We start from the raw sequence: 57,671 nt of genomic DNA, 5'->3' as shown, positions 1-57,671 counted from the left end.
CAGAGCCCCTTAGCATGTGCTTCTGATTTACAGTAACAAAGCTCTTTGAGTTGTGAGCCGAATATATAAGTGGCCATCAAGTCCTTATTGATATTCAATATTTCAGTAAGATAGCTATCTTGTCGTGCATTTAAATTACCTCTGTTTTTCAGCAGTACCCAGCGTGAGCGCTTCACCCATTGCCTCGCTTTTTTTTATCCTGCTTGAGTTTGTTAGCTTGGTCGACTCTGACTCTATCCATCACCTCACGACCGAACTTAGCAACAACATGGAATAAGTCGTAAACGATTTTTGCATTCGGGCAGTGCGCTTGAACTTCAAGGTCAAAAGCCGTATTCATGTCCATTGCGACCGCTTCGATATTGTTACCATGCTTGCCTAACTGCTCGAAAAACGGTCGTATGTCCTTGCGGCTACGACCTAACCCTATCAAATGACTTGGTGAGTCTTAGCATCAGCGATGACTGTGGCATATCGGTGCCCTTTAAAGATGGCGGCTCGTCCATGACGAGTTGCCTTAGCCCTTCCCATTTCACTGACGGTACCACTTGGCGAAGTCGACGTTTATCTATCTCTTTAATGGTGTGCCAATGAACGCTCGTTAACTGGGAGATATGCTTAATGGGAAGAAGAGGCAGTAGTTGTTCTATATAGCTTTTTAGACGCGTCGTTATACGAGCATAAGGCTCTAACCAAGATAGAAACTCTGTTTTTATGCCGCAGTCACGACACTTGATCCTTCGAGTTTGAACGGAAAGCTCACCAGGAACATTGAACAACATGGCCTCTTTCACATGACGCCATTGATACTCATGGATAGCCTCAGCTTCAAGACCGCAAAGGCATTTAGCCTCAGAATTAGGTTTAAGAGTTAGTGTAACAAGTGATGCTGTCTGGTGAGACTTTACTATTTTAAAGCCTTCCCAGAATGAAGATAGGAAAGTATGATTCGGCATGAAAACGGTAGTTTGTGTATGATTTTTGTTTGGCGACTAAACCATATCACTTACTACCGTTTTTTTGTTTTTAGTTCCCGCTAATCCGCGATGAACCAAAAAAGAGCGGATAATTCCGCTCTTCGTATCTCTCATCTCGTATCCCGAATCCGCTACTAGCCAATAACGCTAATCGGGATCTCAGCCAGTTGGTTGCCTTGGTTGGCAGGGTACACTATGTATTCACCGTGATACTTCACCGCAGACTTGTAGTCCGTTACTTTGTGAAGCATAAAGCCCGCTTCCATCGCCGCTTGGATGAACTCTGCGTGGTTACCACGTACAAACCAGTTCATCGGCTTAACCATCAACTCTCCGTCGAAAGAGTCGTCGCACTGTTTGCCACACAGAGCAAAAGAGTGCTCACCATCGGTAAAGAATTGAATCTTGCCGCCAGTCGTTAGCTCATCTTCACTCGATACGCTCCAACCCATCTCGTACATTTTGTCCATGAACGCTTCAACATCACTGTCTTTTAGCGCTTTAGGCTCTTCGCCTTCAGGGAAAAAACGTCCGTAAAACGCAGAAATACGTTTAAAGGTAAAAGTTAAATCCGAGTTGTTGCCTTTTGAGCGACCCTGTTTCTGCCAGCGAACTAAGTCTGGCACAATCACACGATCATAAGCTTGAGATTTAATCGCTTTTGTCACCCAACGAACAAGGTAAAGGTTATTCGCGATAGGTGCGTCGATCGCTTTTCCAGCCTTATGTAAAGCATACAGCTCGCCCAACGCATCGTTCACTAACTTCTGAATTTCAATATAGTATTTTGACATTATGCCTTCTTTCCTAATGTCCAATATAGTAATGCTGACAGTATTGCACATGCTGCCATCACCATAGCCATTGGCCCTGCAGTGTCACTTGGTAGCATGGCAACAATTGCCCCCACCACAGAACCAGTACCAAATCTTAATGTGCCCGCAAGCGAAGAAGCTGTGCCGGCCATATTCGGGTATCCGCTTAAAAGTAGCGCCATTGAGTTACTACCAATGGTAGACAGTGTGCCGATAAACAGCATCACGAATGGCACAATTCCCCACAACCCGATATCTAACATCCAACCGACTAACAAACCTAAGCCCGCAAACAGTTGAATGCTCAAGCCGACTCTGAGCATAGCGTGAGAGCCCACTTTCTTAACGATTCGACCGTTGATGCTCGTCATCAAAATCATAGCAACAATGTTCAAGCCGAACAGATAGCCAAACAGATCAGGGCGAACGCCATAGATATCAATGTATACGAATGAACCTGCCGTTAAGAACGCAAACATCCCTGAAAAAGAGAATGCACCAGAGAAAATCAGGCCCATCGCAGTTGGGTTCTTACACAGTCGAGCGTAGTTACGAATCGTCGTTTTAAAGCGCAGTGGTTGTCGGTTTTCTGCAGGAAGCGTTTCTGGGATCTTCATCGATACCGCTAGAATCACGATCACTGCAAAAATAGCAAGGACCCAGAAAATTGAGCGCCAGCCGAACCACAACGCTAAGTAACCACCAATCATCGGAGCAACCAATGGCGCAACTGTCATCACCAAAGTAACGAAAGACATGGTTCTTGCGAAATCTTCACGATCAAACATGTCTCTTACCACCGCTTGGATGATAACGGCTGCCGCAGCACCAGCAAAACCTTGCGCGGTACGGATGTAAGTCAGCGCTTCAATGCCGTGTGTTGTCGCGCTCACCATAGACGCGATAGCAAACAAGAACACACCTATAAGCAATACCGGCTTACGACCGTAGCTATCGGCCAATGGGCCATGCAGCAGCTGTCCCAGCGCGAAACCTGCGGTATAGGCTGTTAACGTGATTTGTACCTCACCTGCCGTCACACCAAGATCTTTGGCAATAGTCGGCATCGCTGGCAGATACATATCAATGGCTAGCGGAGTAAGTGCACCAATCGCACCTAGAATCAAAAACAGCATTAAGCCTAATTGAGGTGTTTCTGGTTGGGAGCTTGGGCTCTGTGAGGTTGATGTTTGCATGGTTCTCCGAATGTTCAACTGATAGAGCTAGGGACTTACGTGAGCACGCAAGTCAAAAGATTGGCTGAGACTTTCCTAGTACCAGTCAACATCATCAGCCGACGCTATCCATGGCCGGCTTTACAACGAAAGGGCTATTTCCTGCTATGAGCGATGTTCTGTCATCAACAGTTTTGCTGATTTTAAACAGCTTCTAGCTAAGGGTTACTTCCAGATAGAGTCGACTTCTTCTTGAGTTAGGTAACGGTATTCACCTAATTCTAAAGATTCGTCCATCTCGATTTCGCCAATACGTTCACGGTGCAGGGCTTCTACCTTGTTACCAAGCGCAGCAAACATGCGTTTTACTTGGTGGTATTTTCCTTCGTGAATCGTTAGTAGTACTTCGCGTTCTGCACGTACTTCAAGATGTGCAGGAAGTGTTAGGCCATCTTCGCTCTTAAGCTGGATGCCCTCTTTGAATTTTTCAACGTAGTCAGGTTCTACTGGATCAACCAACCACACACGGTACATTTTTTCGCACTTGTGTTTTGGCGCTGTGATGCGGTGAGACCACTTGCCGTCATCAGTGATCAGAACAAGACCTGTAGTATCAACATCTAGACGACCTGCAAAGTGCAGCTTGTCCATTTTGATTTCATCAAGTAATTCAAACGCAGTGCGATTTGAGCCATCTTCATGCGAACAAACAAAGCCTTCTGGCTTATAAAGCATGATGTAACGTGGACCATGAACATTCAGTTCATTGCCCTGCCATTCAACAACACACTCTTCAGTTACCTTAAGTGAACCGCTTTTTTGAATGACGTCATTGACTGTCACTGCTTTTGATTTTAATAAGTGTGTTGCTTCTCTTCGAGTGACGCCTAACGCATCGCACAGAAATTTATCTAAACGCATGAATACCTCAACTAATCTAAGTCGGGTATTATAGTCACCTTTACTCAATTAGTTGAGCTATTTCACACTATTTGTTTTCCTTCTTACAAGACGCGATATGTATACACTCCGCCCGTACCAAGCTGATTCCGTAAAATCAGTGATTCATTACTTCAGAAAACACCAAACTCCGGCTGTTCTCGTGTTACCGACAGGGGCAGGAAAAAGCCTTGTGATTGCAGAACTGGCAAGGCTCGCGAAAGGTCGAGTGTTGGTGCTTGCTCACGTAAAAGAGCTGGTTGAACAAAACCATGAAAAATATGAAGGTTATGGGTTAAAAGGCTCAATTTTCTCGGCGGGTTTAGGCCGTAAAGAGACCGACCAACAAGTAGTATTCGCGTCGGTTCAATCTGTGGTTCGCAACCTTGATTCATTCTCTAATCAATTTTCGCTGTTGGTTATCGACGAATGCCACCGCGTACCTGACGAAAAGACCAGTAGCTATCAGAAAGTGATCACTCACTTACGCGAGAATAATTCCGGCATCAAAGTACTTGGCTTAACGGCAACGCCGTACCGCCTTGGTATGGGTTGGATTTATCAATATCACACTCGCGGTCAAGTGCGTTCGGAAGAACCTAGATTCTTCCGCGACTGTATCTTTGAACTGCCGATTCGTTACTTGCTTGATGAAGGCTTCTTAACACCAGCCCGCATGATAGATGCACCAGTATTGAGCTACGACTTCTCTCAGCTAAAACCCGCAAGTACAGGGCGATATAAAGAAGCAGAACTGGATATGGTGATCGAACAGTCGAAACGCGCTACACCGCAGATTGTCGACCAGATCATTCATCTCGCCCAAGACAAACTAGGCATCATGGTGTTTGCAGCCACCGTTCGACACGCTCAAGAGATCCTTGGCTTATTACCCGAAGGCGAAGCTGCGATTGTGATTGGTGATACGCCAACACTCGAACGTGACCAAATCATCAATGACTTCAAAGAACGTAAAATCAAATTCTTGGTCAACGTATCGGTTTTAACCACGGGCTTTGATGCACCGCATGTCGATTTAATCGCGATTCTTCGCCCAACAGAGTCCATCAGTTTGTACCAACAGATCGTTGGCCGTGGATTGCGTTTGTCTCCAGGTAAAAAAGAGTGTTTGGTTCTCGACTATGCGGGCAACAGCTATGACCTTTACCAGCCAGAAGTTGGCGACCCCAAACCCGATTCAGACAGCGAAATAATCACCATCCCTTGCCCGGCTTGCGGCTTCAATAACAACTTCTGGGGCAAGCTAGACAGTAACGGCTTCTTGCTTGAACACTTTGGTCGTAAATGCCAAGGCTACTTTACCGATGAAGACACGGGCGAACGTGAGCATTGTAACTATCGCTTCCGCGCCAAGTACTGCGGTGAGTGCGGTGCCGACAACGATATTGCGGCTCGTATTTGTCATGAGTGTGACGCTACCTTGGTTGATCCAGACAAAAAACTCAAAGAGGCACTCAATCTAAAAGATGCTTTGGTATTTGAGTGTTTAGAGATGGACCTCAATGTACTCAAGGATGATAAAGGCAAGTCGCAGCTTAAAGTCACCTATCGTGGAGAAAACCAAGCGCAAGTGCATGAGTTTTGGTCATTAACTACCAAGAAGCAGAAGCAAAACTTCAAAGACCAGTTTGTTCGCCCTCACCTTGCGGATAGACACAGGCCCTTTGAGGAAGCTTCGCCATCGAAAGTCGTTGCTCACCAACATAGATTCCGCCCGCCACAATTCGTGATTGCACGTAAAGTTGGACGCTTTTGGAAAATGAGAGACAAGATATTCGAAGACGAACTACAGCAGCGTTGAGGTTAAGTCTTACGTTCTTAACACTTGGCAGTTAGTCTGACGTATTAAACCATTCGCCATTTTAGCGTTAAGTTTTTCGGTATCAAATTCTCATTATTAATCAGGTTCACTTTCTGTTCAGAATTACTTTTTTATACTGAACGCTATCAACCTTCTCTAGGATTCGCTATGTTTAGTAAAGCTATGATTTCTTTGTTTTCTATAAGCTTAGGCTTATTTGTTTCTGCTGGCGCATGGGCTGACTCACATCATAATGGTCACGACCTAGTACAAGACGTTCATAAAGCAGGAACCCGTATCGAATTCGAAGAAGATCAAGACGAAGTCTATGAAGCGGTTCGAGAAGGCTATATTCGCCCTTTCTCAGAAATGTATGCTGCGGTAGAAAACGATCTTCATGGCCGAATCATTAAAGTCGAACTAGAAGAAGATGATGACATTTGGGTGTATGAGCTAAAAATTAACTTCCAAAATAACATCATCAAAGTTGAATATAACGCCGAAACGTTAGACATGCTAAAGATTGAAGGCCGCAACTTTAAAGACGCAATTAAGCACGGCGACTAATTAAGCACAACAAATAGTTAAGCACGACGAACAGCCACCACAATAATTAAGAAGAACAATTATGAAAATTTTAGTCGTTGAAGACGAGCCTCGCTTGGGCCAACAAATTCTAGAAACCCTTGAGGGAGCAGATTGGGTTCCAGAACTTTCTCAAGATGGTATTGACGCACTCTACCGTGCAACGTCAGAAGAGTGGGACGCGATTGTCCTCGATTTAGGTTTACCTAAGCTTGACGGCCTAACTGTATTAAAAGGCATTCGAGACGAAAACATCAACACGCCAGTGATTATCTTAAGTGCTCGTGACACACTAACTCAACGTGTAGAGGGTTTAAATGCAGGCGCAGATGATTACCTGACTAAACCGTTCGAAATGGTTGAGTTGATTGCTCGTATTCGCGCTCAACTACGCCGAGCGTCAGGCAGTGCTGCACCGATACTTCAAATCGGCGACCTAAGCCTAGACACACGCAGTTCTAAAGTGTTGTGGCAAGGCCAAGCAGTAAGCCTAACGGCACTGGAATATAAAGTTGTCGCGTATTTCATGCATAACCAAAATAAGGTTATCTCGCGCACAGAACTGGTTGAACACATCTACAAACAAGATTTCGACCGCGACTCAAACACAGTTGAGGTTTTTATTGGTCGTATTCGTAAGAAAATTGCACCAAAGATCATCAAAACCGTGCGCGGCCTTGGCTACCAACTGAATGCTGAATAGCATAGCGGTCAATTTGGCGCATCACAAATCAAGCACACTCCTCAATTAAGTGGACAGCCTGTTCTGATCATCGCAACACGATAAGTCACGATGAGCAAAGGCAGGCTGGAAATGCATGAATCTAAAAAAACGAACACTTAAAAACATCAGTCTAAAAAGCCGCTTGCTCCTTGCTGCGGCTTTTTGGCTAGGTGCGATGATATTAGCGGCAGGTGTCGGGATACCGAAACTGGTTAACGATTACCTCGTCGATGACATGAAGCAGCAGCTTGGCTTAACCATGGATGAGTTAACCGCCAATATCGAAACCAATGACAGTGGTAACCTGATCATGGCAGAGCGTCTGTCTGATCCTAGGTTTAACCAGCCCTACAGTGGTATTTATTGGCGCGCCGCGACCCAAGATCAGATCATTCGATCTCGCTCGCTATGGGATAAAGACCTCACCATCAAGCGTTCTCCTATTCACACATTAGTGAAAGGGCCTGAGAAAGAAAAGCTGATTTACATCGAACAAGACATCTACCTACCGTCACTCAGCGACCCTATCACCATCACCATTGGTATTGATGAAGATCCATTAGAGTCGACGCTTGCCGAGCTAACTGGCCAAGTATGGTTGATTCTGATGCTGCTGTTCGTGGGTGTGCTGATGTTGATTGGTATTCAAGTTAGCTGGTCTCTATTACCTCTTAGTAAGATGCAGCGCGAGTTGGTGATGCTCAGAAAGGGTGAACAGCAAGGGCTAAGCGATAACTACCCAAAAGAGGTCTCTCCGTTAGTTTCGGACCTCAATGCCCTACTCTTTCATTACCAAGAATTACTAGAACGTGCTCGTAACCACGCGGGGAACCTCTCTCATGCATTGAAAACACCATTATCGGTGATGAAAAATGAAATCGAGATGTTGCCTGACAACGAGAAGAAACTGTTACAGCAACCCATTCAACAAATCCAAAGCCAGATAGATTATCATCTCGGTCGCGCTCGTATGGCAGGTGCAATGAACATCCTTTCGGTGAAGTCATCACCTTGTGAACGTGTTGAAGCGATCTCGATGGCGTTTGATAAAGTTTATGCCGCCAATGAAGTCACCATGATCAACGAGTTGGACTCTGAACTTGAGGTCGCTGTCGAAAAAACCGACCTCGATGAGATGGTCGGCAACCTACTCGAAAACAGTTACAAGTGGGCGACCAGTATTATACGTGTCCATGCAAATGAACTCGACGACGGCAATATAGAGTTGGTGATTGAAGATGATGGCCAAGGTATTCCTGAAGAGAAGCTTGAACAAGTGACCAAACGTGGCGTTCGACTTGATGAAACCACACCAGGTACAGGCTTAGGGCTTAACATCGTGAATGAAATGGCACACAGCTACCGAGGCAGCCTAACGCTCAGCAAGAGTTCAATGGGCGGCTTAAAAGCTTCTCTGGTGCTTAAAATAAGTAAAGGCTGACCAAACTCTAAGTAAAAGTGACACCAATAAGCCCTAGCGTAATGCTAGGGATTAGTTTTATCTCAGCTCAACGGAGCACAGCTCACTTCAGCATGATTAGCTCATCGAATGTAGCCCAATCATATTGCCTTCTGTATCGCTAACGACACTAATAAAACCATGCTCACCAATATCCATTTTTGGCACTTGTAACGTGCCGCCATTGGCCGCTGCCAAACTCGCTTCTGTCGCACAGTCTTCACAAGAGAAGTAAACCATGGTGCTGTTGCCTCCCGCTTTTACATTGGGCATCTTGCACAAAGCACCTGTGGCGCCATAACTCTCCATCTCGCAAGGGAACACCCACATCTCAACATCAATCTCTGTTTCATTATTCAACTTTTCTAGAGTCACTTTAAACACTGATTCGTAAAAAGTTTTTGCTCTCGACATATCATCAACATAAATTTCAAACCAACCAATCGGATTCATTTGCATAACGTTATCCTTAGCTTTTGCCGCTTACTCGCCCTTAATGAGCATAGTCAAAGTCGAGCAAGTTATTACCGAGGTATTGAGTAAGAGAGGCTGATATTTGGACAAAACTAGCAAGCAGACATTGCAAAGCCTTGTTTGATTTTGTTGATGTATAAGAAAAACCAGAGTACTACCAAGAAAGGCTTAGTGATTCGACTTATAGCTCACTCTAAATATCGTTGACCGCAACATCTAAAGTTTGCGAATTACCACTAACGGACGTTGCCCCAATCATTAATATCCGACCATCAGTGTAATAGTCATGGTCGTCATTGATCACTTCCACCGTTGCCAATGGATACTTGTCTAATTCGATGTCTGGAAGTGAAGTACGTATCTGATTGGCAAGCCTATCTCGCTCTTCATCAACATTAGGGTCAATGTTATGAAGTACGGTCACAATACCGGAGTATGGGGTCACTTTAAGACCATCATCATAGCTAATTGCACCTAACCACTGAGGCTGGTTCGTTTCAATATCGACACCAGCGCGCCACCAGCGAATATGGCTGCGTTTCATCAGGTTACCCGGTAATTGAAAAGCCATATCTTGCGGCTTGTCTCGCCAATATAAATCGGACACAGGCGGTGTTTTGTCTCTGAGCAATGCGAGGTAGCTAACCCATTCAATCTCATTTCGAGAGAAGGTTTGATTCTCTATCCAACCTAATTGCTTCATTAAGTCTCTTGGGGTTGCTCCAACATAAATGACGTTGATCGCTTGTGCTGAGTAGAACGAAGATTTGCCAGGGAACGCTTTATAGGTAACCGAGTTCCAATCTACTTCGTTTATTTGGGCCATCTCTGGTTGATTCTGAAAGTCGTCCGCTTTCCAGAAAAAATGAGCGTAGTTCGCAAACAATACCCACGCCAACAACAGCGCACTCGACTTAAGTACCAAGCGTCGCCACTTCATTCGATAACCAATAACGGTGAAGACCAATACCGCGAACACCCCGACGATCAAACTATTATGCTCAGAGATAAATATCTTAAGGCTATTAAGCCACGGAAAATTTTCAACGCCGTGCGCCAGTAACATACCCCAAGCAACAAACTGCCCTCCACCAAGAGCCAAGCCTATAAACGCCAACACACTGAAATTGCGCCACGGCACACGATGCGAGCCAGCTATAAACGGCACAACCCAAGCAATAGGCCCTAATAAGCGTGCAAAAAGAATGATGTATGTGCCTTTGCGAGCAACCAGATAGCGGCAGCGTGCGATTAATCTTTTGGTTTTAGGACGAAACTTAATGAGCCTTCGTTGCGCCTTAGCACCGTATTTATAACCAATTAAATAACTGAGTTGATCACCAAGCAAACCACCGAGCATCACCAAAACCAACGCCATCCATGCACCTGAATACAGTTGAAAACCTGCCGCGATAAAGAAGGGCTCTCCCGGTACAAATAGGTTTGGGCCAATGAGAGCATCACCCAATGCCCCCAAAAACAGCCCTAGTCCATCAAACATAACAACCTCAATGCTTACTGTTCTTTGTAGTGACCAAACTTGTAGTTCATTTCGTTGTTACGCATTTCGCCTTTAAAGAAGCGTCTTACATTGGCTTTAAGATAAGTAGAGCCTGTCTTCACAACACCATCTTGGTCTAAGCGACGTGGGTCAAAACCAAAAGTCATATTTAGGAATCTAAATCGCCATGTTTTGCTCGCACGTTTTACGTAGTCACAGTCTTCACACAGTACGATCTCTTCATCGAAACCACCGATCTCATCATGCGCTCGTTTCGTCGAAAAAATACATGCGCCAATCGCCGTCGGGAAAAAGAACTGGGTAGTAAACAACCCTGCATTAAATAGCCCGTAACCGAACTTGTGTACAAGCGGCAAACCTTTCGAGCTCATGTAGACACCCGCTACTTCAAGCTTGTTCTCTTCTAGCTCGTAAAGTGCTTTAGCGAGGAAGTTGCGAGGCAGGCTTACATCAGCATCCAAGAAAAGGATTCTGTTGTACTGTGCCAAAGCTGCGCCGATATTTCTACCAAGGCTTACGCCACGTTCTTGCATATGGTGGACGGTCAATTTTGGCAGCGCATTTTCATAGGCTTGCGCCACTTCTCTTGTGTTGTCTTCACTGTTCGAGTCGACAACAATCACTTCAAACTCTTGGTGGGTTTGCACGCTTAGTTCTTCCATTAAGCGGCTAATGCGTTTCTCTTCGTTTAGCGTAATTACGACAATGCTTACCGGTTCCATATTTTCACCTATTCATTCTGCTGTTTAATTAACACTAAGATTAACGAACTAAGCCTTAACCAAGTCTTAGGCAAACATTCATTTTCCGTTCATTAACTTGATGATTTTGCGGTGATATAAATAGATAAGACTGGCGATATAAAAGGGGTTAAAATACGCGAAACAAGCGTTAGCGAACGTTTTATCTCCAAACGAACCCATTATCGAAGGAAATTCACTTTGAGATGGGCTTCTGACTTGCTCATATTGGAATGTGATGTTAGTATCCGCGCTCGCTTAAGCATGAACTCGTTTGTGCCTAAGCATTACCACACACTCAAGGTCGCATTGAGGTGTGAAGTTAATTTTTACTAATTTGAGAGTAAAACTATGAAATTTGAAGCAGTAGTACGTACTGAACTAGGTAAAGGTGCGAGCCGCCGCCTACGTCACGCTGGTAAATTCCCAGCTGTAATCTACGGTGGCGAAGCTGAAGCTGTAGCTATCGAACTTGTTCACGCTGAAGTGATCAACCAAATGGATAAGCCTGAATTCTACGAAGCAATCACTCTAGTGGTTGACGGCGCAGAAGTTAAGGTTAAGCCACAAGACGTTCAACGTCACGCGTTCAAGCCAAAAGTTGAACATATGGACTTCATCCGCATCTAATTCCCTACCAAGGAATAAGATTGGATTAATCCAGCCTTCTGCATAGAAAAGATAATCGATCTTACCAGTCGAGAAATCTAGAAATTCGAAACCCCGATGCTACCAACATCGGGGTTTCACCGTTTTTGAGCCCTCAAAAACGTCGTAAATCTCGTGCAATACACTGAAAATAATCAACTTTTTCCTTCCCCACTTTACCCCAATATTGCTTGGGTGGACGAAAGGTGGACTTATACAGTAGTTTTCTCTCTCAGTTACCTTAGGCTGACTTTCTCTTACATTCAAATTTATAAATACCAAGAGTAATACGAGAGCAAAGAGCTGTTTGCCTTTAATGAATAATCATCCCAAATCCAAAATTTCTTTATGCCTAGGGCAATCTATAGATGCTGGACAGCCTAAACAGTTCGTAGATACATGTTCAACGCATTCTTTGATGATGCGTCTAACCTCTTCTTTTGAAGTTGCTGTTTCTAAAATAGGTTCAAACAATGCTGTCTACCTTAACTACTGTTTAATCGACAAAAGTAACTTGTAAGTTCTCTTTCACATGATATGTGCTGCCACCTTTTACTCCGTCCGAATTGACTTTGATCTGTTCAAAAACTTCTTCAGGTAAAGCAGCAAACAGTTTTTATGAAGGCCACTTAAATTAGTTTGAATAAAACTTGTTGAGTTCGGTTTCAATCCATCCAATTCTCTTGTTGAACATGCAATATAGTCTTCTAGCCCGAACGTAGTATAAACACGAACGTCTCCACCAAGACTATCGAAAATCTCTAAATAGCGGATTGAATGTGACGTGCTTTTTATGAAGACATTACCAACTTTCATCTTTCTATTTGGTTGTTCTAATATAAAAACATACATTGCCAACAACTTCGCACTCAGCTTTATAGCGACCCCGAGAACATGAATTGAGCGGGACTTCATTGATACCATGAGGTCTATAGCTTGAGTAGCTGCATTCATCCGTGCAACCGTCTGGGAGAAACTTGACTCGTTAACAACAGGTATCAAGTTTCTCTCCAGTTGCTTTCTCATGCGAACAAAAGGCATCTCAGCTAGAGTCACATTCGCAACTTTCGCATTGAGCATAACACCTTCTTGCTTGCCGTTAATAAGCTCGTCTGAGGGGGTTGGAGCCTGCTGGTTTCGAGTTTGAACATCAAAATTCCTTTTTCACGTTAAAACGAAACGAGTTGTCCCTTACTCGTATACTTTCCCATTATGCTTTAACCAACCATGAGCATGATGATTGCGAGGATCTTTGTGCGTCCAGTGCATTACGCCACCTTTCTTGTTCCATTCATATTCACCATAAAACTCAACTTGATCACCTTTCTTCAACCCCTTAATACGAGGAGCTCAATCAATATTATGTGCGACTAACAAGGTTTGTCCGCTGTCGAGTCGTAAGATAAATTTCTGATGTCGAGAACCTTTATTATCATCTGGTAATACTCTCGACACTGTACCCAAGCCACGCACTTGAACGTCACTTTGGTGATTTTCGTAAGCTTGCTTAAGCCTAGTGTCATTCGCTTGAACATGACCGATACCGAAGCTGAGCAATACCAAAAATAGAGCACAAAATTGTTTCATTCCCTTCATTTCTTTCATTTCTCATATCTGAGTGATGATTTGGGATACTTGTTTGCATCCCTTCCTTCCTTTAACGGTGCTTGTACTGAGTTGGACAGTAGCCTCTCGATACATCGGTACTACGCAATTTTAAATGCTTGGTTGTGCGCCCAGAAACACGAGAGCGCCATAACTTAAAACTACCAAGCTTAAGATGACTGCGCATAAAACGAATCACTTGCGATTCGTTTAAACCAAATTGCAATTCTATTGCTTCAAATGGCGTTCTATCTTCCCACGCCATTTCGATGATTCTTGATTCATTTTCTTTAGATAACTTCATTGCATACTCGTCCTTTTAAACGTTGGAAAAAGTACGCTCGCTTTAAATTTAAAGATCACAGGACAAATACTTTGAACTGAACGCGTTATAGCATTCAATAAAACAGCAAAGGGCATCATAAGCGACTCGCACCAGTTATCATGTTTTGTAACCACTTATTTCAATGAGATTTTTCTGACAACTTTCGTGTTCAAAGAATACTGAACAGTGGTCACATAACGCTCAACTTATCATAGATATCATAACCCCTTATCTCTTACCCATTCAGATTGTAAATTCCAAAATCATTCTATTAAACATATCAGCATAGCTTATTAATTAAGCAATTGATCTCATAATGTAGAATCTGTACGCTTACACTATGCACGCGGTTACCTAATGGAGACACAATGAACGAACTACTGACATGCGCCATGGAACAGAAACAACGAACAACGGTGACGAGTTTATTCGCAAGAAATGGATTTAAGATCGCAACGACTGACTTTGATGATGTGACTTTCGAACGTGAAAGTGTGTTGGTTAACGTTCGATTTGATTCTTCTTCAAATGTCGAATCGATTTCGGTTTTAACCAACTAAGTACTAACTTTAACTCCTAATATGGTGAACGCAGACCAATGTGTTCGCCATATTTGATGTGAACCTTACACACCCCTTCCATCACTTCGACTTAGCAACACACCCACCAAGAATTAATTGAGAAACCGGCACTTATCAACCTAACCAACCAGTACGATAAGCGTTGCTTATTACAAACATTCGAAATGCTACTTAACCATTGATTCAGTTCACGAATATTATGTTCTCAACCAAAGGAAAGGCACCGATGAGCAATCGTAAAAATTAAGCTTATCAACCTATTAGGATGCTTTTAATTAAAGTAGAGAGTAAATTCAGAATGAAAAAATCAGCTTTATTTGTCGCATTGGTTGCGGCATTACTTGCCGGGTGTAACAGTTCAGATAGTTCAAACACAACTGGTGGCACTGCGCCTCATAATCCAGGTGAACCAATTTTGCCACCAGGGGACGGTGATGGCTCAACAGGCGACCAAACAGACCCAGATGAAGATACTGACTTAAACCCAGCAAAAGATCCTTTGATCATTGAAGCTGCCCAACGCTGGGGTACTAGTTACGACGAGATGTACAATGCATGTCAACTTTGGGACTGTAACCTCTTACAAGTACAAGAAAGAATCACGTTTACTATAAAACGTGAAACACAATTATTAGAAGGTTCGGCTAAAGTAACTTTCACCCTCGCAAATAATAGCAATGACCTATGGCCTACTTACACATTTTACAGCGATTTGATTGAAGATGCTGATATCGACATCGAGGCTGTTTTATCAACTTTTAACCATGTAAAAGACAATAAAATAGAAAATGAGGGCTCTACATTGTTAGGTAGAAAGGCTCTGATTAATAGTTGGGTTACTCACCACCACGCGATTGTGTAGAGGTGTACTGTAACCAGTTAGAGACATCTTGGCTAGAAACAGGGACTTACTCCAGTGCAATGGCTGTATACCGCAAAAATGGAGATGTCATCAATACTCAACGAAGCTACCTTAGCCAAGAAGAGTTACGAGTACTCTACCCTGTATTTAATCCAACTTTCCCAAGCTCTTACTAATATCAATGCCCTGCATGAAACAGGGGCGTTGATATAATATCTCGCATTGGATAAAAGGAACTTCATTTGATTGCCTTTTATCCAATGCTCTTATCCAACCTCATGGCCACTCACATTATGTTAGTGTTCAAAAACATCACTTCCTCTAATGCTTCTAGAACTGAAACAGAATTTGCCATCAGAATAACATTCATCCCCAATAAACATGAGTAAGGCCCCCACCAGACCTTACTCACTTTACGCTTGGTTTTGGTTCCAGTTGATAACCTAAGGCAATTGCGCCTGTATATCTGTCAGCACCTGATCTAGGCCTTCACCCAAGGCTTCAACCAGCGCTTCATAACCTGCTTCTTTCAAGGGTACTTTTGATTCAAAATCGGCACGCGCGAGCTCTGAACCTTGATCGCTCAATACCCAAGTTCCTTTCACTTCTGCGTTTCCGGTATAAGAGCCGTTGAACTGCTCAAAGGTTATCGTCAACTCCCTTTCAGGCTCTCCCGATGTATCAGAAATATTGACCCGCTCTTCAAGCAAACCTTCAAGGTTCTCAGCCCAAACATGTTTACGTGCAGAAACCAGTTCATTTTCAGACTTGCGATACGCAATCCCTATGGTGTCGAGATAGTCGGGTAGTTCCACTTTCGTTTTGACCTTAAAGATCGGTTTATCTAGCGTACTTTCCGGCAAAAGATACGCGTTAGTACCATCAGTAGGCGTTGAACACCCTAAAAGCCCAAACAACGTGATAAGTGATATCAATAGCTTTCTCATTATTCCACTCCCTTAACTGGAATCGGGTCTTCTTCAACATCGCTACCAAATACCAGCGCATTCGGTTTGTCATTTAATACCTTAATCAATGGGCGAAGTTCTTTAAGTACATGTTCTAACTCTTCAGATGCACTGATCAATTGCTTGTAGGCATCGGAATCATCGTCGTAGCTTTCTAATGTCGCCTCAAGTTGCTTCATGGTTTCACTCAGATCTTGAGGTAACGCTTTTGCACCTTCACTATCCAGTAATTCATCCATACTCTTCAAAGTAGTGTCTAAAGAAGAGAGAGAGCTATTTAAGTTAGCTACCGTGGCATCTAAAGGCAGTTCATTAATCTTGGTTAGAAAATCAGTGATCTGCTTTTGTATCTCAGTTAATCCACCAGCCACCACTGGGAACACTGGGTAACCATCAAATTCTCTTGGTTCGTAAGGCTCTTCGTCTTCATAGAAATTAATATCGACAAACAATGCGCCCGTGAGCAAGTTACCTGTTTTCAATGTCGCTCTTAACCCTTCTCCCATCTGCAGTTTGACCCGCTCTGCAAAGGTTTTGGCATTCACGGCTCTAAAGACTTCAGATACTCGCTCAATTTCAAGCTTGATTAGGATTGGAATACGATTCGATACCTTTCCATCTTTGTCCATGCGAATCTGCAGCGGCACCGTATCCACCGTACCAATGCGTACACCACGATACTCTACAGGTGCGCCTTTCCTTAAACCGCGAACAGATTCTTCAAACAACAATACATAATCAATCGAAGTGGTGTATTTGCCCTGTAATACCGCATCGTAGTTATCATAAAGCGTGTACTCGTGTAGGTTTTCTTTGATTTGTGCTCCCGGCTTAATGCTCTCCGCGACATCAAAGCTCACACCACCTGTCAAGATGCTTTCAATTGATGCGAAGTTAACGTCTAAACCATTGGCACCAAATCTCACATCGATGCCAGAAGAGAGCCAAAACTGAGTCTTTTCGAAGATCAGCCCATCATAAGGCGCGAAGATAAACAGTTGGTATTTGCCCTCTTTCTTTTGGTAATCAAAACTCGTTTTTTCCACACGCCCCACAACAAAACCATGGTGCAACACGGGCTCACCGACATTAAGTTGATTCGCCTTATGATGTGACACCACAACACGAATACCTTTAGTATCTGGCCCCGCGACAGGTGGCGTGTCGAGCACATCAAACTTCAGCTGAGACTCACTCGATTTACCCGGCTTTAACTCAATATAAGAGCCCGAAAGAATAGTCTCTAGGCCACTGATACCATCGGTACCAACATGTGGCTCAACGACCCAGAATTGAGTGTCAGCATTAATCATGCGAGATGCTTTCTTGTCTATCTGTGCTTTCGCTATGATGTATTCATAGTCTTCGCTCAAAGCAACATCGGTAATGGTTCCCACATGGACATTCTTAGACTTAATCGCCGTTTTCCCGGCCTCTATACCCGAGGCATCCGGCAAGATAAGGGTTATCTCTGGCCCACGATTGTTGAAATATTGAAATAGCATCCAACACCCGACTAATACCGCAATAATCGGTACTATCCAGACTGGCGACAGCTCGCTTTTTTTCGATACTTTTGCATCTGAAGTATTTTGCTTTTCCATATGTCCCACACCTCTTTGGGGAGATTACTTCCATATAATTCGGGAGTCGAAAATCATCGCTGACAACATCGTAAAGATGACGACCGACGCAAACGACAGAGCCGCTGGGCCCGGATAAATAGCCATAACGCCATCTAATTGAACCAATGCCACTAAGATGGCGACAACGAAAATATCTATCATCGACCAACGGCCAATAAATTCAGTCACGCGGTACAGCTTTAAGTAACGATTCGCCCTTTGCGCTGTGAGCCCATGCACCCTTTTGGCATTCCAGTACAAATAAGCCAGAGCGACCATCTTCGCCATTGGGATAAATACACTCGCAATAAGAATGATAAGTGCCACAGGGTATGAACCCATATTCCAAAGTAAGATAACCCCTTCCATGATGGTTGAGCCCTCGCTACTTCCAAAAGCCGAGGTATACATCATCGGGTACAGGTTGGCGGGGATATAAAACACCACCGAAGTAAACAACAGCGCCCACGCTATCTGCAGGTTTTTGATTGGTTCAAAGCGATGTAAGTGCGTGTGGCAGCGCGAGCAATGATGCGTGCTCTCACTGTAGCTGTGTACTTGTCCGCAAATGTGACAGGCTAGATGCTGCTTATTTTGAAAGATGCTTCCTACCATTTGATCTTGTGAGGTTTTCGTTGGTACTAAGCGATCCCATAGCCAATCAAAGTCCACCAAAGAAATCGTCTTCACCACCAGCATGGCGTAAATACAAAACGCCCAGAACGACAGGCCCATGGAGACATCAGCCAAAGACGCTATCTTAATCAAGCTCACCAACACACCAATTAAGAACACATCGACCATCAACCATGGCTTTGCCCAACTTAATGACTTCAAAGCCAAAAACGTAAAGCGATTGGATGCGTAATGAACGTGTTTATTTCGGTCAACAAGCAGATAGAACCAGAGAGACAAAACTAAAAAGTACGCAGGTAAAAGAATGACGGCTAAAAAAAGTAAGATTGCGATCAGGCTGTTGTCCATTCGATTCATCATATCGACAGCTTGATACAAGGTAATTTGTTGGCTAATTCCTTGAACGCTGAACGACATATAAGGGAAGGTGAGGCTCATTATCAACGTAATAAGACTCGCGACCGCATAAGCCATCACACCCTGCTCTTTGTGATGCCCGACACTCGACAAGGTATGAGAACATCTTGGACAAGACGCTTCGCTGCCCGCAGACAACTCTTCAAACTGACTAACCAGCCCGCATTCGTGACATGACTTGGTAAAGCGTTCAGGCAAAGACGTCCCCTTTGATGTTAATAAGCAACTAGACACTCTAGGTAAATATAAGTAAGGGTTGGATTTTTTGCCAATCTGCACCCTATGAAAGGAACGCGATATATTAGAAATGAGAGGTGGAAAGATTAAAAGGAGATGACCGAATGGTCACCTCCATGTCAAATATTCACAAGTTTCGTTACTGGCTGAACAAAGCCTAGTTGTGATTATTATCTAACTGGTAGAAAGTCACTTGCGCATAATCGCTGTCAGCACTTGAGTTATCTTGCAAGTAGATACCTGCTTTAAAGTACATGTAGTTATCAGCATCGTCATAACCGCTGTTACTCATATTCACTTCTTTTGCCGCTAGCTCTGAACCATTCTGGCTAATCGTGGTGATCAACTTGTCACCTTCGACAACAATGGAGTACGAGAAGGTTTCATCTAGCGCAATGCCATCACTCGGGTTGCTGGTGTTATTCAAGTCACCGTCAGAAGTGACCATGTTACCTAACAAGTTATGCCAAGTTTCATCGCCGCCAGTCGACTTAGAGGTTTCATGAGCAAAGTAGATCGCGCCTTTGTCATTACCTGGCAATTTATGGTAGTAAAGGCGAATCGGTTCGTTTTTCTCAGCGTGGATCTGACCAATTACGATTCGACCAACTTGCTCTGTGTTTGAGGTCGTAGTCGTCACATGGTTGATGGCCAACGTCGCATTCAACGTGCCGTCAATGCCACCAAAATCAGCCTGTTCACTCGATGGAATAGACGAAAATGCCCAGTTGTTGTCTTTACCTGAGGTAGAGTAAGAAGTGTCACCACGACGCAGCATTTCTCGCAGTTCAGTACGCACATACTTAGTTCCACTCGATGTGGTCACGCCTTCAACAGGTGTATAGAACACCAAGCCACCATCACTGCCTGTATAGAAGAACTGATCTTCATAACCAGCATCTAGCGCGTTCTCTTTAATAGAAGTTGCGTAACCATCTCCTTCATCAACAGGGATGCTGACATACCAATCCAGTAAGTCGAAGTTGCCTGATGGCGGTAGGTTTGGATCAAGGCCGTAGTCAGGGCTGTCATTACCTCTGATTTCGACTTCAGTAATGTTTGTCCAAACACTTTGAGCGCTGTTTTCAAATACTTTGATACGAATCCAGCGAGCTTGAACATCTGTTACGTCATAGTTTTCAAAACCTGATGTGCTGCCACTGCTGTATCCATAGTAAACCTTATCCCAGTTACTTGAGCTTTCATCTGCTAATGCTCTGATCTCGAACTTATAAGTTTGTTCTTCTCCTTTACCCCAAGCTATCGCGACGTCTTGAACATTTTGCACAGAACCTAGGTCTAGCACTAAATTAACAGGGGCATTTTGAGCCGCCCAACGCGATGACCAGTCGGTGCTACCATCAATCGCATTTGATGCTGGATAAGAGTTATGAGCTCCACCCCAGTCTGATGCTGATTGAATATTCAATGTTTCAGCCGATGCTCCACAAGAAGCCATCGCCAAAATAATTGAGCACGACAGTGGTTTGCAAAACTTAAAGTTGCAAGGGTTAAAAATCATACAAGTCTCCATGATATATTTCACGTATATTGTTTATTCCATAGTTTGTAGGGTGTTACCGCAGTAACGGAAACCACTATAGGACAATATTTGTACGACAAGTTGAACAAACATCACGATAATGAATTATTATATTACAAATAAATAACTATGTGACATGTACCATTCTTATACCAAACACATCATCTAATAAGGCGTCTATATAACTCGAAGTTTTTACGCTTTGTTGTTAGCCCCTTTTTGTTACTCTCACACAGCACGACAACGTCCGACGATCAGCTTTTGACGAAATCCTGTTTCAGCTTCTCTTCTAATGCTTTAACGCAAAGTTGGATGGAGATCGGCGTGTTGGAAGCGAATGGGTTCAACGCATAAACAGTGTTGGTCGGCAGTTGAAAACTAGGCATGATGTCGACCACCTCACCAGATAGCTGGTGAAGGTAGAAGTCTGGGATCACACCAATGCCAACGCCTGATTTGATTAAGGCAAGACAACTATGAAATGAATTAGTGGTACAACTGGCTTGTTGTTGGTAGACGAAGTCTTGTTCACCTTGAGAGCTAAAATGATGAGTCACCTGTTTTCCTTGCCAAGAGTTGGCAATATAAGGAATAGAATCAAGTTCGCGTTCGCGCATGCTTTCTACGCCGCACAACACGTCTTTAAACTCGCCTAACCGTTTCTGCTTAAGATTGCTGTCACGCGAACTGCCTACTCGTACCGCGAGATCAATATCGTGCTCCATGAAATCCAAGTGCTGATCATCACTGATCAGTTCCGGCTTTAGTTTCGGGTACTGCTTCATTAGGTCGGTAATCACAGGCGCTACCAACAAGTCCATCAGTGCATTCGGAGCCGTGATTCGAATCCGACCTTGCGGTTCTTCCAGTTCGGCTTTCGCCATATCCCACGCTGATTCGGCGATCACGTTGATGTCTTTGCAACTCAGGTAGAAGCGCTCACCCATACTGGTAAGGGATTGTCTTCGTGTTGTACGTTTGAGGAGTGAAGCGCCAAGCTCTTGTTCCAGAATTTTGAGGTGCTGACTAACGACAGATTTTGACAACTCTAGTTTTTCAGCCGCAGCCGATACTGAGCCCTGCTCTACGATATGAGCGAAAATCGACATCTGCTTTAGCTTACTCATTTTATTGTTCTCTTTTTGCATACAGTATTTTCTATTATCTCTGTTTTTCAATTCAATTTCCAAGACTAAACTGAATCCAACTTATCGAGATACCTAATCAAAGAAGCAATGTTTGAGAGAAGACTGCTATGGAGAGAAAACAATGTTAAACAACCAAGTATTAGAAGCATGTAAGCAAGGCATTAACGCATGGCAAAAAGCATTCAACAGCCAAGATGCAAAAGGTTGTGCAGACCAATACACTGAGGCTTGTGTCATGGAAGCTCGCCCATTCGGCACGTTTGAAGGCCGTGAAGCGATTCAAGCATTTTGGCAAAACATCATTGACCAAGGCTTCAAAGACGTTGATTACACTGATGTTAAGTGGGAAGAGCACCCTGAGGGTGGTTACATTCTTACCGCTAGCTGGACAATGAACAAAGCGTTTGGTGTCGTGCACCGTGAACACTGGGCATTAGAAGCGGATGGCTGTGCTCGCCTAGTAAGCGATGACTTTGAAGTTCAAGGCGAACGCTAGAAGCTAAACCGCAACATAAAGCATAAAAACAGAAAACAAAAAGCCAGCAAATTGAACTGACCCCCAATAGTTGGACACCAATTATTGGGGGTCTTTTTATGTCCAAATATAGCCGAGAGCTAAAATGTATCATTGCTAAGCAATACTTAGATGGCACGTCATCTCTCTACTTAGCCAAACAATATTCAATTTCGTCAAGACAGGTTCGGTATTGGGCTCAAATGTTTGCCATCCACGGCACTGCTTCATTTTTACCAACTAAGCATGCTGCTACTGCTCAGACAAAACGAAAAGCATTGAATTTAATGTGGACGAATGAATGGTCTCTCACGCACACTAGCGCAGTATTAAACCTCATCCCCTGGGATACTCTCTGTCTGGCTCAAACGATTTAATGAGCTCGGTATCAAGGGGCTCAAAATGCGCCAGAAAGGAAGACCCTCAATGAAACAGCAACCTCAACGTACCACTAAGCCTGATAATGAAATGACACTTGAGGAGCTAAAAGAGGAGTTGGTCTACTTACGAACCGAGAATGCCGTTCTAAAAAAAGTTGGAAGAGTTGGAGCAGGAAAAAACCGTCGAACAAAGAAAAAGCGGTCATAGCTCTAACTCTTAAAGGCCAGTACCCGTTGAAGCACTTACTGCACACTCTACAGCTGGCAAAAGTGTCTTTTATTATCAGGCTCAAACAAGCAATCGCCCAAATAGCTACGAACGTGAGCTGCAGTTGATAAAGTCAATTTATCATGAACATAAGGGCCGATACGGCTACCGCCGTATTCACTTGGAATTAAAAATCAGGGGTTCGTGCTCAATCACAAAACGGTTCAAAGGCTTATGGCTCAGCTCAACCTTAAATCGACGGTCAGGATTAAAAAGTATCGTTCATACCGAGGTGAGTCTGGAACAACTGCTCCTAACGTGCTTGAAAGAGATTTTAGTGCGACTCAACCCGATGAAAAATGGGTAACTGATGTCACGGAGTTCAAAGTCAAAGAGCAGAAAGTATACTTGTCTCCCGTTGTCGACTTGTTTACTCAGGAAGTGGTTGCTTATAGAGTGGCCAAAAATGCTTGTTTGCCGCTTGTCACGGATATGCTGACGGAGGCTATATCTACGCTTAAACCCAACTCAAAGCCAATTATACACAGCGATCAAGGTTGGCAATATCGTCATCGACACTATCAGAAAAAGGTAGCGGAGAGTGGGTTAACGCAAAGCATGTCGAGAAAAGGTAACTGCTTGGATAATGCTGTTGCTGAAAACTTTTTTGCTTTACTCAAAACAGAGATGTATCACAACCAAAGCTTTGAAGATGCAGATGCTCTGATAGAGCAAATTAAAGAATACATCGAGTACTACAATACCAAACGTATAAAAGTGAAACTAAAAGGCCTGACTCCGATGGAATATCGAACTCAGGCCTTGAAAGCCGCTTAACAGAAATGTCCAACTTTACGGGGTCACTTCAAATCCAAATAGGACTGCTGGCTTTTTTAATCATCATTCTTGCCGTCTTTTCACTTCATTTGAATGTAATTCAGTGACTCTACACAATCACTAAACACGCTCATGGTTTCCAGTTGAGGTGATAATCGAGCTGAACAAGTACCAATCTATAGTGCTGCTTTCTTCGCTTCTGCAATCCAAGCATCAAACGTATTTTGGTTCGCTTTAATCCAACCGTTTACGTGCGCTTCGATATCAGCCGAGCTGTTCTTACCTTTACTCATCATCATGTTCTGAGCACTTACATCGTTGATGTTCAGTTTGATGATTTCGAAAAGCTTAGCGGCTGATGGGTTGTTCTTCGCAAACTCTTTGTTCGCGATGATACGCATTGAGTTCATTTGGAAGCCGTAGTTTTTACCGTTAGATAAAGTAGTATCAACATCCGAACGCTCGCCAGGAAGTGAAGAGAATGGCACTTCTAGCCATACTACGTCTTCGTTAGGAACCAATACACCACTTACCCAGTACGGTGTCCACGTGTAGTAAAGGATTGATTCACCCTTTTGGTAACGTGAAATCGTGTCTGCAATGATAGCCGCATAGTTACCTTGGTTGTGAGTTACTGTATCGTCCAGTTTGAATGCTGACAGTTGATGTTCAATTACCATCTCACAACCCCAACCAGGGTTACAGCCTGTTAGGTCTGCTTTGCCATCACCATCTGCATCAAACAGTTTCGCAATTTTTGGATCAGTTAACTGACCAATATTAGTGATGTTGTACTTTTCTGCCGTTTTCTTATCAATCAGGTAACCTTGCGCTGCACCACTTACATATTGGCCTTCGCGGTAGAATTTGTCATCGCCACCCGCCATTGTGTATTTGTCTGCGTGAAGCGGGAACCAACCTACCGTTAGGAATGTTGCGTCACCTTTTGCAATTGAGGTGTAGCCTACGTTGTAGTCCACTTCTTGCGTTGATTTCACATCGTAGCCAAGTTCTTCTAGAGCACGATTAACAATCAACGTTTGGAATGTTTCTTCTGCTACAGACGATTGAACAGGCTGAACTGATACACCTTCACCCGGTAGGCTTGCTGCCCACACGTTCGTTGATACTGCCAGTGTAGAAACGATACTCACTGCAAGTTTGCTCTTCCATGAATTATTCATTGGTGTTTTTCCTTAATTGAAGTTCTGATTTGTTACCGCGATTTAAAGCATTAAGTACAAGGGAAACAGGTCCCATGCGGTACCAGCGTAATTTTGTATTGCCCGCATTCACACCCAACACTTGGGTAATGCGATCCAATAAGATGGCGAGAATAACGATGCCAAGACCACCGACTGCGGCCAGCCCCATATCTAAGCGGCCGATACCTCTCAATACCATTTGACCTAGACCACCTACCGCAATCATTGATGCGATAACCACCATAGATAGAGACAGCATCAGTGTTTGGTTTACGCCCGCCATGATGGTTGGCAATGCTAATGGCAGTTGAATTCGGTAAAGCATCTGCTTTTTGCTCGCGCCAAATGAGTGACCAGCTTCGATCAACTCTTCCGGTACTTGCTGAATACCCAAAATGGTTAAACGTACCACTGGCGGCAGTGCGAATATGATGGTCACAACAACACCCGGTACGTTACCGATACCAAACAACATTACGATGGGTACTAGATAAACGAAGGCTGGCGTAGTTTGCATGGCATCCAGAATTGGACGAACGAATTTAGCCGCCGTGTTACTGCGGGCGAGCCATATCCCCATGGGTAAACCAATCAACAGGCAGAAGAAGACCGATGTCATCACCAACGAAAGCGTGGTCATGGCTTCGGACCAAGCGCCAATTAGACCAATGAACGTCAAGGATACTACGGTAGCAACACCAAGCTTCAGGTTTGAAAACTGCCATGCAACTAAAAATAAGATGATCAGCATGAATGGTGCTGGTGTAGAAACCAGTGCTGTTTCAAATGAACTTAGGATGAAATCGATAGGCACACGTATCGCCTGAAACAATGGGCGTCCATGTTCAACCAACCAATTCAGACCAGACTCAACCCAAGTATCCACTGGTAGTACGGCTTCAGCGAAAGGGTTCAGTGGGTCAAAAGGCGTCACCTCAACGGTTTCGCTGCTTAACCAATCCGCAGATGGTGTGGTCTCAGTTGTTTGACCCCAAGGATCACTTGCTGGCTGAGTAGAGGGAGCTGCTTGCGACCATGGGTCATTATTTGTTTGTTCCGACGACATGATCTATCCCTTATCTAATGTTTGTAGCAATCGTGACTTAGTCACAACGCCAAAGTAATTACCTTGCTCGTCCACAACAGGAACGGAATAAGGCACACCGCCAACAAGGCCAAGCACATCATTGATTGGTAAATCTGGATTCAGAGTTAAGCCATCACTTAGCTGAGCGCTAACCAATGATTTGTTCTCTTTGTGGGCTTTGCGAAGGGAATCGATAGAAACGATACCTGAGTAGTGACTGCTCTTCTCAACAACGATGCCGTATTCACGGTCGTTATCCATCAAGATTTGCAAAGCGGAGGCCGGACCATCGTGCTCAGATTTCTTAAATACTGCTGCAGGTTTCTTGCGTGCGATGTCTTTCACTGTAAGAACACTTGCTACATTCACACCACGGAAGAAGGCTTCAACATAGTCGTTCGCAGGGCTATTCAAGATTTCATCCGGAGTACCTACCTGAACCACTTCACCATTTTGCATAATCGCGATTCGGTCACCGATACGCATCGCTTCATCCAAATCATGCGAGATGAAAACAATCGTTCGTTTATCGTCATTTTGAAGTCGGATTAACTCGTCTTGCATTTCGGTACGAATCAGTGGATCGAGTGCAGAGAACGCTTCGTCCATTAACAGAATGTCTGGGTCACATGCTAAAGCGCGAGCCAAACCAACACGCTGCTTCATACCACCAGACAGTTCATCTGGGTAAGACTCTGAATACGCGCCAAGGCCGACTCGTTCTAACGCGGCCAGTGCTGACTCTTTTCGTTTATCAACATCGACACCCGTAAGCTCAAGCCCAAACGCTGCGTTTTCGATCACAGTCATGTGGGGCATCAATGCGAAATTTTGGAAAACCATGGAGATGTTGTTGCGGCGAACTTCGCGGAGTTCATCTTCTGAGATGTGGGCAATATCTTTGCCTCGTAGAAGCACATTGCCTTTGGTAGGTTCAATCAAGCGGTTAAGAAGGCGTACTAGGGTTGATTTGCCAGATCCTGACAGTCCCATTATTACGAAAATCTCGCCTTCTTGAATACTAAGAGAAACATCGTTAACGCCGATCGTTAGACCTGTTTCTTCGAAAACTTTGTCTTTGTCCGCACCTTGATTAATCATCGTAAAAGCACGGTCGGTGTCTTCACCAAACACCTTGTACAGTCCCTTAACTTCCAGTATGGGATCCATGTAATCTAATCCTTTCTTAGTTATTTAAACTTAAAAACGGTTATTTAAACTTAAAAATGACTTATTTAAACTCAAAAAACGATTAGCACTCTAAGTAATTAACCAGTGTAAATCAAGGGGTCTCGTACTGCAAATTACCTACAAAACCACCAATCCCCTAGAAAAAACAATGATTAAAAATAAAACAACAAACACCCAAGACACTGAAAAACAAAGACATTAAAACAACCAAGCCGCTTGCAATATTATGTATTACTTACTGATAGATTATTGAATATTTATTTTACATTTGTTCAATTAATACGCTAGACAGACCAAGAATAGCACCAAATGGTTCGTGTACAAATAATTCGAATACAAACTATTTATTAAGATTTAATGACGTTTTAGATGCAAGCACTCAGCCTGTTGTAAGGGTCTGATCCCCCACTCGTACTTAACCTAAAAAACAAAGGGAAATCGGCTAAGACCAACGAGACAAAATTGAGTTTTTCAACCCAGAATTTCAAAACATCACACCAACTGTGATACTTGCTGCAAACTGTTCAATATCGATTATCTAAGCCACAAGACAACTTGTAGAGTGCTCACTGCTGAGCCATTCTTTATAAAAGAAATAGACATTTCCCCGCGATGAATGAGAGAAAAAGACAAGGAATTCGAATGATAAAAATGCTGGTGTGTGATTTTGACGGGACGCTGGATGGAGGATCTTCTCATGGCGTTAATCAGTTATTTGACTACCTAACCGAACAACCTGATATCCGTTTTATCATTGCGACAGGAAGAACTCTGCCGTCAATTCGAGTTGGATTGGCGTCTGATAACTACCCGAAACCACACAGCATTATCAGCGATGTTGGCACTAGAATTCATCACGATCATTCCCAAAAACCCGATCATGTTTGGCACAACCAATTAGAAGCATCTTGGAACAAATCCAAGGTCGAGACAGCACTCGCACCACTCGACTTTATGGGCGAACGCTTTGAGAATCATCAAGGTGATTACAAGATTACTTTTGAAGGGAAGCTGTCTGAACCTCAACATGAGTTGATCGAATCAAGTTTGGAGTCGCACGGATTGGATGTGCATCTCACTTACTCCCACGACTGGTATCTAGACATCACACCAAAGGGCGTCAATAAGGCTACCGCGATTCATCACCTGCTCAAGCAGCATGATTTGAGCGTAGAAGAGGTGTGTGTGGCTGGCGACTCTGCGAACGACACATCCATGCTAACGATAGAGGGTGTAAATTCGATATTAGTCGCTAATCATTACCCTGAAGTGGCTCACCTGTCCGACAGAGACAATGTGTACACCAGCACCGCAACACACGCTGAGGGTGTGTTAGAGGGGCTCAAATACTGGCAAAGGCGAGCGTCGAATATCCGATAAACGCCAGTTCGCCATTAACACCAGATTCGAATCAAACAGGCTTCCAGCTTTACTTCCAGCCTGGAAGCCAGTTTTGATTATCGGTAAGCTCTCGCCAATTGATGTCTTCTTCTCGTTTGGTCATGACCGCCTCTATCATGCAGCGCACGACCTCCCCTTCATCAAATTCGACTTCTGTGACCATAAAGTGCTTTTCTTTCTTCACAGGGCTAACGGCTGTCCATTTGCTACGAAATAACTTCTTTGGGTTGATCCGATTCATGGGATTCTCTCTTGCTTCGATGTCGTTGATTATTATGAGTTGTCTACTCGACACACAGTAATAGTCTTTCCATGGCAAAAAAGATCATAAAAAAAGCCAGCGGTTAGGCTGGCTTCGTTCAATTTGCTATTTCTCGTTAAAGATTAGCCATTCTTAGGTGGATCAAATGCCGTCAGTTCTAATACTGGGCCTGTGTATTTTTCAATTTTCACAAGCGCAGAGTTCGCTGCACAACCATTTGCCAGACGAGAGGTCGGAATATCCAACGTAAGTACGTTACAGCCACCGTTTTTACATAGGCCTGTATCTTTATCTAAATCTGGCCAACCGCCTTCATGGATACATACAGAACCTTGTTTGATGCCATCAGTCACTAATGCACCAACCAATACTTGGCCACGACCATTGTGTGCACGAACCAAGTCACCCGTTTTAATGCCACGCGCTTTTGCGTCTTCAGGGTGGATTGAAATCGGCTCGCGGTCTGCGATCGCGTACTCTTCACGAATCTTCGCGTAGTTGAACTGGCTATGTAGACGGTGCGCTGCGTGCGCTGTCATCAATTGCAGTTCGCCATCTTTAGCATTACCTGTGTACTCTGTTGGCTCTAACCAAGTAGGGTGCGCTGGACAATCGTCTAGTTGGTAACCTTCAATCGTTCTTGAGAAAATCTCGAACTTACCACTCGGTGTACCTAGTGGGTTCATGATTGGATTCTCACGGAAATCAGCGTAACGAACAAACTGTGCGTTCTTCTCGTTCCACTTCATCTCAATCAGTTGGTTATCATCCCAGAACTTGCTGAAGTTAGGCATTACGATGCGCTGACCACGACCACCTTGCTGTGCTGTTTTGTAGAAACCGTACAGCCATTCCATTTCGGTCTTGCCTTCGGTGTACACATCACGACCACCCGGAGCAAGCAACTCAGACAAGTCCGCAAACACATCGAAGTCATTACGCGCCTCACCTTGAGGCTCAACCACTTTCTTCATTGGCACTAGGTGTTGGTTACTGTAGTCACCTGTCATCGTCATATCATTACGTTCAAACGATGTAGTAATTGGCAACACAATATCCGCGTGTTTAGCTGCTGCTGTCCAGTAAGGTTCTGAGATAACAATCAGCTCTGGCTTTTGCCACGCTTTGATCAAGCGGTTGGTATCTTGGTGGTGAGTAAAGTTCGCACCGCCTGCCCACCAAATCATTTTGATCTCAGGGAACGTTAGGTTGTGGCCATTGTGATGGTAGCTTGAACCCGGATTTTCTAGCGCTTCAACAATACGCGCGACAGGGAATGCATTCACAGATCCTGAAACTGCCCAGTCGTTACCCGCCGAAGAACCGCCGCCAAGCGACGCTGAAATCGCAGGAAGTACACCTGCATCACGAGCAGGGTTACCACCGTTTGAGTAGTGGTAAGAAAGACCGAAACCACCACCAGGCAAGCCAACTTGACCTAGCATTGTCGCTAGCGTAACCAACATCCAGTGACGTTGCTCACCGTATTGTTGACGCTGCATACCCCAGCCAGACATCAGCATAGTACGGTTCTTACTGAAGATATCCGCAAGTAGCTCAAGCTGCTTCACGGGCACACCACAGATCTCAGACGCCCACTCAGCAGATTTTTCGACGCCGTCTTCTTTACCCATTAGGTAAGCTTCGAATACGTCATAACCTGTTGTGTATTTGCCCAAGAATTCTTTGTCGTGCTTACCCTGCTTCACTAATGTGTGCGCAATACCCATCATCATGGCTACGTCAGTCATTGGGTGTGGAGCAATCCACTCAGCGTTGTCGCCAAAGAACTCGATAGTTTCAGAACGCATTGGATCAATCGCGATCACTGTCTTGCCCGATTTCTTCAACTGGTGGAAGAATTCAAGACCTGCACAGTCCGTTGAGCTCCAAGCGATCTTCAAGGTGTTGATTGGGTTTAAACCCCAAAGTACCACCACATCACTGTGCTCAAGAATGACTGGGTAAGTCGTTTGTTGTTCATACACTTCAATCGAACCCACCACGTGCGGCATGATGACCTGTGCAGCACCTGTTGAGTAATCACCTAAGTGACCAGAGTAACCACCAGCCATGCTCATGTAACGTTGTAGAAGTGTTTGCGCTTTATGTAAAACACCACTTGAACGCCAACCGTAAGAGCCTGCGAATACAGACTCTGCACCGTGCTCTTTACGAATACGTGAGTGTTGTTGATGAATCAGTTTGTACACTTCATCCCAAGAGATGCGAACAAACTCATCGCTACCGCGTACACCTTCAGGTGCCGATGGGTTAGCCAAGTAGCCTTTACGAACCATAGGGTATTTAACACGCGCTTTGGTGTGTACTTGGTCAGGGCCTGTAATTTGTAGGCTGTTTGGAACGGTTTGTGCCAATGCATTCGTGGTCGACACTAACTTGCCATCTTTCACTTCACACAGCATTGGTCCCATACGGCCTGATGTTAGAACACCAGAACCACGCTTGTCAGAAGCCATTGCGCTCATCGGCGTCAAGGAAGTGAATGCCAACGCACCAGCAGTGATACCTGTGCCTTTCATAAATCCACGACGGGTCATATTAGTCATAATTTTATCCTTCTAATTCTCTTTAGTGACCAACAACGTCTTTCGCGTGGTTTTGGAAGTACTTAGTCAGCAGCTCAAGGTTTTGCTCAGAAATGTCGGTACGGTCGCCCATACTTTTCGCAACAGGTCCCCAAGCATTCACAGTGAAGTGGTTTGAAGGAATCTTCGCGTGACACGTTGCACAGTAAACATTGTCCAACTCTTCTGCGTAAGACCAGATTGGGTCTAGGCTATCGACAACTGGGTCAGTAATGTCACCCGTTAACGCAACAGAACGCCACTCGTTACCGTAAGCATCGGCTTCGTATTCACCAGTAGTCAGTGCTTCTTGACCTTTGTCTGTCAGTGTCGCAACGATTGCACGTTGACCTTCACCGAAGTAAAGCACTTGCTCTGCGCCTTTCATTTGGAAGGCATTCAGAGTCACAGTACGGTTGTCGCCTTCAGCTTTAACGACTTCAAGTTCGGCCGTTGGGTTTACGCTACCGAACTCGCCCATTGCGATATCGGTTACTGGATAAACCACTTTCGCATCTGATGGCGTGTTTTTGGTAAAGGCAATCAGGGTATCGAAGGCTTTGCTGTCTAGCTGAGCTTCAGGAGCAAAGTGCGCGACGCCTTTGTGGCAGTCGATACACGTTTGGTTGTTCTCTTTACCGTAAGCGTGCATTTTCGCCGCATCACGAGATTGCTCGAACTCTTCCATTGCATCGAATTCGTGACAAGAGCGACATGTCGCTGAATCATTTTCACGGAATTGAGCCCATACTGTTTCGGCCATCTCTTCACGGTGTGCTTCGTATTTTTCAGGCGTGTCGATCTTACCTGAGATGAATTCGTGATAGATGTCTTTAGACGCTCTTACTTTGGTGATCACGTAGTCAATCGGATCTGTTGGGATATGGCAATCGGCACACTCAGCTCTAATGCCTTTTGCGTTACTGAAGTGAACCGAACCTTGGTATTCTTTATAGGGTGTTTCCATCGTGTGGCAAGAAACACAAAACTCAGTGCTCGATGTATAGTGCATAACGGCTGCAGTTCCCCCTAAAGTTAACCAGCCAATGCCTATACCAACCGCCGCTATTAGTGCGATATAACGTTTTTTTATTGTCATAATTTTTAATCATCTTCAACAATTGGTTACAATTGCGATCAGAATAGTACTTTAGGGGTAGGCCTGTTTGATTTGGATCATAAATCGCAATCTGAGGAACAAAAAATGAACCTTTCTGAGAGCTTAATGTCACTTTGAAAAATTAGCGCCCTAACAACCGAATCACCACGCAAATACAAGGCGCGTGTTAGATTTCAATAACTGATTAATGGAACAATAAAGACATTAAACTCGCTCCCAAATCAAAGAAGTAAATTGTAAATCTAATACAATGTCGGCTAACTCCTTTCATAAACTCTTCACTCCATGAACCAGACAGAATTCCAACAAAAAATAGCGAGTTTCACCTCCATCGAACAAGCGCTTGATTACTTTGAGATTGGGTTTGATAGCAAGTTCATCGAGCAAAACAGAATCGAGCTTGTGAAACGCTTTAATGGTTATCTGATTCTTGAGAAACCTGATGATTGGTTTTCTGGACGAAGAGCGCTAAAAAACGCTTATTGCAAGGTGCAACGTAGCAAGTTAGATCGCCACACACGTTCTGCCTGTCGTGGGTGTACCACTTGCCAGCGTCGATAGTGGGAAAGTGGGTTGTTCAAAAATAGACAACGAAAAAGTAGATAGTTGAAATAACATCTCATTACGATTTAGTTAGTGGTTTGCTCGAAAAAAAGTGTGCTAGTCTTACGACAACTCAACTACGAGATAAAAACTACAATGAAAATTTTCAGCAATTTCGAAAGCGGCAACATTCACGTCGTTTCAGCAGATTCACCACAAAACATTCAACTGACTATCCCAGCAGACAACCAGACTGAAATCTCTCAGTGGTTCCACTTCCGTTTAGAAAGCGATGCTCAACAAGCTCACCACTTCGAAATCGGCCAATTGGCAACATCTGCATACCCTGAAGGCTGGAAAGATTACGATGTGGTTGCATCGTACGACCGCGAAGAGTGGTTCCGTATTCCATCTCAGTTCGATGGTGACACACTAAGCTTCGATATCATTCCGGAGCACTATTCAATGTACTTCGCGTACTTCGCACCGTACTCATACGATCGTCACCAAGATCTTCTGCACAGCGCGCAAACGCACCCAGCTTGTAAGCTTGAAACTCTGGGCCACACGCTAGACAACAATGACATCACTTTGCTAACCATTGGTGAGCCAAGTGAAGAAAAGAAAAACATTTGGGTAATTGGTCGCCAACATCCTGGCGAGACTATGGCTGAATGGTTAATCGAAGGCCTGTTGCAACGCTTGCTTGATGAAACGGACACCGTAGGTCGTTCACTGTTAGACAGTGTTGTTTTCCGCGTGGTTCCTAACATGAACCCAGATGGCAGTATCCGCGGTCACCTTCGTACTAATGCGATTGGCGTTAACCTGAACCGTGAATGGCAATCGCCTTCTATGGAACGTAGCCCAGAAGTGTTCCTTGTTCGCGAACGCATGCTAGAAACGGGCGTTGATCTGTGTCTAGATATTCACGGCGACGAAGCGATTCCGTATAACTTTGTAGCAGGTAGCGAAGGCACGCCTTCATACAACGAGCGCATTGCTAAACTAGAGAATCACTTCAAGCAAGCACTACTGACTATCACGCCAGAGTTCCAAGATGAGTTTGGTTACGATAAAGACGAACCGGGCAAAGCGAATATGACGGTTGGCACAAACTGGATTGGTGAGCAGTTCAAGTGTTTAGCTTACACAGTCGAGATGCCATTTAAAGATCACATCAGCCACGCTGACGAACTGTACGGTTGGTCTCCAGAGCGCAGCGTTGCATTTGGTCACGACATGCTAGCCGCAGTTTGGGCAACAGTAGACGAGCTATAAAACGAACCATAAGACGAACTTAGCTCCTTAGTTTGTTCATATAGTTAGTTTGCTTACATATATAACAAAGCCCAGCACTTGAGAAAGTGCTGGGCTTTGTTATATCGGCTTAAATGAGAGAATCGAGCTTTAAGATATCTAACTTAATAGCTTTCTATGCCACTCTGAGGCTTGCAAAAAATACTGGGTATCGCTGTCTTATGTGGCGTTGTTCTGACACCATATCTTTAAAGCTTGGACCTTGTGATAACTGAACGATAACTTCGTCACCTTCTTGTCGCAATACGGCACCGCTAATATCAATACTGTTGTTGTCATGCAACCTTAGGGTGCCTGCCATTGAAAAACCGCGATAAACAGGAATGATATTACGCATCATCAGGCGGACGCCCTTTTCAGACACTTCACTCACATGAAAAAGCTCATCCTTAATTCGCATCACCGGGCGTGCCTTTTGAGGGTACTTTAAGCGGTAATATTTGCGTTTCTGGGTGAATGACTCTTCACGCATTAGTGACTCCCTGTCTCTGTTATTCTTTAAAGCGAGCTAACCGTTTGCTTCAGTTATCATCAGCAAATGCCATTCTTAATCTTCAATTTGGCTTCAAATTAATACATTCGCCAAATTAATATCTGCTTATTATATCGACTTTATAACCTAATGCTTTAGGCATTTATGCAGAGAGACAAGGATTCCCTAAGATTCAGTGAAAAGTGAGATATGAGTCGTATCTGTTAACGCTTCTATCAAGCTTTAAACCTAGAGCTGAAATAAGGCTAACTGAATACTGAAACCCACAAATAGCACACCACAAACCATGTTCATCATTTGCGAGGTACGCTTTTGAACCAACAAGCGCTTAAACGTATCCGCCATTAAGATAACGACCAAGAACCACGTCGACACCACTATCGCTTGAATCCCACCAAGCATTAGGCTGTCTGATACAATCGCATCTGTGGTAACGAACTGAGGGAATATCGAGAGATAAAACAGCACAATTTTAGGGTTAAGTAGATTGGTCAATAGCCCCTTTAAGAACTGATGATAAAGCTTACTTCCCGATGCACTCACCACAGAAAGCACACCTTCTTGCGCACGCAATGCCGCCCGAAAATGGTTGTAACCAAGCCAGATGAGATACAAAACCCCAGCCCACTTCAGCCCTTCAAACGCCATTGGTGTTTTTGACAACAACAGGCTTATGCCATTGGCTGAGATAAAAGCGTGAAAAAAGAAACCACAAGACACACCTAGCACATTAACAAACGCGAACAGCTTCCTTTGAGTCAACGCTGTGCTTAATACTAACAATGCGTTTGGGCCAGGAATAATGGCAATAAAAAACACAATGACAATGAACAGCCAGATACTATCCCAACTCATTTCTATCTCTTTTTACGTATCATTTTTGAGGCGGATATTGTACATCCATTCAACCCCATTACAATATGCTCAACGTTTAATTAACGCGTATGGCTAACGGACGAAATTAGCGAATATAATAAAAGCGTTTATGGTCTAACGTTACAAAACTGATTTTCTAACATTTGTAGCCCTGTTAGACTCCACCTCCCTTTTGATACTTGGTTCATTTATGTCATTCGATAACCTAACCCTTAACCCGAAAACCGTCGCGGCGATACCATCTCAATTCGATAAACCGACAGAGATACAACAAGCGGTAATTCCTACGATTATTGTAGGGAAAGACGTGCTGGCGTTGGCTCAAACGGGTAGCGGGAAAACATTAGCATTTGGCTTGCCTTTGCTGAACAACATCAACCATGATGTAAATGAACTGCAAGCGCTGGTTATCGTTCCAACACGTGAGCTTGCGTCTCAAGTCGCTGAGTCTTTAGAACCGATCGCAACAGCTCTTAATAACAACACGATTACGTTAACGGGTGGTGTAAATGCAGATGACCAACATCAGCAATTATTAACTAAACCACAACTCGCTATCGCAACACCGGGGCGCTTGCTGGCTGTTATCAAGAGTGGCGAATTGGAGTTAGCTCAATGTGTGTCATTGGTTCTTGATGAAGCCGATCGATTAATCGACATGGGCTTTTGGCCTGACATTCAAGCGATCACCGAAGCTCTGCCTGCGAAGCGCCAGTCACTGCTATTTTCAGCAACACTTCCTCCAGAGTTGGTTAATCAAGCTGAAACGCTTTTATCAAACCCAGAGAAGATCACGACTCACCAAGAAAACAGCGTTGTCGAAACCATTGAAGAAACACTGTATCTCGTGAACAAAGGCAGCAAGGCTCAAGCTCTGATTGCCCTACTTAATCAAAACCAATGGCCACAGGTGTTGGTTTTTATTGGCGCGAAAGACAATGCAGACGCATTAACCAAGCGATTAAACAAAGCTAAGATCAGCGTAAGTGCCTTACACGGCAACAAAAGCCAAGAAGAGCGCGCGGAGGCATTAGAGAGTTTCAAAAATGGCGAAACTCGCGTGCTTATCGCAACCGATGTGATGGCTCGTGGCATCCATATCGATCAGCTACCTGTTGTGATCAACTTTGAATTGCCTTCTCACTCAGCAACTTATGTGCATCGCGTAGGAAGAACAGCGAGAGCAGGAAGCGCAGGCTGTGCTATCTCGCTAGTTAGCCACAGTGAAAACGAACACCTCAATGCGATTCGAACTCTGACCAATAAGCCACTGCCACTGCAATCGTTGGAAGGTTTCCCTGTAACTGATAAACCTGCATCAGAAACAACGGCTCGTAAGCGTCCGCCAAAAGACAAAATGGCCAACCGACGAACAGCAAAGAAGAAGAGCATCAAACAATTTAAGAGCAAACCAAACAGCTCAAAGTAACCAGAAGTAGCTTTAAGTGACCAGAAATAAAATAATCAGCTCAGTTTTTACTGGGCTTTTTTATATGCAACAAAACATAAAATCACACCCAAAAACTGCTCTAAAGACGCCAACTTAAATGACACTTTTGTGAATTATGGTGCCAACGTATTGATTCTTGGTTGCTCAAAAAAAATACTCTTAAATCACGTTGACGCCCCTATATCTGGCAACTAGATTTTTCTATTAGTGTCTAAAACAGGAGGTCATTGAAATGAAACGTGCTAGCTCTACATATCGATTACAACTGATTAAGGAAGTGGCAACCCGCCGAGATCGTCAACGTTGCAATGACCCGATGGCAAACTACATACAAACCCTAATAGATAACAAAGGTGACTGCGATACTTCGGTTGAACGTAACCAGAGATTCAGTGGCAGCCATTTTGATGAGCACATAGGTGGTTGGGTTAGCGACCACTGGGGTAGCAAGTAGTCAAATACGCTAATAAGCTAATAAGCTAATAAGCTAATAAGCTTATTAGCCGCCAGCTTAACCGCTGTAGAATTTATCTCCGCATTAACCTATCATCTGCAACAATTTCCTTTCATTGAGTAAGCAGAAAGTGTCTGAGTTAAAAAGAGAAAAAGAAGTGATGGTTGCCTTCCAAGTGATCCCACGCGTTAAAGAAGGCAACAATTTCGAAGTCGTTGATAAAGCTATTGAAGTGGTAAAAGTGGCCGATGTTCCATTCCAAGTCGGTGCAATGGAAACCACGATGAAAGGTGAACTCAACCAATTACTCGATATCGTCAAAAAGGCTGAACAAGCTTGTTACGATGCAGGAGCTGTTGAAGTCATCACAAACATTAAGATTCATAGTAAGACCACCGAAGCCGATGATACATTTTGTACGTACCATCGAGGTGTAACGAAAGCGAATCATATGTTTGTTTAAAAAAGTGCTGCTGTTGAAAAGACTCTGATGAACCAGTGATGTTATTGAAAAGGCATGTCTGAAAGATGAGAAAGGATTTCCATTCGTTCTTCTTCTGACATCGAATGCCAATCACGCGCGCTCTCTTCAGGGTCATCTTTCGCCCCAATCGGTTTTCTATCCAGTGCTTTGACTGGCTTTTTCTTGATTCTTACGTCCTTTTTATTCATACCGACACCACTCCTTCTGGTACAAAAGTACCTATCTTAATATTACACCCCAACCATTATGTAAAGTAATAGTTACTTCGGAGTTAAATAAAATCTTAATACTTCCTCTTTAGCCGAAAAGATCTCTCTGGGGACTTGTATTTCCCTCTTCGTCTACCGGCTGACCAACCAAGTTGTTTTGCTTCGTTATTTTTCTTCTGTAGCGCTGACGACACAGTTTTATCACGTGCAATTGTTCAGCGGGTGTCATCGACATCCAATTAAAACGCTCTTCTCTTTTGCGCATACAGCCATTGCAATAGCCTTTTTCATCGCTTGAGCAAACCCCAACGCAAGGGCTTGGAACTTGGAAAAACTCTAACTGCTCCACCACATCTCCTTACACATCCAAATCAAGCTTACTAATTCAAAAATAAGCGATTAATTTGTCGCCTAGCTCATGAAATCCATACTAAACTATGACCTTATACTGACACATATAGTGTTTTGTAAACTATACTTTGAACCCATCAAGTTACACTTATTCGGTAACTTCGTTCTTTCCTTTGGAGCCTTATAATATGAAGTTTAGTTCAAAAAAATTACTAGCAGTAGCCGCTTTACCTATGATGCTAGCAGCATGCACAACAACGGGTGATAACGCTATGCAAGTAACACCAACCGATCTACAGCACCATAATTGGGAACTTGCGCAAATTGATGGCAAGGACATTGAGAAAAGCGAACATCAAGCAACACCTCGTCTAGAGATCGGCGAAAAGATGACTGCAAACGGCATGGCTGGTTGTAACAACTTCTTTGGTCAGGGCGAACTAAAAGACGGCCAATTCCGTATCAAACAAATGGGCATGACAATGAAAATGTGTCAGGGCTCAGCGATGGAAATCGAACAATCGGTTTCAGCTACTCTAAGCGAGTGGAGCGACGTAACGCTAACTAACGATACACTAGTACTGAAAAACGATGTACACACACTAACGTACACAATTCGTGACTGGGTAAACTAATCCGTCATCGGCATCAGATATTGATTTAAGGAGCCTTCACGGCTCCTTTTTTATTGCCTGCTCAAAACCTAATCATTAAAAACGCTACTTCTCGCCTTCTTTTCGTACCAACCTCCAATAAATATCAAAAAAAACTCATTTAGGTGCAATTAATTCACCGCTTTAACGGTCTGTTGGTAGGATGGCAGAGGCCCCTAGTAATTGATTGAATTTACTATTGAATTAGAAATTATTTCAGAAACAGATAGAATAACTGTTAGGGAGTTCGAAAACACAATGCTCTTGCCCGTTCACTACCAAATGGAAAAGTTTATGAACAAGATAGTAAGTACGTTAGGAATCATGGCAACCGTTGCATACAGCGCAACCATTTATGCTGATGAAGCAACATCAACCGATAGCTGGAACCAAATTGAACAGCAGGCAGAGGGAGAAACTGTCTACTTTCACGCTTGGGGCGGAAGCCAAGAGATCAATCGTTACCTACAATGGGCAGGCAAAAAGTTACAGAGTGACTACGGTGTTACCTTAAAGCATGTAAAAGTAACCGATATTGCAGAAACCACGACTCGCTTACTTGCAGAAAAAGCGGCAGGCAAGAACAGTGAAGGCAGTGTTGATATCGTTTGGATCAATGGCGAAAACTTCCGTTCGATGAAAGACAACGCTTTGTTGTTTGGTCCGTTTACAGAGTCACTTCCAAACTGGCAGTACGTCGATAAGTCTTTACCGATTGATGTCGACTTCTCTGAACCAACAGAAGGCCTTGAAGCACCTTGGGGCGTTGGACAACTTGTGTTTATTCACGACCAAGGGACACTACACAACCCGCCACAATCGTTTTCAGAGATGTTGAGCTACGCTCAAGCTTTCCCAAACCGTTTGAGCTACCCTCGCCCACCTGAATTTCACGGCACCAGCTTCATCAAGTCTCTATTGATTGAGCTAACAAACAATAACCCAGCACTGGCTCAGCCTGTTTCGGAAGACAACTTCCAAGCGGTAACAGCACCACTTTGGACTTACCTAGACAAATTCCATAAAGTGGCATGGCGCGGTGGCAAACAATTCCCTGCTGGCACATCTGAAAGCATCCAGCTTCTGGATGATGGACAACTAGACCTAGCCATAACATTCAATCCAAACTCTGTGTATTCAGCGCAAGCAAGTGGTCGTTTAGCGGAAACCACCAAGGCTTATGCGTTAGAAAGCGGCGCTTTATCTAACATTCACTTCCTTGCGATTCCTTGGAATGCCAATGCAACGGCAGGCGCTCAAGTGACCATCAACTTCCTATTGAGCCCAGAAGCGCAATCTCGCAAGGGTGACCTCAATGTTTGGGGCGATCCTGCGGTGTTAAGCAGCAAGTACCTGACCGGCAGTGCTAAAAATACTCAGCAATTTAAGTCGGTTGATGAACCACACCCAAGCTGGCAAAACGCGCTCGAGAAAGAGTGGCTTAAGCGATACGGTAACTAAGCTTGATGCTACGCGCTCTATATTTTGTTGTTATAGCTGTGTGCATTATCCCTACGATTCCTGGGGTAGCGGGAGTGGTGGCCTCATCACTGAGTTTTATTCCGCCCCTAGGTTTAGAGGAGCCCTCTCTCAACGGTTTTAGCCAAGTCTTCCAATGGGAAGGTGCTTGGCACTCCATCGGTTTAAGCCTAAGCTCTGCGATCGCGAGCAGCTACATCGCCTGCTTCCTTACCTTTTGTATTCTTCAAGCCTCTTGGGGAAACAAGTTTTGGAGAAAGATTGAGCTGACGTTATCGCCAATGCTGGCTATTCCACATGTGGCTTTCGCTATTGGCTTTGCTTTTCTATTTAGCCCGACGGGACTTGGAGCGAGAGCCGTACACCACCTGCTCGGTGAATCGGCGACGAGTTCGGAATTGGCTTTGTTGGTCAAAGACCCATACGCTTTCGGCCTCATCATTATGCTGGCGCTCAAAGAAGTCCCTTTCTTGTTGCTGATGAGCATATCGATACTTCAACAAATCGATGTCGAACGTATCACTAAGGTGAGTGCTTCACTGGGCTATAGTCGCTCTCAGATTTGGTGGAAGTGTATTTTCCCACAATGGTTTACTAAGCTTCGTTTCCCAATGCTCGCCGTACTCGCTTACAGCGTATCGGTTGTCGATATTGCTTTGATCATTGGTCCGACTAACCCGCCGACCTTTGCAGTACTAGTATGGCAATGGTTTAACGACCCAGACCTTAACCTACTGCCACGAGCAGCAGCCGGAGCCATTGTTCTATTTGGCTTAGCGTCGTTGATCATCGCCTTAGCACGTTTGGTTGAATGGGCAATTCTGAAATACTTTCGAACTTGGCAATATTCAGGCAGAACAGGCGTGAACCTTCCGGGGAAAACCGTGTTTACTGTTCTTGCTGCGTTGTCACTGCTTATCATTCCATTGATGGTGATTTGGAGTGTTGCCCAACGTTGGCGTTTCCCTGACCTACTCCCTAGCCGCTATAGCATGCGTTTCTGGGAGTTTGAGTGGGATGGCATCATGAGTACCGTCGGACAAAGCTTATGGATTGGCCTTATTGCCGCTTCTGTAGCTCTAATACTTGCGCTGGTTGCTCATGAATATCGGATCAAGTACAAATGGCAAGTGCCCGGTTTTATTATCGCGATCCCGATGTTGATCCCTCAGCTCTCTGTGTTATTCGGTATGCAAGTCACCACGCTTTATATCGGCAGCAGCGCTTATGAATTCTGGGTGATTTGGGCACACGTATTCTTCGCCTTTCCATTTGTGTACTTGTCTTTAGACGGGCCTTGGAAGAGCTTCAATGATGGACTCATTAAAGCGTCACTCAGTCTAGGCAAGTCGCCATTTCAAAGTTGGTACTCCATTAAGCTGCCTATCCTGTTGCCTGCCATTGCCTTCGCTTGGGCGGTCGGGATCAGTGTGAGTTTGGCTCAATACTTACCAACATTGATGCTAGGTGCGGGTCGCATTAGTACCATCACCACAGAAGCTGTTGCGCTAACGAGTGGTTTCGACCGCAGAGTGACCGCTATTTATGCCATTTGGCAGGCCTTATTGCCTCTATTCTTTTTCTCTTTAGCGATATTAGTCAGCCGACTTCAACTCAGATATCGCCGTCTTACTTTTAAGGGTTTCCTAAGTAATGAGTCTGTACCTCAACGACCTCGCCATCCATAAGAACGATGGCGAATCGCTGTTTTCAGCGCTAAACGTAACATTAGAATCAGGCCAAGTACTGGCTTTGATGGGGCCGAGCGGCTGCGGAAAATCGACTTTATTGGATGCCGTTGCTGGGCACCTGAATGAAGAGTTTTCATACTCTGGCAGTGTTGTTTTGAATGATATTCAGCTCGATGAACTTCCATCACATCAACGTGAGGTCGGTATTCTGTTTCAAGATGACTTGCTATTCCCTCATCTAAAAGTGTGGGAAAACTTGGCATTCTCATTACCTAACTCTGTAAAAGGCTCAGCTCGCCAGCAACAAGCGATGGCGGCGTTAAAGGATATTGAATTAACTCATTTAGCTGAGTCCTTCCCCGATCAAATCTCAGGCGGCCAACGTGCGAGAATAAGCTTAACTCGCATGTTGTTAGCCAAGCCTAAACTGGCTTTACTCGATGAACCATTCAGTAAGTTAGACCAAGAGCTCAGAGCACAATTTCGAGACTGGGTATTTGAGCAATTAACCAAAGCTAATATACCAACCCTGATGGTGACGCACGACGACGCAGATGTGCCTCAAGGGGCGAAAGTGCTGTCTTGGCCATGGAGAAGTCATCATGCTGGATAAGTACTCTATCAAGGTCATTAAGTGGCCGTTAAACCAATCAGCAAAAGTATTGAATCAAATCGGCATCACTGCCAATCAAACCACCCTGTTCGGATTTTTAGTCGGCTGTTTAGCGTTTCCTGCGTTAGCATTTCAACAATATGAGTGGGCGTTAGGATTCATTGTATTCAACAGAGTGTGTGATGGGCTTGACGGCGCTTTGGCTCGAATCCAAGGCATTAGCGATGCGGGCGGCTTCCTCGATATCAGCCTGGATTTCCTGTTCTATTCGTTAATTCCTTTTGGCTTTGTAATTGCAAATCCAGAGCATAACGCCATTGCCGGTGCATTTTTGATCTTCTCTTTTATCGGCACAGGCAGCAGCTTTTTGGCATTTGCGGTGATGGCAGGCAAACGAGGAATCGAGAACCCCGTTTATAAGCACAAGTCGCTCTACTACATGTCTGGTTTAACTGAAGGCACAGAGACCATCGCGTGTTTCATTGCCTTTTGTATTTGGCCTCAACACTTTGCGGTTATCGCTTATACCTTTGGGGCGGCGTGTTGGCTGACTACGTTTATGCGAATTTATTTTGGGTTCCAGACCCTCAAAACTCAGCAAGAGAGTTAGCAATCTAACGACAAAAACAAGATACAAAAACGCCGCTCAATATGAGCGGCGTTTTTTCTAACTGATGTTTAGAATCAATTAAGCCTCAGCAGAAGCGCTTATCTTAAACCTCAATACCTTCAAGCTTGAATCAAGATCGACATCAACAAACTCAGGCGGATTGTCTAGGCGTTCAATAAATTCAACGTTTGGCGCTTCTTCTGCCATCGTCTCGATAAGGAAGTTAGGTGACACTGCAGGTGAGTTCACACACGCAATCACTTCACCACCTTCCGTTAGGAGCTCAGGTAAACGACGTAAGATCTTTTTGTAGTCTTTAGTGAGCGCGAAACTGCCTTTTTGGAACGAAGGCGGATCGATGATAACGAGCTCGTAAGGGCCACCTTTCTTGATTTTGCCCCACGACTTAAAGATATCGTAACCAAGGAAGTTCACTGAACGCATATCGTGATCATTCAAACGGTGGTTATCACGGCCTTTGTTTAGCGAGCCACGTGACATGTCCACGTTCATGCACTGACGAGCGCCACCAGCGATAGCTGCGACAGAGAAGCCACAAGTGTATGCGAACAAGTTAAGAACATTCTTACCCTTGGCATTATCTTGTACCCACTGACGACCGTTACGCATGTCTAGAAACAAACCGAAGTTCTGATTACGGCCAATGTCGAGCTGATATTTAAGACCATGCTCAACCACGACTGGGGAGTCATTCAACTCACCCCATAGAACCTCTGAAGGCGCACCATCGGCATAACGGTGTTGCAGAACAATGCTTGTGCCCTGCTTTGATTGCCAGATGTCTTTGTTGGTGAGTTCAACTAATCCAGCTTTAAGAGATGACAAGAATTCGTCGTCTACTTCTTTAAACACGTTAACCAGTAGCTGTCCATCAACCCAGTCACATGTCAGTTGCTCTAGACCAGGCCAAAACTTACCGCGCCCGTGGAAAATACGGCGTAGTTCGTTTGGTACTTCATTCAGTTGCTGTTCAATATGACTAAAAAACAGAGGTAAAGCTGATGCTTCCATTATTTCACTCACTTAGTGTTTAGCTTTGGCCAAGTTAATGACCAAGGTTCAAGCCAACTGTCCAAACCGTTCGACACGGTTTCCTGATGCCACTTCTCACCCAAAGAGTCTAAGCTCCTTGGGTCGCAGACATATTCGTAGGCTTGTGATTGATAGGTAAATCGAATCGCGAAGGCATGCAGATAACCTCTGTCAGCCTCACTCGATGGATTGTAAATAGGATCACCAACAATAGCGGAACCGATCGACTTCATCGCGACACGGATCTGGTGAGTTCGCCCAGTATAAGGTTTACATAAAAGTAGACGCTCACCAGGTTCAGCCGTTGCTGATAAAAATTGGGTAATCGCTGGGTTTTCTTTACTGGTCAGTAGTTTCCAGCTCGAGCGTCGTGAACGCTCCATATCTCCAGAAATCAAACCCTGCTTTTTCTTTGGTTTCTTAGAGCCAATCGCAAGGTAGTACTTCTCCACTTCACGCTTTGCGAAAAGCTGTGAAAGCTCACTCGCCGCTGAAGAATTCTTTGCTAGCAGCAGAATGCCTGAGGTCATTTTATCAAGGCGATGAACAAGATACAGCTTAGGTTCATTGATTGCCTTAGCCACTTCTTGAAGCAGCATAGTATCGCCATCGTCTTTGTGGACGCTGACACCAGGGTGCTTATTGATAAGTAAAAAATCAGAGTGGTTCAGAAGAATATCGAACATGTAAAGGCTAACTCCATTGTAGAGCGTGGAGTATACCGTGTCTGAACCCAGATTCCAGCTACGAAAAAGCCCAACTAACTCAATTAACATGAATCATTGGGCTTCTCTTTATTTGTCCGCTTTCGGTAATCGGTTTTTAGTTCCGATTGAATACGTACTAAGCACTAAGCAAGTTTGAACTTACCAACCAGTGCTTCTAACTCTGCAACCTTAGCATTCAAACCTGAAGTGTTTTCAGAGCTACGCGTCGCCAGTTGCAAAGATTGCTCAGAGATATCACTGATCGCCGTAATATCCGCCGCAATCTCTTTAGTCACAGCCGTCTGTTCTTCTGCCGCTGTCGCGATAGAGTTAACCATGCTTTGTACATTGCCCGCACCGCTTACAATCGCTTCTAGCGCCGAAACAGCACCTGAACTTTGCTCTACACCAATCTCCACTAAACGGCAGTTATCTTGGGTGTAAGTGACCGCTTCTTGCGTGCCCGACTGAATAGATTGAATGATGCCTGATACTTCTTGTGTCGCTTTAGTCGTTCTCTCCGCTAACGCGCGTACTTCATCGGCAACCACAGCAAAACCACGGCCGAATTCACCTGCACGAGCCGCTTCAATTGCAGCGTTAAGAGCTAGTAGGTTAGTTTGCTCAGCAATGTCTTCGATTACCTTGATAACGCTACCAATCTGCTCACCGTGAGAACCCAGAGTATTCATTTGCAACGACATATCGCTCATTTGAGTCGACACTTGTTGAATACTCGCTACCATCTCAACAATCACGTTACGGCCATCTTCTGCAGACGTTTCAGAGCGGCGCGCTTCTTCATAAGTAGAAGTACCTTGTTGAGCTACTTCAGAAATGGTCAAGCTTAGCTCTTCAGCAGCTGTTGCAATTAGGTTTGCTTTATCAGCTTGAGCCGATGCACCCGTCACGATGTCTTGGCTAATTGAAGATAACTCGCCAGTCACAGATTGAACTTGGTGAGTAACAGAAGAGATTGAACCCAGTAGGTCGACCAATGATTTCTGCATCTGGTTAATCGACTTAGCGAGTTCAGCCAGTTCATCACCAGAATCATCAATAATGTCGCCTGCCGTTAGGTCACCATTTGCTACACGTCGCGCAACTTGTTCAACACGAGTCAGACGGTTGGTGATAGAGCTAGATAACACATACGCAATCACACAACCAAATACGATCGCAATCGCAGACAACACCATGATAGTGCGCTCAATGGTAGTAAACGTGTCGGTTAGTGTAAGCAGAGATTGTTCTGTATCTGCACGCTCACTTGCTGACGCTTGATCAAGCAAGTTTTCAATTGGGATCAAGTTGCTCTCATACAAAGAACGCAGCTGTTGAATGTTGGCTAATAGCTCAGATTCATCATTAATCTTAGGCACGAGTGTCGCTTCAAACTCTTGAGTGAAACGCCCCATGAGATCTTCAATTCGCTGAATACGGCGATGATCTTCTGATCCTCTACTTTCTAAACGCTTTGCTTGTGCGATGGCTTGAGCAAATTCGTTCTTATTCGAGCGGTAGTCATTAAGTGCATTATCGACCTGAATGATCGCACCTAGTGCATCTCGGTAGACATCCCCAGCTTCATCGATCAGAACAAGGTAGGTAACGGTACCCGGTACATCATCCATTCTAATTTCATCAGCGCTCTTGTGAGCCCCAATGACTTCTATCCATACAATACCGACTAACGTGACAAGCACCGCCAATATAGACCCAAAACCGGCATACAGTTTCTTTCTCACTGACAATTTCACAAAACACCTACCTAATTAAAATACGGGCTAAGCAGCCCTAACCAATAAATATATCGGCTATCAGACGGATAACTTTAGTGAATGTAAGGTTTTTATTTTTCGATAATAATTAAGTATTTAAAGCAAAAAAAACGGGAGCCATTGGCTCCCGTTTTTTCGTTATTTACTTAGCTTGCGATTATAGCTACTAAGAATTATAGCTTCTTAGAGATAAGCGCAGAGCCAGCAATAATACCAATACCTAGTAGCATGATTGCACCTTTACCGCTGTCGAAGCCAGAAGAGATACCCATGAACGCTACGATAGCGATAGCTACTGGGATGATGTACTTAACTAGTGTGTACCATAGACCAAATAGTGGGAAAGATACTTCACCGTCGTTAGTGATTTCTTTCTCTAGGTCAGCACGGTTTAGTCTCCAACCAGCGAAGATACATACCAACATACCGCCAACTGCTAGGAAGATCTTATCAGTTAGTAGGTCGAAGATATCGAACGCACCAGTACCGAACAGTGTTGGACCGAAGCCACCAAGTGATAGCGAAGCAAAGATACATAGAATCGCCATGACTACACTTGCAGACAGTACAGCTGTTACACGCTTCATACCTTTCTCATCGATTAGGTAAGAAACCACAACTTCAAGTAGAGATACTGAAGAAGTAAGTGCCGCAACACTTAGACCAACGAAGAACATAAGAGCAAATAGAAGACCAACTACGCCGCCCATTTCAGCGAATAGCTGAGGAACAACAACGAATACTAGACCAGGACCAGCTGCAGGCTCCATACCGAATGCGAACATTGCAGGGAACATTGCAACACCAGCTAGGATAGCAACACCAGTATCCATTGCAGTAACCATAGCTGTCGTTTGAACTAGGTTCTCTTTCTTCTTAAGGTAAGAACCGTAAGTCAACATACAACCCATACCAAGAGATAGTGAGAAGAATGCTTGACCTAGTGCAGCTAGGATTACACCACTGTCTACTTTAGAGAAGTCAGGGCTGAATAGGAATTCAAGACCAGCCATCGCGCCCGGAAGCATGATGCCTTTGATTGATACCACGATAAGGATGATGAAAAGAAGTGGCATCAGGATCTTACCCGCTTTCTCAATACCGCCAGAAATACCCTTCATAACAATAACGATGTTAAGTAGTAGGTACAGGCCCATCCACATAAGTGGTTGAACTGGGTTTGAGATAAAGCCACCGAAGCTGTCGCCAATTGCTTCAGGTGCGTCTAGTAGACCACCAGCAATTTTACCGATGTATGCGATAGACCAGCCACCTACTACAGGGTAGAAACCCATGATTAGTAGACCACTCACTACGCCGATAACACCAGCGAACGTCCAACGACGGTCAGTTGTTTTAAATGCACCTACTGCTGATTTTTGCGTATGACGGCCAATAGCAAATTCAGTCAGCATGACGCTGAAACCAATGAAGATTACGAAAAACAGGTAAATTGCAACGAATGCACCACCGCCACTCTCGCCTGCTGTGTATGGGAATTTCCAAATGTTACCTAAGCCAACAGCAGAACCTGCTGCAGCCATTACGAATCCTAACTTCGAACCCCAGGTATCGCGGGGTGTTGTGGTTGTATTACTAGTAGCCACGTGTACTCCAAACTTTTGTGTTATGTGATGTTGTGTTTTGCTTTGGGTGGCGTCTTTAAAAGATAAGGCGTATAAAAAAATTTACACACCTAAAAGATTTGATTGACGCTCGTTATCTGGCAAGTAAACCAGTTTAAGAATAAAATTGGAAGCCCGAACCGTACATATTTCGTTACCAATGTAAATTTTTATGGTTAAATGCCGTCTTTTCATACAAAACAATCGTTTTCGTCTTAAGTTAACCAAAACTTAACAACTATAACCTGTTTACAGCTTTAGCTCTAATTTGTAAATAGTTGATTCCTTAAATTCCCATATCCGTAAAATAGCATTACTATCTAAGTGTCTCTTTTTTCGAGTATTCAATGTGGAAAAGCTCTACCATTTTTTAACTTTAGCTTCTGTCGCTTTGTACTGGGTACTTGTAGCCGGTGTGACTTTTCGTGTCGTACTAAAACGACGCTCTGTGAGTGTTTCTCTCGCGTGGTTGATGGTTATCTACATTATCCCAATTGTAGGTGTCGCTTGTTACTTCCTTTTTGGAGAGCTGAACCTAGGTAGAAAGAGGGCTGAGCGTGCACATCGCATGTTTACTCCGTTTGGTGATTGGTTCCGAAAACTAGATGATTGCCAACTTCACCTTCCCGGCAAAGTCGGCTCCCCAATCCACAAGATTGATGAGCTTTGTAATAATCGAATGGGCATTCCAGCGCTCAGCGGAAACACACTTTCATTGCAATCTTCTCCCAATGAGATCCTACACGCAATTATCGAAGATATAGAAAACGCCCAGACCAGCATTAAGATGGTTTTCTATATTTGGCACCCTGGCGGCCTAACCGATTCAGTTGCTTCTGCTCTTATTCGAGCCGCAAAACGTGGCGTCGATGTTAAAGTTTTACTCGATTCGGCAGGGAGCCCGCGCTTTTTCAAAAGCCACTGGCTGTCCATGATGAAAGACGCGGGCGTTCACGTTGTGCAAGCACTGGAAGTGAGCCCTTGGCGTATTTTCCTACGACGCTTAGATTTAAGGCAGCATCGCAAGATCATCGTGATTGATGAAACCATTGCCTATACCGGTTCAATGAACATGGTCGACCCTGCTCACTTCAAACAGAGTTCAGGTGTGGGTCAATGGATAGATGTGATGGTTCGAGTGACAGGCCCGACCGTTAACGTGTTATCCGCCATTCACGGTTGGGATTGGGAAGTGGAAACAGGTGAACGAATCCTACCTGATTTACCAGAATGTCCGGTTGAAGAAGTTATGACGCATCACCCTGTTCAAGTAGTGCCATCTGGCCCTGGCATGCCGGAATATTTGATCCTACAAGTGCTAACCATTGCGATCAATCAGGCGAATCACTCTGTGCGTATCACGACGCCCTATTTCGTCCCAAGCGCCGACTTGTTAGAGACACTGAAAATGACAGCACAACGAGGTGTCAACGTAGAGCTGATCATTCCACATAACAACGATTCACTAATGGTGAAGTGGGCATCTCGCGCTTTTTATACCGAGTTACTTGAAGCTGGTGTGAAGATCTATGAGTTTTACGACGGCCTTCTTCATACTAAGTCGGTTGTTATCGATGAAGAGTTTTGTTTGATCGGAACGGTCAATATCGACATGCGAAGTCTGTGGCTGAACTTTGAAGTGACACTAGCCGTAGATGATGTGCACTTCACTCAGCAGCTCTCTGAACTGCAACAATCTTATATAGAATCATCCCACCCAGTTGTACTGGAACAGTGGGAACAGAGAAATTTACGAAATCGCTTCTTTGAAAGATTGTTCTATTTGTTCAACCCTCTGCTGTAATACCTATGATGGGTCGATTGCGGCTCATCACTTCCTCCCGTAAGTTTTTAACCTTCCACCATTAATTAAGTGAAAGGTTAAAAAGCGAAAGAAAAGCGTAAAAACTCCCGCTCCCCTCTTGCTTTGAAGGCTATTGGCATGTTTTAAATAGGACATAACCGATTGATAAGGAATTCACAGCATGTCCGAGAACAAAACCACTAAGCTGATCACTGCAGGTCGTGATAAGAAGTGGACCAATGGTGTCGTTAACCCACCAGTACAGCGCGCTTCAACTGTCGTATTCAACTCAGTAGAAGAAAAACGTAAAGCTACGATTAACCGCGCTAACAAAACACTTTTTTACGGACGTCGTGGAACCAACACTCATTTCGCCTTTCAAGATGCCATGGTGGAAGTGGAAGGCGGCGCAGGCTGTGCACTCTACCCTTGTGGTACGGCAGCAATCTCTAACGCCATTCTCTCTTTTGTAGAAACGGGCGACCATATTCTGATGGTCGACACCTGTTATGAACCGACGCGTGATTTCTGTGACACCATCATGAAAAAGATGGGCGTAGAGACAACTTACTACGAACCAACGATTGTTGAAGGCATCCAAGACCTCATCAAGCCAAATACTAAGGTGCTATTTACCGAGTCTCCGGGTTCAGTCACCATGGAAGTCCAAGACATTCCAACGCTCGCGCGTATTGCCCACGAACACGACATCATCGTGATGCTAGATAACACTTGGGCAGCAGGCGTTAACTTCTCACCGTTTGATTTTGGTGTAGATATCTCGATTCAAGCGGCGACCAAGTACATAGTGGGTCACTCAGATGTCATGCTAGGTACAGCGGTTGCCAACGAGAAATGCTGGGATCAACTACGTGAGCAGAGTTACTTAATGGGACAATGCGTTTCACCAGATGATGCTTACCTTGGTCTTCGTGGTATCCGTACTCTTGATGTTCGTCTTCGTCAACACGCAGAGAGCAGCTTGAAAGTCGCTAAGTGGTTAGAAACTCGCCCTGAGGTTGACCATGTTCGTCACCCTGCTCTTGAGTCTTGCCCTGGTCATGAATTCTTCAAACGAGATTTTACTGGCGGCAATGGCCTGTTCTCGTTTGTCCTAAAGAACTCAAACACAAAAGCAACGACTGCACTACTTGACGGCATGACACACTTCAGCATGGGTTACTCATGGGGTGGTTTCGAGAGCTTGATTCTAGCGAATGAACCAAGCAGCTTTGATAGCCTAAGAACGGTAGCGAATCCAAACTTCGAAGGTACTCTGATTCGTGTTCATATCGGCTTAGAAGACGTCGATGATTTGATTGCAGATCTTGAGGCTGGATTAGAACGTTACAACGCTCTGGTTTAATCTGAAACGTTAGATTCAATAAGCAAAAAGGCAGGATATTCCTGCCTTTTTCAGTTCTGCCTATCAGCTGCCTGTAATCCCACTACTGACACAAAGCGCTTTATAAATGATTATTGAACCTTAAAGCATGTCCAGTTGAAGATTTCTGAGCGGTGTTCATTAAACAGATACAGAGACTGGTCTTTCTCCAAGATCGAGTAGTCAATAGTCACACCTTTGTACTCACTGTATTCCTGATTAATGATCGGATCATCAAACGGAGTGGCAGTTCTCACATCAATAATACTCATCGACAAATGATTCCCATCAAGGCCGTAGTAACCGGAATAAAGATTTTCCATTGTACCTTCGTTACCGTCTTTCTCTGTGATCGTCACAAAGTCTCTCATACTAAAAGTTTGGTCAGACTGAAAAGTAATGCTCATTCGCTCATAAAGCGATTGATACGGTTGGAATGCCTGAGATAAGAAATCCGTTTTCAGTGTTTTACAATGCCATCGAGTGCCCGCCAATGCGTTCTGTTCCAGAAAAAAGCTTGCTACAGCAACTGCCAATAGGATAAGTAAGCCAATTAATCGCAAAAGTAGCTCCTCTTTTCCATATGAGCTGCAAATGAGTCAAAAGACGTCTCCACATTGAAAATCGTCGCCCCGTAATTTAGGGCCTCGCCATCCTTCCTTTGAACCAACATATACAAAGCATCATTTTCAGGCTGATCAACAGATGGATAAATACGGACAAAGACATCAACGTTGCAGTGACTCGGCAACACATCCGTAAGCTTTTGGGTAATCGCTGGCAATGAATAGGCATCATCGTGAACAATGTGGAAAAAGTAGCGGTTAGTATTGTCTGTGTAACTATCACTATATTCTGTCTCATCAACAAAATAAGGCATTGGCGCATAATAGGTTTGGAAAAGGTTGAACGCCGTTACGAATACACAAATCAACGCCACTAAATAACCGGCTTTGACGAGGTGCGTATTACTTTTCGAATTTGAAGGCTCTAGCTCAGCTGAGCTCTGTTCTTGATTCGATGAAATATTGAGTTCTGAATCTAATGCCGTTGTCTTGTTCGCATCGACAGAGGTTTCAGTTGCTACCAACGCCTCTTGAGCGGCAGATGAAGAGTTTGATTCACGCGCCTCTGTCGTCACTGAAGAAGATACAACTTCAGCTTTGCTAGGCTTTATCGACTCATTTATCTCAAGCGAATAGCCCGTTTTGCTGACGGTACGAATCGTCGCACAACCACACGTGACTCGAGATAAGGTTTTGCGAATCTTGGAGATCACATTAGTGAGTGCTTGCTCTGAAACAACCACATTGCCCCAGCACCTATCAAATATCAGGCCTCGTTCAATGCATTCACCAGCATTCTCTAGCAAGAACAGGAACACCTTACCTTCTAACGGCGCGATAGTTTCTACGTGGCCATCTTCACGCACAAACTGCCTAAGCAAGGGATCATAACGAGCATCACAAATTTGGTAGCTTTGTTGTTTCACTATCGTCTTCTAGGTTTTAATTCGGTCGCATATGATATTGAATAGTTGATAAATGACCAGTGAATTTTCCAATTTTCACACAATTATTTCGCGACGATAAATAACATTTTTATTTGTAAGGACAACCAACTAGATGGTCATTAACCATACCTGTTGCTTGCATAAACGCGTAACAGATTGTTTCCCCTACAAACTTAAATCCTTTCTTCTTCAAAAACTTGCTCATCGCTTTAGATTGCTCAGTAGAAGCCGGGACTTGAGACATCTCTGTCCATTGATTGACGATCACCTCATTGTCGACAAACTGCCATAAAGCATTCGATAGAGACCCAAACTCTTTCTGAAGTTCAAGCGTTGCTCGCGCATTGTTGTAAACCGAGGCAATCTTGCCCTTATGTTTAACCACATCGAAGTTTTCAATGATGTTTGGCACATTGTCTTCATTGAGTACAGCTAGCTTATTAAGGTCGTAGTTTTCAAATGCAGCACGATAGCCTTCGCGTTTTTTGAGTATCGTAATCCAACTTAGGCCGGCTTGGGCACCTTCCAACGTAATGAACTCAAACAACACTTGGTCATCGTAAACAGGTACACCCCACTCTGCGTCGTGATACTCCCTTTCAAGTTCGTGTTTCAGTGCCCATGCACACGTTCTATCCACTGTATTCGCTTCCATCTCGATGGTCTCTTTTTAGTAATCGTACATAAAAATAATGCCCCAATTAGGGGCATTATTTCAAAGGTTAGTTGGCGTTAAGCTACTTCAATTTTATGGAATAGACGATACAGCACAGGTACTACGATTAGCGTGAGTACAGTCGCAAAGCCTAAACCAAACATAATGGTTACTGCCATTGGTTTGAAGAAGATATCAGGTAGTAGAGGGATCATACCAAGAATGGTAGTGATCGCCGCCATACATACTGGACGAACACGACTCAGTGCCGCATCAACAACCGCTACATATGGATCTTTACCTGACTTCATCTCAATCTCAATTTGATCAAGCAGTACGATACCGTTCTTCAGAAGCATCCCAGATAGACTCAAGAAGCCCAACAGCGCCATAAAGCCAAATGGTGTATTCAAGGCTAACAAGCCTGTCGTAACCCCTATCAAGGCGAGTGGTACCGTTAACCAAACAATCAGAGGCTCTTTCACCGAGTTAAACAAGAACACTGTGATTAAGAACATGAACAAGTAACCCAATGGCATGGTTGTAAACAGTGACGCCTGTGCATCTGCCGACGACTCATATTCACCACCCCACTCAAGTGAATAACCCGGTGGCATCTCAATCGCTTCAATTTGTGGTTGTAAGCGTTTCTGTAGAGTCGAAGCCGTTTCTTCACCCAGTAGATCTGGATCCGCCATTACCGTCAGCATTCGCTTACGGTTCTTACGGATGATCAGTGGATCTTCCCATTCCAGTTCGTAACCTAGCGTGACTTGTTGAAGTGGGATGTACTCACTTAGTGCTGGGCTCCAAATCTTCATGCCTTCGATGTTACGGATATCAACACGCTCATCTTCAGGTAAACGAGCCACGATAGGCATCAGCGTAGTACCGTCACGGTACACACCAATCGATTTACCCGAGAAAGACATCGCAAGGAAATCATCTACGTCAGACTTAGTAATACCGTAACGACGTGCTTGGCTTTCGTTGAACTGAGGCTCTAACACCTTAGTTCTTTCACGCCAGTCGTGACGAACGTTAAATGCACCATCATCAGCACGCATGATGTCCATCACTTGAGCTGCAATTGAACGTAATACCGTTGGATCAGAACCTACAATTCGCGCTTCAATTTTCGCCCCGCCACCAGGGCCTAATTCGATTTGTTTCAGCTTGTAGTCGATCTCAGGGAACTGGCCATTCACGTGTTCACGGAAACGCAGCATCAAGCCTTCAAGCACTTCATAACTCTTCACACGAACCGTTATCTCGCCATATGCGCTATAACTTTTTTCTGGCGAGTAAGTCAGCATGAAACGTTGTAAACCTTTACCTGCTGTCGTCGTGATGTGCTCAACTTCTTCCTGCTCTGCTAACCAACCTTCAAGCACTTTAAGCTTGGTGTTGGTCGCACGAATATCGGTCCCTTCCGGCATCCAAACATCCACTTGGAACATTGGCGTAGTAGAAGATGGGAAGAAGGCTTGTTTTACAAAACCAAAACCGTAAACACTCGCACCCAAACCAATAATCAGAACGAACATGGTGAGCCACGCACGCTTCATACAGAACTCAAGGAAGTTTTTATAGATAACAAAAACCATCCCGTTGTATGGGTCTTTGCCTTCGTTATCAGGGTCAACCTTCTGACCTTTGAAGAACATGTCAGCAAAGAATGGTGTAATTGAGATTGCTGTAAACCAACTCAGCATGAGTGAGATAAGTAGAACCGTAAACAAGGTGCCACAGTATTCGCCGGTTGAGTCTTCAGACAAACCGATAGGCGCAAAAGCAGTCACCGCAATAACGGTTGCACCCAACAGCGGCCATTTGGTTTGGGTAACGATATCGGTGGCGGCCTGCATCCGGGTTCGCCCCTTCTGCGTGCCGATCAATATCCCTTCCACCACCACAATGGCATTATCCACCAGCATCCCCAAGGCGATAACCAATGCGCCTAATGAAATACGTTGGAGGTCAATCTTGAAGTACTGCATGAAAATGAAGGTACCGAAAACGGTCAACAGCAGTATCAAACCGATCAACAGGCCGGAACGTAGCCCCATGAAGAACAGGAGAACCACGATTACGATCGCAACCGCCTGACCTAAACTCACCACAAATCCACTTACCGACTTGTCTACCTCTTTCGGTTGGTTATAAACCTCAGAGATGTCGATACCGACAGGTTGTTGATACTTAAGCTCGGCAAGTCGTCGGTCAAAGGCTTCACCCACCGCAACCACGTTTACACCCTGAGCAAAAGAGACCCCAAGGTTAAGTGCGAGTTTACCGTTGTAGCCAATGATGTTACTTGGTACTTCAACATAGCCACGAGTGACGTCAGCTACGTCTTTCAAATAGATGAGACCTTGAGCGCCGCCTTCAGTCAGAATCAAATCACCGAGCTGTTCAACATTCTGGAACTCACCCGTTGGATGGATTCGAATGTATTCGTCGCCAATTCTTACCGCACCCGCACTTGATACAATATTTTGAGTCGATAAAAGATTAAATACCGTGCTTGGAGACAGACCTAAGGAGCTTATCCGCTTCATCGATATTTCAATGAAGACTTGCTCTTGTTGTTGACCAGAAACAGAGACCTTACTGACCCCATCAACCAACTCCAGCTCACGCCTTAAGTAATCTATGTAATCTAGAAGCTCTTTATAACTGTATCCATCACCCGTTACCGCGAGCAAAATACCGTAAACGTCACCAAAATCGTCAATAACTTGAGGGTCATTTACGCCCGGCGGCAATTCGACCTTCAGATCATTCACTTTTCGACGAAGCTCATCCCATATTTGCGGAAGATCATCAGGGCCGTAGTTATTCTTCATCGTTACCGTTACCTGAGACAGGCCACGGCTTGAGATAGAGTTCACTTCATCCACATAAGTAAGCTGTTGAATTGCTTTCTCTAGCGGATAGGTCACTTCCTCTTCCACTTGCTGAGGGGTAGCCCCAGGGTAAGAGGTCACGACCATTGCATCTTTGATGGTGAAGGCAGGATCTTCTAGACGACCCAAACCAAAGAATGCAGAAACACCACCAATAAGAAAGATCAGAGATAGCATCCAGCTAATGACTTTGTTTCGTATAAAGTAAGAAGCAACACCTGTGATCTGATCATCACCCTGTTGATCGTCATTTTGAGGCTTGTTATTCACTTCACTCATTGTTCGTCTCCTGAGACAATACTTCCACTGTCATCCCATCTCGCAATCGCGAGACGCCTGCAACAACGACATGCTGCCCCATTTCTAATCCTTTCATTATCTGCAATGTTTTCTG

Annotated in this window: 56 protein-coding genes and 2 pseudogenes (2 of these 58 only partly in view); 24 read left to right on the top strand and 34 right to left on the bottom strand. The window is 44.4% G+C overall.

What is annotated here, in order from left to right:
* The 4 genes and pseudogenes from ITG10_RS14320 to rsuA form a co-directional block, all read right to left on the bottom strand.
* Window positions 1–956: pseudogene (locus ITG10_RS14320) on the bottom strand (ISL3 family transposase); it reaches 238 nt to the left of the window's first position.
* Window positions 957–1,111: 155 nt separating this feature from the next.
* Window positions 1,112–1,771, bottom strand: coding sequence for a DUF2913 family protein (locus tag ITG10_RS14315; protein ID WP_017101185.1), 660 nt, complete (start codon window positions 1,769–1,771; stop codon window positions 1,112–1,114).
* Window positions 1,771–2,988 (bottom strand): Bcr/CflA family multidrug efflux MFS transporter, encoded by a 1,218-nt coding sequence (locus tag ITG10_RS14310; RefSeq protein WP_017633288.1) that lies wholly within the window; start codon window positions 2,986–2,988, stop codon window positions 1,771–1,773. Before ITG10_RS14310 ends, ITG10_RS14315 begins: the two co-directional genes overlap by 1 nt.
* Before the next feature lie 204 nt (window positions 2,989–3,192).
* Entirely contained in the window at window positions 3,193–3,888 is a 696-nt protein-coding gene (gene rsuA / locus ITG10_RS14305; protein ID WP_017633289.1) for a 16S rRNA pseudouridine(516) synthase RsuA, read from the bottom strand.
* A 97-nt stretch (window positions 3,889–3,985) separates the two neighbouring features.
* Here rsuA and ITG10_RS14300 point away from each other — a divergent pair, with 97 nt between their 5' ends.
* The 4 genes from ITG10_RS14300 (at window position 3,986) to ITG10_RS14285 (ending at window position 8,478) form a co-directional block, all read left to right on the top strand.
* On the top strand, window positions 3,986–5,728 hold the full coding sequence (locus ITG10_RS14300) for a DEAD/DEAH box helicase (protein ID WP_026084490.1): 1,743 nt from the start codon (window positions 3,986–3,988) through the stop codon (window positions 5,726–5,728).
* A gap of 168 nt (window positions 5,729–5,896) precedes the next feature.
* A complete protein-coding gene (locus ITG10_RS14295; protein WP_017633291.1) occupies window positions 5,897–6,295 on the top strand; it encodes a membrane protein in 399 nt (132 codons plus the stop codon).
* 61 nt (window positions 6,296–6,356) lie between these two features.
* Entirely contained in the window at window positions 6,357–7,016 is a 660-nt protein-coding gene (locus ITG10_RS14290; protein ID WP_004734666.1) for a response regulator transcription factor, read from the top strand.
* A gap of 115 nt (window positions 7,017–7,131) precedes the next feature.
* Window positions 7,132–8,478, top strand: a complete 1,347-nt coding sequence (locus ITG10_RS14285) for an ATP-binding protein (RefSeq protein ID WP_017633292.1) — start codon at window positions 7,132–7,134, stop codon at window positions 8,476–8,478.
* 96 nt (window positions 8,479–8,574) lie between these two features.
* Here the strand turns inward: ITG10_RS14285 and ITG10_RS14280 are convergent, their stop codons facing one another.
* From ITG10_RS14280 to ITG10_RS14270, 3 genes are all read right to left on the bottom strand, one after another.
* On the bottom strand, window positions 8,575–8,955 hold the full coding sequence (locus tag ITG10_RS14280) for a VOC family protein (protein WP_017633293.1): 381 nt from the start codon (window positions 8,953–8,955) through the stop codon (window positions 8,575–8,577).
* Between the two features lie 208 nt (window positions 8,956–9,163).
* Window positions 9,164–10,471: an LssY C-terminal domain-containing protein gene (locus tag ITG10_RS14275; protein ID WP_017633294.1), complete on the bottom strand. Its 1,308-nt coding sequence runs from the start codon at window positions 10,469–10,471 to the stop codon at window positions 9,164–9,166.
* A 14-nt stretch (window positions 10,472–10,485) separates the two neighbouring features.
* Window positions 10,486–11,214 carry a glycosyltransferase gene (locus tag ITG10_RS14270; RefSeq protein ID WP_017633295.1) on the bottom strand — a complete coding sequence of 243 codons (729 nt, stop codon included), beginning with the start codon at window positions 11,212–11,214 and terminating at the stop codon, window positions 10,486–10,488.
* A 369-nt stretch (window positions 11,215–11,583) separates the two neighbouring features.
* On the opposite strand from ITG10_RS14270, the gene rplY reads away from it, so the two are divergent.
* Window positions 11,584–11,862 (top strand): 50S ribosomal protein L25, encoded by a 279-nt coding sequence (gene rplY, locus ITG10_RS14265; RefSeq protein ID WP_017633296.1) that lies wholly within the window; start codon window positions 11,584–11,586, stop codon window positions 11,860–11,862.
* Between the two features lie 570 nt (window positions 11,863–12,432).
* Here rplY and ITG10_RS14260 read toward each other — a convergent pair.
* From ITG10_RS14260 to ITG10_RS14250, 3 genes and pseudogenes are all read right to left on the bottom strand, one after another.
* The gene (locus ITG10_RS14260) at window positions 12,433–12,960 is read right to left on the bottom strand and encodes a hypothetical protein (protein ID WP_026084491.1); all 528 of its coding nucleotides are present in this window, start codon (window positions 12,958–12,960) and stop codon (window positions 12,433–12,435) included.
* 111 nt (window positions 12,961–13,071) lie between these two features.
* Window positions 13,072–13,467 (bottom strand): annotated as a pseudogene (locus tag ITG10_RS14255) (DUF3465 domain-containing protein).
* Between the two features lie 70 nt (window positions 13,468–13,537).
* On the bottom strand, window positions 13,538–13,789 hold the full coding sequence (locus ITG10_RS14250; protein WP_017633299.1) for a TIGR03643 family protein: 252 nt from the start codon (window positions 13,787–13,789) through the stop codon (window positions 13,538–13,540).
* A 389-nt stretch (window positions 13,790–14,178) separates the two neighbouring features.
* Between ITG10_RS14250 and ITG10_RS14245 the strand changes: the two genes are divergently transcribed.
* Both ITG10_RS14245 and ITG10_RS14240 read left to right on the top strand, forming a co-directional pair.
* Complete coding sequence (locus tag ITG10_RS14245; RefSeq protein WP_017633300.1) at window positions 14,179–14,370, top strand: hypothetical protein; 192 nt, start codon at window positions 14,179–14,181, stop codon at window positions 14,368–14,370.
* A 319-nt stretch (window positions 14,371–14,689) separates the two neighbouring features.
* Window positions 14,690–15,253, top strand: a complete 564-nt coding sequence (locus tag ITG10_RS14240) for a hypothetical protein (protein WP_017633301.1) — start codon at window positions 14,690–14,692, stop codon at window positions 15,251–15,253.
* A 443-nt stretch (window positions 15,254–15,696) separates the two neighbouring features.
* Here the strand turns inward: ITG10_RS14240 and ITG10_RS14235 are convergent, their stop codons facing one another.
* From ITG10_RS14235 to ITG10_RS14215, 5 genes are all read right to left on the bottom strand, one after another.
* Window positions 15,697–16,200, bottom strand: a complete 504-nt coding sequence (locus ITG10_RS14235; RefSeq protein WP_017633302.1) for an ABC-type transport auxiliary lipoprotein family protein — start codon at window positions 16,198–16,200, stop codon at window positions 15,697–15,699.
* Window positions 16,200–17,825, bottom strand: coding sequence for an intermembrane transport protein PqiB (gene pqiB, locus ITG10_RS14230; protein WP_017633303.1), 1,626 nt, complete (start codon window positions 17,823–17,825; stop codon window positions 16,200–16,202). Before pqiB ends, ITG10_RS14235 begins: the two co-directional genes overlap by 1 nt.
* A 24-nt stretch (window positions 17,826–17,849) precedes the next feature.
* Window positions 17,850–19,097, bottom strand: coding sequence for a paraquat-inducible protein A (locus tag ITG10_RS14225; RefSeq protein ID WP_128644453.1), 1,248 nt, complete (start codon window positions 19,095–19,097; stop codon window positions 17,850–17,852).
* 196 nt (window positions 19,098–19,293) lie between these two features.
* Window positions 19,294–20,658, bottom strand: a complete 1,365-nt coding sequence (locus ITG10_RS14220) for a polysaccharide lyase family 7 protein (RefSeq protein WP_017633305.1) — start codon at window positions 20,656–20,658, stop codon at window positions 19,294–19,296.
* A 275-nt stretch (window positions 20,659–20,933) separates the two neighbouring features.
* A complete protein-coding gene (locus tag ITG10_RS14215) occupies window positions 20,934–21,806 on the bottom strand; it encodes a LysR family transcriptional regulator (RefSeq protein ID WP_026084493.1) in 873 nt (290 codons plus the stop codon).
* A gap of 142 nt (window positions 21,807–21,948) precedes the next feature.
* Between ITG10_RS14215 and ITG10_RS14210 the strand changes: the two genes are divergently transcribed.
* From ITG10_RS14210 to ITG10_RS14195, 4 genes are all read left to right on the top strand, one after another.
* On the top strand, window positions 21,949–22,323 hold the full coding sequence (locus ITG10_RS14210; RefSeq protein ID WP_017633307.1) for a nuclear transport factor 2 family protein: 375 nt from the start codon (window positions 21,949–21,951) through the stop codon (window positions 22,321–22,323).
* A 98-nt stretch (window positions 22,324–22,421) separates the two neighbouring features.
* A complete protein-coding gene (locus ITG10_RS14205) occupies window positions 22,422–22,718 on the top strand; it encodes a transposase (protein WP_248386458.1) in 297 nt (98 codons plus the stop codon).
* Window positions 22,719–22,767: 49 nt separating this feature from the next.
* Window positions 22,768–22,929: a hypothetical protein gene (locus ITG10_RS14200; protein ID WP_248386457.1), complete on the top strand. Its 162-nt coding sequence runs from the start codon at window positions 22,768–22,770 to the stop codon at window positions 22,927–22,929.
* Window positions 22,930–23,088: 159 nt separating this feature from the next.
* Complete coding sequence (locus tag ITG10_RS14195) at window positions 23,089–23,766, top strand: IS3 family transposase (RefSeq protein WP_348983570.1); 678 nt, start codon at window positions 23,089–23,091, stop codon at window positions 23,764–23,766.
* 176 nt (window positions 23,767–23,942) lie between these two features.
* On the opposite strand, the gene proX is transcribed toward ITG10_RS14195, so the two are convergent.
* Genes proX through proV form a run of 3 tightly spaced genes read right to left on the bottom strand, consistent with a single transcriptional unit; the run spans window position 23,943 to window position 27,228 of the window.
* Window positions 23,943–24,950 carry a glycine betaine/L-proline ABC transporter substrate-binding protein ProX gene (gene proX, locus ITG10_RS14190; RefSeq protein ID WP_017630082.1) on the bottom strand — a complete coding sequence of 336 codons (1,008 nt, stop codon included), beginning with the start codon at window positions 24,948–24,950 and terminating at the stop codon, window positions 23,943–23,945.
* The gene (gene proW, locus ITG10_RS14185; RefSeq protein ID WP_017630081.1) at window positions 24,943–26,037 is read right to left on the bottom strand and encodes a glycine betaine/L-proline ABC transporter permease ProW; all 1,095 of its coding nucleotides are present in this window, start codon (window positions 26,035–26,037) and stop codon (window positions 24,943–24,945) included. The genes proX and proW overlap by 8 nt, the downstream gene beginning before the upstream one ends.
* Window positions 26,038–26,040: 3 nt before the next feature.
* Window positions 26,041–27,228, bottom strand: a complete 1,188-nt coding sequence (gene proV / locus ITG10_RS14180) for a glycine betaine/L-proline ABC transporter ATP-binding protein ProV (protein ID WP_017630080.1) — start codon at window positions 27,226–27,228, stop codon at window positions 26,041–26,043.
* A gap of 663 nt (window positions 27,229–27,891) precedes the next feature.
* Here proV and ITG10_RS14175 point away from each other — a divergent pair.
* Complete coding sequence (locus ITG10_RS14175; protein ID WP_017630079.1) at window positions 27,892–28,629, top strand: HAD-IIB family hydrolase; 738 nt, start codon at window positions 27,892–27,894, stop codon at window positions 28,627–28,629.
* A 49-nt stretch (window positions 28,630–28,678) separates the two neighbouring features.
* Here ITG10_RS14175 and ITG10_RS14170 read toward each other — a convergent pair whose 3' ends face one another.
* The 3 genes from ITG10_RS14170 to ITG10_RS14160 all read right to left on the bottom strand — a co-directional run bounded on the left by ITG10_RS14170 (window position 28,679) and on the right by ITG10_RS14160 (window position 32,599).
* Window positions 28,679–28,891 (bottom strand): TIGR02450 family Trp-rich protein, encoded by a 213-nt coding sequence (locus ITG10_RS14170; RefSeq protein ID WP_026084164.1) that lies wholly within the window; start codon window positions 28,889–28,891, stop codon window positions 28,679–28,681.
* A 143-nt stretch (window positions 28,892–29,034) separates the two neighbouring features.
* The gene (locus ITG10_RS14165; RefSeq protein ID WP_017630077.1) at window positions 29,035–31,482 is read right to left on the bottom strand and encodes a molybdopterin guanine dinucleotide-containing S/N-oxide reductase; all 2,448 of its coding nucleotides are present in this window, start codon (window positions 31,480–31,482) and stop codon (window positions 29,035–29,037) included.
* 22 nt (window positions 31,483–31,504) lie between these two features.
* Window positions 31,505–32,599 (bottom strand): NapC/NirT family cytochrome c, encoded by a 1,095-nt coding sequence (locus ITG10_RS14160; protein WP_248386455.1) that lies wholly within the window; start codon window positions 32,597–32,599, stop codon window positions 31,505–31,507.
* A gap of 306 nt (window positions 32,600–32,905) precedes the next feature.
* On the opposite strand from ITG10_RS14160, the gene ITG10_RS14155 reads away from it, so the two are divergent.
* Together ITG10_RS14155 and ITG10_RS14150 are read left to right on the top strand one after the other, a co-directional pair.
* Complete coding sequence (locus tag ITG10_RS14155; protein ID WP_017630075.1) at window positions 32,906–33,181, top strand: nitrogenase-stabilizing/protective protein NifW; 276 nt, start codon at window positions 32,906–32,908, stop codon at window positions 33,179–33,181.
* 138 nt (window positions 33,182–33,319) lie between these two features.
* Window positions 33,320–34,444: a M14-type cytosolic carboxypeptidase gene (locus ITG10_RS14150; protein WP_017630074.1), complete on the top strand. Its 1,125-nt coding sequence runs from the start codon at window positions 33,320–33,322 to the stop codon at window positions 34,442–34,444.
* Window positions 34,445–34,598: 154 nt separating this feature from the next.
* On the opposite strand, the gene ITG10_RS14145 is transcribed toward ITG10_RS14150, so the two are convergent.
* On the bottom strand, window positions 34,599–34,955 hold the full coding sequence (locus tag ITG10_RS14145) for a hypothetical protein (RefSeq protein WP_017630073.1): 357 nt from the start codon (window positions 34,953–34,955) through the stop codon (window positions 34,599–34,601).
* A 249-nt stretch (window positions 34,956–35,204) separates the two neighbouring features.
* Window positions 35,205–35,831: a LysE family translocator gene (locus ITG10_RS14140; RefSeq protein ID WP_017630072.1), complete on the bottom strand. Its 627-nt coding sequence runs from the start codon at window positions 35,829–35,831 to the stop codon at window positions 35,205–35,207.
* Window positions 35,832–36,042: 211 nt separating this feature from the next.
* Between ITG10_RS14140 and ITG10_RS14135 the strand changes: the two genes are divergently transcribed.
* The 3 genes from ITG10_RS14135 (at window position 36,043) to ITG10_RS14125 (ending at window position 38,219) form a co-directional block, all read left to right on the top strand.
* The gene (locus tag ITG10_RS14135; RefSeq protein ID WP_017630071.1) at window positions 36,043–37,281 is read left to right on the top strand and encodes a DEAD/DEAH box helicase; all 1,239 of its coding nucleotides are present in this window, start codon (window positions 36,043–36,045) and stop codon (window positions 37,279–37,281) included.
* 253 nt (window positions 37,282–37,534) lie between these two features.
* Complete coding sequence (locus ITG10_RS14130) at window positions 37,535–37,756, top strand: hypothetical protein (protein ID WP_017630070.1); 222 nt, start codon at window positions 37,535–37,537, stop codon at window positions 37,754–37,756.
* A gap of 160 nt (window positions 37,757–37,916) precedes the next feature.
* Window positions 37,917–38,219: a thiamine-binding protein gene (locus ITG10_RS14125; RefSeq protein WP_026084162.1), complete on the top strand. Its 303-nt coding sequence runs from the start codon at window positions 37,917–37,919 to the stop codon at window positions 38,217–38,219.
* Between the two features lie 41 nt (window positions 38,220–38,260).
* Here ITG10_RS14125 and ITG10_RS14120 read toward each other — a convergent pair whose 3' ends face one another.
* Entirely contained in the window at window positions 38,261–38,428 is a 168-nt protein-coding gene (locus tag ITG10_RS14120; RefSeq protein WP_017630068.1) for a hypothetical protein, read from the bottom strand.
* Window positions 38,429–38,537: 109 nt separating this feature from the next.
* Entirely contained in the window at window positions 38,538–38,798 is a 261-nt protein-coding gene (locus ITG10_RS14115) for a DUF1289 domain-containing protein (RefSeq protein ID WP_017630067.1), read from the bottom strand.
* 190 nt (window positions 38,799–38,988) lie between these two features.
* Between ITG10_RS14115 and ITG10_RS14110 the strand changes: the two genes are divergently transcribed.
* The 5 genes from ITG10_RS14110 (at window position 38,989) to ITG10_RS14090 (ending at window position 43,846) form a co-directional block, all read left to right on the top strand.
* Window positions 38,989–39,435, top strand: a complete 447-nt coding sequence (locus ITG10_RS14110) for an META domain-containing protein (RefSeq protein ID WP_017630066.1) — start codon at window positions 38,989–38,991, stop codon at window positions 39,433–39,435.
* Window positions 39,436–39,747: 312 nt separating this feature from the next.
* Entirely contained in the window at window positions 39,748–40,914 is a 1,167-nt protein-coding gene (locus ITG10_RS14105; protein ID WP_017630065.1) for an ABC transporter substrate-binding protein, read from the top strand.
* 5 nt (window positions 40,915–40,919) lie between these two features.
* On the top strand, window positions 40,920–42,620 hold the full coding sequence (locus ITG10_RS14100) for a hypothetical protein (protein ID WP_017630064.1): 1,701 nt from the start codon (window positions 40,920–40,922) through the stop codon (window positions 42,618–42,620).
* Complete coding sequence (locus ITG10_RS14095) at window positions 42,586–43,236, top strand: ATP-binding cassette domain-containing protein (RefSeq protein ID WP_017630063.1); 651 nt, start codon at window positions 42,586–42,588, stop codon at window positions 43,234–43,236. Before ITG10_RS14100 ends, ITG10_RS14095 begins: the two co-directional genes overlap by 35 nt.
* Window positions 43,226–43,846, top strand: a complete 621-nt coding sequence (locus tag ITG10_RS14090) for a CDP-alcohol phosphatidyltransferase family protein (RefSeq protein WP_017630062.1) — start codon at window positions 43,226–43,228, stop codon at window positions 43,844–43,846. The genes ITG10_RS14095 and ITG10_RS14090 overlap by 11 nt, the downstream gene beginning before the upstream one ends.
* Window positions 43,847–43,924: 78 nt before the next feature.
* Here the strand turns inward: ITG10_RS14090 and ITG10_RS14085 are convergent, their stop codons facing one another.
* The 4 genes from ITG10_RS14085 to ITG10_RS14070 form a co-directional block, all read right to left on the bottom strand.
* Complete coding sequence (locus ITG10_RS14085) at window positions 43,925–44,878, bottom strand: class I SAM-dependent methyltransferase (RefSeq protein WP_017630061.1); 954 nt, start codon at window positions 44,876–44,878, stop codon at window positions 43,925–43,927.
* 8 nt (window positions 44,879–44,886) lie between these two features.
* On the bottom strand, window positions 44,887–45,585 hold the full coding sequence (locus ITG10_RS14080) for a TIGR01621 family pseudouridine synthase (RefSeq protein ID WP_161673376.1): 699 nt from the start codon (window positions 45,583–45,585) through the stop codon (window positions 44,887–44,889).
* 164 nt (window positions 45,586–45,749) lie between these two features.
* A complete protein-coding gene (locus ITG10_RS14075; protein WP_248386454.1) occupies window positions 45,750–47,366 on the bottom strand; it encodes a methyl-accepting chemotaxis protein in 1,617 nt (538 codons plus the stop codon).
* Window positions 47,367–47,560: 194 nt separating this feature from the next.
* Window positions 47,561–48,994, bottom strand: a complete 1,434-nt coding sequence (locus ITG10_RS14070; RefSeq protein ID WP_081090249.1) for a sodium-dependent transporter — start codon at window positions 48,992–48,994, stop codon at window positions 47,561–47,563.
* A 367-nt stretch (window positions 48,995–49,361) separates the two neighbouring features.
* On the opposite strand from ITG10_RS14070, the gene cls reads away from it, so the two are divergent.
* Both cls and ITG10_RS14060 read left to right on the top strand, forming a co-directional pair.
* Entirely contained in the window at window positions 49,362–50,816 is a 1,455-nt protein-coding gene (cls, locus tag ITG10_RS14065; RefSeq protein WP_017631201.1) for a cardiolipin synthase, read from the top strand.
* 181 nt (window positions 50,817–50,997) lie between these two features.
* Window positions 50,998–52,182, top strand: coding sequence for a cystathionine beta-lyase (locus ITG10_RS14060; protein WP_017631200.1), 1,185 nt, complete (start codon window positions 50,998–51,000; stop codon window positions 52,180–52,182).
* Between the two features lie 110 nt (window positions 52,183–52,292).
* Here the strand turns inward: ITG10_RS14060 and ITG10_RS14055 are convergent, their stop codons facing one another.
* The 5 genes from ITG10_RS14055 to ITG10_RS14035 form a co-directional block, all read right to left on the bottom strand.
* Window positions 52,293–52,763, bottom strand: coding sequence for a hypothetical protein (locus tag ITG10_RS14055; protein ID WP_248386453.1), 471 nt, complete (start codon window positions 52,761–52,763; stop codon window positions 52,293–52,295).
* Window positions 52,754–53,692 carry a winged helix-turn-helix domain-containing protein gene (locus tag ITG10_RS14050; protein WP_248386452.1) on the bottom strand — a complete coding sequence of 313 codons (939 nt, stop codon included), beginning with the start codon at window positions 53,690–53,692 and terminating at the stop codon, window positions 52,754–52,756. Before ITG10_RS14050 ends, ITG10_RS14055 begins: the two co-directional genes overlap by 10 nt.
* 109 nt (window positions 53,693–53,801) lie before the next feature.
* On the bottom strand, window positions 53,802–54,368 hold the full coding sequence (locus ITG10_RS14045; protein ID WP_017630449.1) for a DNA-3-methyladenine glycosylase I: 567 nt from the start codon (window positions 54,366–54,368) through the stop codon (window positions 53,802–53,804).
* A 77-nt stretch (window positions 54,369–54,445) separates the two neighbouring features.
* Window positions 54,446–57,556 (bottom strand): efflux RND transporter permease subunit, encoded by a 3,111-nt coding sequence (locus tag ITG10_RS14040; protein ID WP_248386451.1) that lies wholly within the window; start codon window positions 57,554–57,556, stop codon window positions 54,446–54,448.
* Window positions 57,549–57,671 carry the end of an efflux RND transporter periplasmic adaptor subunit gene (locus ITG10_RS14035; RefSeq protein ID WP_017630450.1) on the bottom strand. Its footprint extends 963 nt past the window's final position, so 123 of the gene's 1,086 nt are visible here — the last part of the coding sequence; the start codon falls outside the window, past its right edge — the gene reads right to left on this strand; the stop codon is at window positions 57,549–57,551. Before ITG10_RS14035 ends, ITG10_RS14040 begins: the two co-directional genes overlap by 8 nt.

The organism is Vibrio sp. ED004 (assembly GCF_023206395.1).
Classification (GTDB): domain Bacteria; phylum Pseudomonadota; class Gammaproteobacteria; order Enterobacterales; family Vibrionaceae; genus Vibrio.
The sequence above is the reverse complement of the archived record's forward strand: the minus strand, read 5'-3'. Positions and strand labels throughout refer to the sequence as shown.

Excerpts from the sequence above, each read along its gene's own strand:
- ITG10_RS14315 (WP_017101185.1), bottom strand. The coding sequence starts at position 1,771 with ATGTCAAAATACTATATTGAAATTCAGAAGTTAGTGAACGATGCGTTG.
- ITG10_RS14310 (WP_017633288.1), bottom strand. The coding sequence starts at position 2,988 with ATGCAAACATCAACCTCACAGAGCCCAAGCTCCCAACCAGAAACACCT.
- rsuA (WP_017633289.1), bottom strand. The coding sequence starts at position 3,888 with ATGCGTTTAGATAAATTTCTGTGCGATGCGTTAGGCGTCACTCGAAGA.
- ITG10_RS14300 (WP_026084490.1), top strand. The coding sequence starts at position 3,986 with ATGTATACACTCCGCCCGTACCAAGCTGATTCCGTAAAATCAGTGATT.
- ITG10_RS14295 (WP_017633291.1), top strand. The coding sequence starts at position 5,897 with ATGTTTAGTAAAGCTATGATTTCTTTGTTTTCTATAAGCTTAGGCTTA.
- ITG10_RS14290 (WP_004734666.1), top strand. The coding sequence starts at position 6,357 with ATGAAAATTTTAGTCGTTGAAGACGAGCCTCGCTTGGGCCAACAAATT.
- ITG10_RS14285 (WP_017633292.1), top strand. The coding sequence starts at position 7,132 with ATGAATCTAAAAAAACGAACACTTAAAAACATCAGTCTAAAAAGCCGC.
- ITG10_RS14280 (WP_017633293.1), bottom strand. The coding sequence starts at position 8,955 with ATGCAAATGAATCCGATTGGTTGGTTTGAAATTTATGTTGATGATATG.
- ITG10_RS14275 (WP_017633294.1), bottom strand. The coding sequence starts at position 10,471 with ATGTTTGATGGACTAGGGCTGTTTTTGGGGGCATTGGGTGATGCTCTC.
- ITG10_RS14270 (WP_017633295.1), bottom strand. The coding sequence starts at position 11,214 with ATGGAACCGGTAAGCATTGTCGTAATTACGCTAAACGAAGAGAAACGC.
- rplY (WP_017633296.1), top strand. The coding sequence starts at position 11,584 with ATGAAATTTGAAGCAGTAGTACGTACTGAACTAGGTAAAGGTGCGAGC.
- ITG10_RS14260 (WP_026084491.1), bottom strand. The coding sequence starts at position 12,960 with ATGCTCAATGCGAAAGTTGCGAATGTGACTCTAGCTGAGATGCCTTTT.
- ITG10_RS14250 (WP_017633299.1), bottom strand. The coding sequence starts at position 13,789 with ATGAAGTTATCTAAAGAAAATGAATCAAGAATCATCGAAATGGCGTGG.
- ITG10_RS14245 (WP_017633300.1), top strand. The coding sequence starts at position 14,179 with ATGAACGAACTACTGACATGCGCCATGGAACAGAAACAACGAACAACG.
- ITG10_RS14240 (WP_017633301.1), top strand. The coding sequence starts at position 14,690 with ATGAAAAAATCAGCTTTATTTGTCGCATTGGTTGCGGCATTACTTGCC.
- ITG10_RS14235 (WP_017633302.1), bottom strand. The coding sequence starts at position 16,200 with ATGAGAAAGCTATTGATATCACTTATCACGTTGTTTGGGCTTTTAGGG.
- pqiB (WP_017633303.1), bottom strand. The coding sequence starts at position 17,825 with ATGGAAAAGCAAAATACTTCAGATGCAAAAGTATCGAAAAAAAGCGAG.
- ITG10_RS14220 (WP_017633305.1), bottom strand. The coding sequence starts at position 20,658 with ATGATTTTTAACCCTTGCAACTTTAAGTTTTGCAAACCACTGTCGTGC.
- ITG10_RS14215 (WP_026084493.1), bottom strand. The coding sequence starts at position 21,806 with ATGAGTAAGCTAAAGCAGATGTCGATTTTCGCTCATATCGTAGAGCAG.
- ITG10_RS14210 (WP_017633307.1), top strand. The coding sequence starts at position 21,949 with ATGTTAAACAACCAAGTATTAGAAGCATGTAAGCAAGGCATTAACGCA.
- ITG10_RS14205 (WP_248386458.1), top strand. The coding sequence starts at position 22,422 with ATGTCCAAATATAGCCGAGAGCTAAAATGTATCATTGCTAAGCAATAC.
- ITG10_RS14200 (WP_248386457.1), top strand. The coding sequence starts at position 22,768 with ATGAAACAGCAACCTCAACGTACCACTAAGCCTGATAATGAAATGACA.
- proX (WP_017630082.1), bottom strand. The coding sequence starts at position 24,950 with ATGAATAATTCATGGAAGAGCAAACTTGCAGTGAGTATCGTTTCTACA.
- proW (WP_017630081.1), bottom strand. The coding sequence starts at position 26,037 with ATGTCGTCGGAACAAACAAATAATGACCCATGGTCGCAAGCAGCTCCC.
- proV (WP_017630080.1), bottom strand. The coding sequence starts at position 27,228 with ATGGATCCCATACTGGAAGTTAAGGGACTGTACAAGGTGTTTGGTGAA.
- ITG10_RS14175 (WP_017630079.1), top strand. The coding sequence starts at position 27,892 with ATGATAAAAATGCTGGTGTGTGATTTTGACGGGACGCTGGATGGAGGA.
- ITG10_RS14170 (WP_026084164.1), bottom strand. The coding sequence starts at position 28,891 with ATGAATCGGATCAACCCAAAGAAGTTATTTCGTAGCAAATGGACAGCC.
- ITG10_RS14165 (WP_017630077.1), bottom strand. The coding sequence starts at position 31,482 with ATGACTAATATGACCCGTCGTGGATTTATGAAAGGCACAGGTATCACT.
- ITG10_RS14160 (WP_248386455.1), bottom strand. The coding sequence starts at position 32,599 with ATGACAATAAAAAAACGTTATATCGCACTAATAGCGGCGGTTGGTATA.
- ITG10_RS14155 (WP_017630075.1), top strand. The coding sequence starts at position 32,906 with ATGAACCAGACAGAATTCCAACAAAAAATAGCGAGTTTCACCTCCATC.
- ITG10_RS14150 (WP_017630074.1), top strand. The coding sequence starts at position 33,320 with ATGAAAATTTTCAGCAATTTCGAAAGCGGCAACATTCACGTCGTTTCA.
- ITG10_RS14145 (WP_017630073.1), bottom strand. The coding sequence starts at position 34,955 with ATGCGTGAAGAGTCATTCACCCAGAAACGCAAATATTACCGCTTAAAG.
- ITG10_RS14140 (WP_017630072.1), bottom strand. The coding sequence starts at position 35,831 with ATGAGTTGGGATAGTATCTGGCTGTTCATTGTCATTGTGTTTTTTATT.
- ITG10_RS14135 (WP_017630071.1), top strand. The coding sequence starts at position 36,043 with ATGTCATTCGATAACCTAACCCTTAACCCGAAAACCGTCGCGGCGATA.
- ITG10_RS14130 (WP_017630070.1), top strand. The coding sequence starts at position 37,535 with ATGAAACGTGCTAGCTCTACATATCGATTACAACTGATTAAGGAAGTG.
- ITG10_RS14125 (WP_026084162.1), top strand. The coding sequence starts at position 37,917 with ATGGTTGCCTTCCAAGTGATCCCACGCGTTAAAGAAGGCAACAATTTC.
- ITG10_RS14120 (WP_017630068.1), bottom strand. The coding sequence starts at position 38,428 with ATGAATAAAAAGGACGTAAGAATCAAGAAAAAGCCAGTCAAAGCACTG.
- ITG10_RS14110 (WP_017630066.1), top strand. The coding sequence starts at position 38,989 with ATGAAGTTTAGTTCAAAAAAATTACTAGCAGTAGCCGCTTTACCTATG.
- ITG10_RS14105 (WP_017630065.1), top strand. The coding sequence starts at position 39,748 with ATGAACAAGATAGTAAGTACGTTAGGAATCATGGCAACCGTTGCATAC.
- ITG10_RS14100 (WP_017630064.1), top strand. The coding sequence starts at position 40,920 with ATGCTACGCGCTCTATATTTTGTTGTTATAGCTGTGTGCATTATCCCT.
- ITG10_RS14095 (WP_017630063.1), top strand. The coding sequence starts at position 42,586 with ATGAGTCTGTACCTCAACGACCTCGCCATCCATAAGAACGATGGCGAA.
- ITG10_RS14090 (WP_017630062.1), top strand. The coding sequence starts at position 43,226 with ATGCTGGATAAGTACTCTATCAAGGTCATTAAGTGGCCGTTAAACCAA.
- ITG10_RS14085 (WP_017630061.1), bottom strand. The coding sequence starts at position 44,878 with ATGGAAGCATCAGCTTTACCTCTGTTTTTTAGTCATATTGAACAGCAA.
- ITG10_RS14080 (WP_161673376.1), bottom strand. The coding sequence starts at position 45,585 with ATGTTCGATATTCTTCTGAACCACTCTGATTTTTTACTTATCAATAAG.
- ITG10_RS14060 (WP_017631200.1), top strand. The coding sequence starts at position 50,998 with ATGTCCGAGAACAAAACCACTAAGCTGATCACTGCAGGTCGTGATAAG.
- ITG10_RS14045 (WP_017630449.1), bottom strand. The coding sequence starts at position 54,368 with ATGGAAGCGAATACAGTGGATAGAACGTGTGCATGGGCACTGAAACAC.
- ITG10_RS14040 (WP_248386451.1), bottom strand. The coding sequence starts at position 57,556 with ATGAGTGAAGTGAATAACAAGCCTCAAAATGACGATCAACAGGGTGAT.